This is a genomic window from Amycolatopsis sp. M39 (assembly GCF_001651785.1).
GTDB classification, from domain to species: Bacteria; Actinomycetota; Actinomycetes; order Mycobacteriales; family Pseudonocardiaceae; genus Amycolatopsis; species Amycolatopsis rubida.
Window position 1 is genome coordinate 1 of sequence record NZ_LWSF01000041.1, and the last position, 50,467, is coordinate 50,467.

The window sequence follows — 50,467 nt, forward strand, 5'->3', positions numbered from 1 at the left end:
CGGGCGGCGGGCGGCAGCGGGCGGGGCAGCGGGCAGCGGCGGCAGCGGCAGCGGGCGGCAGCAGCGGCAGCGGGCGGCAGCAACGGCGGCGGGCGGCAGCAACGGCGGCGGGCAGCAGCAGCGGGCGGCAACGGCGGCGGCAGCGGACAGCGGGCAGCAGCAGCGGCGGGCAACGACCGGAGGGGGTCTCGTGAGTGCTGGCGCCGCGAGAACCGGGACCACCACTCACGAGGGCTACTTGCGCTCGCCGAGGTCCGCCCGGAGCCGGGTGAGCAGGTCCGCGGTCGCCTTCGCGCGGTCCGGCTCCCGGCCCGCGATGGTGTGCGCGAGGATGTCGGTGACGATCGAGGCGGTCAGGGTTTCGCCGGTGAACTTCGTCGGGGAATCCGGTGCGGGCAACACGACGCGGACTCGCGATTCGAGGTCCGCGGACAGCTGGCTCGTCACGAGCACCACCGCCGCCCCGACCTCCTCCGCGTAACGCAGGATCAGCTCGACGTCGCGGTTCTGCCGGGCCGGGACGTACACCAGCACCGCGTCCTCGGCACGCAACGGGAGCAACGCGTCCGCGAGCCGGAAGCCGGTGTCGTCGCAGTGCCGCGTGACCAGACCCCGGCGGGCGAGCCGGAACGCGGCGTACTCAGCGCAGACCGACGAGAGCCCGAGCCCCCAGGTGAACACCATCCGGGCGTCGAGCAGCAGTTGCGCCGCCTCCTCGACCGCTTCCGGCGCGAGCTGGCGCTGCATTTCCTGCAGCCGCTCGGCGCTGTCGGCCATCACCCGGTCGATCTGGCGCGAACCGGTCGATCCGAGGTTCTCCATCGCCGCGCTCAGCCGGACGGTCGGCTCGGTGCGTGCGGTGAACGTCTGGCCGAGGTGCCGCTTCAGCTCCGGCAGCCCCGAGTAGCCGAGCGCTTTCGCGGTGCGGACCACGGTCGCGTCGCTGGTCCCGGCCGCCGCGCCGAGATCGCCCGCCGAGGAGAACAGCACCTCGTTCGGATTGGCCAGCATGAACCGGGCGACCTGGCGTTCCGCCGGCTTGAGGTCGTCGAGCCGGGCGCGGACGTGGTCGTCGAACTGGTCGCCGCCGAGATAAGTAGTGGACATGACACCCTTGACTAGACGTAGTGGCTACTACAAACTGCCGGAGGGTTCTCCGTTGTGTAGCGAACCCTACCCCGCCGGCTCGACGAGGAGCGCTCATGAGCACAGATCAGCCCCTGGTACGGCTGCGCGGCGTCGGCAAGTCGTTCGGATCGGCCCGGGTGCTGACCGGGATCGACCTCGACGTCCGGCGCGGCGAAGTCGTCGTGGTCATCGGACCGTCCGGCTCCGGGAAATCGACGCTGTGCCGCTGCGTCAACCGGCTGGAGACCGCGGACGAGGGCTCGATCGAGATCGAGGGCCGCCCGCTGCCCGCCGAGGGCGCGGACCTCGCCCGGCTGCGTGCCGACGTCGGCATGGTGTTCCAGTCCTTCAACCTCTTCGCGCACAAGACCGTGCGGGACAACGTGATGCTCGGCCCGGTCCGGGTGCGCGGGCTCAGCCGCGCCGACGCGCGGAAACGGGCCGAGGAACTGCTGGAGCGCGTCGGCGTCGGCGCGCACGGCGACAAGTACCCGGCGCAGCTGTCCGGCGGCCAGCAGCAGCGGGTCGCGATCGCCCGCGCGCTGGCGATGGAGCCGCGCGTGCTGCTGTTCGACGAACCGACCAGCGCGCTCGACCCCGAGATGATCCACGAGGTGCTCGACGTGATGACCGCGCTCGCCGCCGAAGGCATGACCATGATCGTGGTGACCCACGAGATGGGCTTCGCCCGCAAGGCCGCCGACCGCGTCGTGTTCATGGCTGAGGGCCGGATCGCCGAATCCGCCGCGCCGGAGGACTTCTTCGGCTCGCCGCAGACCGAACGCGCGCGCGATTTCCTCGCCCGCGTGCTCAGCCACTGAGCCTGGAGGCTCTCATGTCCGCTCTCCTCTCCCGCCGGACCGCGCTGCTCGCCGCCGGCACGGTCCCGCTTCTCGCGTCCTGCGGCGGCGGAACCACTCGAACGGCAGGCAATCCCGCGTACGCCACGCTTGACCAGGCCGACGCCGTCGCGCGCGGACCGGTCGGCGCCGACCTGCCGGAAACGCCCACGCTGCGCCGGATCCGCGACCAAGGTGTCCTGCGGCAATCCGGTTCGGTGACCACGCCGGGGTTCGGCATGATGAACCCGGCGACCGGCAAGATCACCGGATTCGACATCGGGATCGCCCAGCTGCTGGCCAAGTACCTGCTCGGCACGCCCGAGGTGGACACCATCACCGGCGGCGCCGACACGCGCGAGGCGATCCTGCAGAACCAATCCGTCGATGTCGCCGTCTGTACCTACACGATCAGCAAAAGCCGGGCGCGGCTCGTCTCCTTCGCCGGGCCGTACTACATCGCGCGCTCCGGCATCGTCACCGCGGCAGACGGTCCGCAGGTCACCGCCGTGCGCGACCTGTCTGGCAAAGACGTCGCGGTACAGCCGGGCGCGGCGCAGGAAGCGCTGCAGAAGGCGTGCCCGCAGGCGCGTGCGGTGGTGTTCGAGGAATCGAGCCAGTGCGCCGCCGCCGTCCGGCAGGGCCGGGTCCAAGCGTGGTCGGCGAACACCGCGATCCTGCTCGGCAAAGCGGCAGTCGACGCGCGACTGCGGATGACGCCCGCGACGTACGGCAGCAGCCCGTTCGGGATCGGCCTGCCGAAGGACGATCCGGCGTTCAAGCAGATCGTCGTCGGTTTCCTGCACCGCATCGCCGCCGACGGAAGCTGGCGGCGGCTGTGGGAGCAGACCGTCGGCCCGCTCGTGTCCGGTCCCGCTCCCGAGCCGCCCGAGCCCGGCTCTGTCCCCGGCTCCTGAAGGGAGACCACCCGTGCTTTCCGGTCACGCCGGGGAAATCCTCGGCGGTTTCACCACCACTTTGCTGCTCACCGCGTGCGCCTTCCCGCTCGCGCTCGTTCTCGGCTGCGTCGTCGCGATCTGCCGGATCAGCCCGGTCCGGCCGCTGCGGGTCGCCGGCCGGTTGTATGTCGATCTCGTCCGCAACTCGCCGTTGCTGCTGATCGCCGTGCTGATCATCTTCGGGCTGCCCGACGCAGGCGTGTTGATTCCGTTGTTCTGGTGTCTGGTGCTCGCGCTGGGCGTCTACTTCGCCGCGTATGTCTGCGAAACCATCCGCTCGGGCGTCCGTGCGGTGGATCGCGGCCAGGTCGAGGCGGCCAGGGCGATCGGGCTGCCGTTCCGCCGGGTCGTGCTGGATGTCCTGCTGCCGCAGGCATTCCGCGCGATGGTACAGCCGCTGGGCACGATCCTGATCAACGTCGCACTCGGGTCGGCGCTCGGCGCGGCGGTCGGAGTGGACGAACTGACCCTGGAAACCCGCTCGTTCAACCTCGAGACCGCCGAGCCGATCCTGGCCTTCGCCGTCGCGGCCTGCGGCTATCTCGTGATCAACCTGGCGGTCAGCGGGGTCGTGCGGCTCATCGAGCGAAAGGTCCGGGTGCTCCGGTGAACGACGACATCCTCTTCGACGCGCTCGGCCCGAAAGCCAAGGCCCGGCTGCGCACGGTTTCGATCCTCTGCGGCATCGTGCTGCTCGGGCTGCTGGCCCTCGTGCTGGTCAAGCTCGGCGCCTCCGGCCAGCTCGACCCGGCCCGCTGGGCGATCCTCGCCGACGGCGCGATGCTCCGATTCCTCTTGCAGGGCCTGGCGATGACGCTGCTGGTCGGCGTCGTGTCCACGGTGCTGTCGGTCGCGATCGGGGTGCTGCTCGCGCTGGGCCGGTTGAGCCGGAAGCGGTGGCTGAGCTGGCCGTCGGCCGCGGTGATCGAGTTCTTCCGCGCGATGCCGCTGCTGCTGATCCTGTTCTTCTTCATGTTCGGGCTGCCGCTCCTCGGCGTCCGGGTGCCGATCTTCTGGCAGCTGGTGCTGGCGATCGTCGCGCACGCCGGGGCGATCTTCGCCGAGATCGTGCGGGCCGGGATCCTCGCGGTGGGCCGGGGGCAGAGCGAAGCCGGGCATGCGATCGGCCTGCGGCACTGGGAGGTCATGACGTTCGTCGTGCTCCCGCAGGCGGCCCGCGCGCTCGCGCCCGCCCTGATCAGCCAGACCGTGCGGGTCATCAAGGAATCCAGCCTCGGCTACGTCGTCGGCATCGCCGAACTGCTGAACAACGGCAAGGTGCTCGGCGAGTTCAGCGGCGATTTCATCCAGGCCTACGTCGGGGCCGGGCTGCTCTACATCGTCGTCAACATCACCCTCTCGCGGGTCGCCGAACGACTCGCCAACCGCAAGAAAACACTCGTCCGGGAGCCTTCGTGACCTCTGCTTTCCCCTCCGCCGCCCCGTCCGACGCGGGCCTCGACGCCCACCGCGTGCGCGGCTTCCTGCAGCGGCTGACCGCCGACGGCATCTCGCTCGACAGCCTGCTCGTCTACCGGTCGGGCAAGCTGGCGTTCGAGCACTACTGGTGGCCCTACCGCGCGGACCGTCCGCATACGACACATTCGGCGACGAAGTCCTTTGTCGGCACGGCGATCGGCTTCGCGCTCGACGAAGGCTTGGTGCGACTGGACGATCGCCTGGTTTCGTTCTTCCCGGAACTCGTGCCGCCCGACGCGTCGGAGCACCTGCGCGCGATCACCGTCGAAGACCTGCTGACCATGCGGACCGGCCACCGCGTGGGCCTGTCCGGCAAAACCTGGCGGCTGCTGAAGACCAGCTGGGTGCGGGAATACCTGCGCACTCCCGTGGATCTGCCGCCGGGCAAGGCGTTCACCTACTCCAGCGCGACGTCGCACCTGCTGTCCGCCATCGTGCAACGGACGTCCGGCCAGTCTGTTTACGACTACTTGCGGCCACGGTTGTTCGAGCCGCTCGGTTTCGCCGGGCACACCTGGGACACCGACCCGGAAGGCATCTGCTCCGGCGGGAACGGCCTGAGCCTGCGCAGCATCGACTTCTTGAAGTGGGGCGTGCTGCACCTGCACGACGGAATCTGGCAGGGCGATCGAATCCTGCCCGAGGGGTGGGTGCGCGAAGCCACTGCCTGGCACGTCCAGAACGCCGACGCCGGAAGCTGGAACGGCACCGAGTTCGTCCCGTCCTCCGCCGACTCCGGCGAGCGGCCGGAAGGCTACGGCTACCAGTTGTGGCTCGACGCCGACGGCGGCTATCGGGCGTCCGGGATGTTCGGCCAGGACGTCTTCGTACTCCCCCGGCACGACGCGGTGGTCGTCACCACCGGCAGCATCACGCACGGCAAGCACCGGCTGCTGTCCGGGCTGGTGCACGACTTGCTGGTGCCCGCGTTCGACGGCGCACCGTCCACTGTGGCCGATGCCGCACTGGCCGCCGACCTGACTTACACCGCTCCGGAGCTTTCGCCGACCTCCGTTGCGCTGGACGGCCAGCGATACGAATGCGAGTCCAATGAGGACGGGCTCTCGGCGATCTCGTTCACTGTGGACGACGAGGCGTTAGTCGTGACCCTGGACGACGCTCGCGGCCGCCACTCGGTCCGTTGTGGACTGTCCACTTGGGTCGAGTCGGACACTGGGGTCACCACCTGGCAGCTGCACCACTCGTACCAGGCCGAATCGACGCGGGTCCTCGCCGCCGCGCAGTGGCGTTCTCCCGGTGAACTGGTGCTGGAGTGGTACTTCGTGGAATCGCCGTTCCACGACACGGTCACCATCGAGTTCGGCGACGACCGCTTGCGGTGGCATCGCCGGACGAATGTGAACAGCGGACCGACCGAGCGTCCGGCGATCACGGCCCGGCTCGGGTAAGCCGCGCCAGAGCGTCACCCGCACCGGCGGCTACTCCGGCGGTGCGGAAGGCGCGGCGGCGAGACGCCAGCGCGTGCGGTCGAGCTGCTGCTGCCAGAACTGGGCGAACCGGCCCTGCCTGGCGAGAAGTTCGTCCACCGAGCCGTCTTCCACGATACGTCCGTCCTCAAGGAACACGACCCGGTCGGCGTAGCGCATCGCCGCGACCCGGTGCGTCACGATGACTCGCGTCCGCGGAACCGGATCGGCGCTGAGCGCGCGGACGACCGCGGCCTCGTTCTCGGTGTCGAGCGCGCTGGTCGCTTCGTCCACCAGCAGCAGCGGCGCCGGTTTGAGCAGGGCGCGGGCGATGGAGACCCGTTGCCGTTCGCCCCCGGAAAGCGCGGTGCCCGCTTCGCCGACCGGAGTGCGGTCGCGCTCGGGCAGCCGGGCCAGCAGTTCGTCCACTCGGGACAGTCCGATGGCCTCGGCGAGCCGCTCTTCGTCCGCGTCCGGGTCGCCTGCCAGGATGTTCTCCCGCACTGTGCCGTCGAACAGATACGGCTGCTGGAACACGAAACTGACCAGCGCGCGGCGGTCCTCCGCGGACAGTTCGGCGAGGTCGGCGCCGTCGGCCAGCACCTGCCCGGCGGTCGGCTCCCGCAGCCCGGCGAGCAGGGCGAGCACGGTGCTCTTGCCCGAACCGGACGGGCCGACGATCGCGGTCGTCGTGCCCGGTTCGAGGACCAGGTCGAACCCGTCGAGCACAGGTTCGGCCTCCGGCGAATAGCGGAAGCCCGCCGACGCCAGCCGCACCCGGGCCCCGCCGCTCGATTCCGGTTTCGCCGCCGCTCCGGACCGGGCGAGCGGCGCGGTGAGCACGGTCCTGATCCGACCCAGAGTCAGCGCAGCGTTCTCCAGCCCCGGAGCGAGGTCGGCGAGCGCGGCGAACGGTTCGAGGTAGCGCGCGACGACGACGATCAGCGCGATCGTCTCGGGCGCGCTCAGGTCTCCGCGCGCGGCGAGCAGGACAGTCACCCCGGCGAGCAGGATCAGCGCGCATTGCGTGGCCACGCTGAACAAGATCTGCCCGGGGACCTGCATCCGCAGCACCCGCAGCGTCGCGCTGTGCTGCGCGGCGAGCGCCGCGCCCGCGTGACTGCGGGCTGGTTCCGCCCGGCGGGCCGCGCGCAACGCCTGCTGGGTGCGCGCGAACTCGACGATCCGCTCCCCGAAGGCGGTATTGGCTTCCTCGGCGGCGCGGTCGGCCCGGCGCGCGATGCGGCCGCTCGCCCACCAGGCCCCGAGCAGCACCGGAACGCCCGCCAGCGCGGCCGCGCCGAGCGGCCAGGCGATCGGCAGCAGCGCCAGCCCGAGCGCGATCGGCAGCAGGACCGCGCCGGCCAGCGGCGTCACCAGGTAACCGATCAGCCCGACCAGATCCGGGCCGGTGGCGGCGATCGCCTGCCGCGCGGTCGCGGTGGTGTCCGGGCCGAACCAGGCCAGCCGGACCCGGGCGAGCCGGTCGGCGACCTGGTGCTGGGCGTCGTCCAGGACGGCGAACCCGAGGTCGAACCCGAGCCGGTGGACCGCCGCGTCGACCGCCCACCCCGCCGCGGTGGCGACGGCGAGCGCCGCCAGCCACGGCACCGAGTCCGCCGGATCGGAGCCGAACAGGGCGGCGACGAACGGGACGAGCAACACCGAACCCGCGGCGCGCAGCAGAACCGAGACGACGGTCAGGACGGCGTACCGGCGCAGGACGGGGCGGGAGCCGGCGGGGATCAGGCGGAGCAGGGTGCGGATCATCGAGCGGCCTCCGGTGCGAGTCCTGCGTGCGGCGGGCGAGTCATCGAGCTGCCTCGGCCACGACCGCGGCGCCGCCCGCGCGCCACAGCCGCGCGTAACGACCATCGGCGGCCAGAAGCTCCTCGTGCGTCCCGGATTCCGCGATCCGGCCGTGGTCGAGCACCACGATGCGGTCGGCGCCCGAAACGGTGTACAGCCGGTGCGCGATGACCAGCACGGTCCGCCCGGCGGTGAGCCGATCGAGCGCCCGCTGGACGAGATACTCCGACTCCGGGTCGGCGAACGCGGTCGCTTCGTCCAGCACCAGGACCGGCGGATCGGCCAGCAGCGCGCGGGCGATCGCGAGCCGCTGGCTTTCGCCGCCGGACAACGGGGCGCCGGGGCCGAGCACGGTGCGGTATCCCTCCGGCAACCGGGTGATCCGGTCGTGGATCTGCGCGGCCCGGGCCGCCGCCTCGATCTGTTCGCCGGTCGCGTCCGGTACCGCGAGCGCGATGTTGTCGCGGACCGAAGCGTGCACGAGCTGGGTTTCTTGCAGTACGAAGCCGATCCGCCGGTACAGCTCGTCCGAGGGGAGGCTGCGCAGGTCCCGGCCGTCGACCCGGATCGCGCCCGCGGTCACGTCGTGGAAGCGCGCGACGAGCGCGGCGAACGTCGACTTGCCCGAACCGGACGGGCCGACCAGCGCGGTCACCGTGCCGGGCGTCAGCCGCAGGGACACGTCCCGCAGCACCGGAACCCCTGCGCGGTAAGCGAAATCCACGTGGTCCAGCTCTACCGTACCCGGTGCGGTAGCGGCGGCCGCGGGCAGCTCGCGCACGTCCAGCTCCGGTTCGTCGAGCACGACCTGGATCCGGCGCGCGGCGAGCACCCCGTCGCGGACGCCGGAGAGTCCGTAGCCGATGCCCAGCAGCCGCGCGCCGAACGTGGTGCCCAGCACCAGGAACGGCACGAGCGCCGAGGGATCGGTCCCGCCCAGCACCAGCGCGGTGCCGACCGCCGCGATCAGCAGCAGGAAGGTGGCCGGCCGGGTGGCGAAGTCCAGCAGTGTCTTCTTGCCGACGAACGGCCGCTGCCAGGCGCCGAGGAAGGAAACGTACTCGTCCAGCCTGCGGCGGAACGCCGAGGCCGCCGCCCCGCCGAACACCCGGACCACCGGCTGGCCCTCCAGATAGCCCGCCGCTTCCCCGGCCATCCGTTCGGCCCATCGCTGGGCCTGCCCGGTCTTGCTGCCCGACTGCACCAGCATCACCGCGGTCGTCACGACGTAGACGAGGATCGGGCCGAGCAGCACCAGCGCGAGCCGCCAGTCCACCGAGAACAGGTAGCCGAGCACAGCCAGCGGTGCCACGGCCGCGGCCACCGCGTCCGGGACCGCGTGCGTCACCAGTTGGTGCAGCGCCAGGGTGTCGCCCTGTACCAGTTTGCCGACCGCCCCGGAGCCGCGCGCGGAGAACCAGCCGAGCGGCAGCCGCGCGAGCTTGCCGAGCAGCCGCTGCCGCAGTTCCCGCGCGAACCGGGCGTCGACCGCGTGCAGCCAGCCCATCACCGCCGATTCCAGCAGCGCGCCGGCTGCCAGCAAGACGACCGCCAGGATTCCGACCGTCCACAGCCGTTCCGGCGCGGCGTGCGCGAGCACCAGCCGCGCCAGCTCCGCCAGCAGCACAAACGGCGCGAGCCGCAGCAGCGTGACCACGGCCTGCACGATCCCGGCGAAGATCAGGGTGCGGCGCAGCGGGGCCAGCAACCGCCCGGCCGCCTGCGCCTGCCATCGTCCGCGCATCGGAGTCCGTTGCGGACTTTCCGTCGGCTGGTCTTCCCCGGAGGCCGGTTCTGCTTGCGGCACCGCGGTTTCCGGCTGGTCTCCGTCCTTTCCGGACCGGAAGGTGCCCATCGCGCGGCCGTAGTACCAGTACGCCCGGCCGTGCACCTCCGCCTTCGGGAACCCGAACGCCTCCCGCAACCTGGTGCGCGCGTGCTTCAGCGTGCCCGATTCGGTGGCGAGCCAGGCGTGCCAGTCCGACCAGTCGCGTGCTTCGATCGCGTCCGCGAGCGTCGTGGCGTCCCGGCGCGGCACCCAGTGCACGCGCAGCATCGGGTGCTCGCCCAGCGGGATCAGCAGGTCGTCGCCGGTGTGCTGTTCGAGGTACAGCTCCACCGGCAGATCGGCCGGGAGCACCGCGAGAATGCTGTTGACCGCGGGGATCGACGCGGCGTCGCCGAGCAGCAGGTATCCGGCGGGCCGGTCCGCGGGCACCTCGAACCGCGTCGAACCGAGCGACACCACCGGGACCGTCGTGCCCGGACGGGCCCGGCGCGCCCACTGCGACGCCGGTCCGGCCGGTTCGTGCAGCACCACGTCGACCGCGAAGGTCCCGGCCGCCGGATCCGCCTCGGACAGCGTGTAGGCGCGCTGGTGCTCGGCCGGTCCGCCGCCGGGGTCCGGGAACCAGAACCGCAGCCACGCGGTCGGCTCGGCGGTCACGTCCTCGAACAACGTCGGCGAGGAGAACCGGATCCGCACGAAATGCGGCGCGAGTTCCTCGGTGCCGAGCACGGTCGCCTCGTGGTCGCGCGCGCCGAACCCGCGCAGCACCGCGCCTTGGAAACCTCTGGCCATCAGTTCTCCCCGATCCCGGCCAGTTCGGCCACCATCTCCGCCACCGGACGGCCCGGCGGGCACGCCGCCACCAGACCGCGGATCGACGCGGTGAGCAGCAGCCGCACGTACTCCGGCCGCGACGGCCGGGGCAGCATCGCGTGCGCGGGCCCCAGCCGGTCGTCCCGCGACAGCCGCTGCCACACCGCAGCGCGTTCCCGCTCCAGTCCGTCGCCGTCCGCGGTCTCGGCCGCGATGCTGTTTTCCTCCGAGGCCGCCATCGCGATCGTCAGCGAAGCGACCGCGCTGCTGAGCACGATCGCCGCGTCCGCCGCGTAACCGCGCCGCCCCAGCGCCTCGACCTCCGCGGCGAGCAGGCGCTGCCCGCCGTCCCCTCGCGGGAACAGCACCTGGAGGTAGCCGGCGAGGCCCGGATGGTCGAGCACGAACTCGCGCAGCCGCATCGCGAACGACACCAGGTGCGCCTCCGTGCCGTGCGCCGGATCGTCGGGCAGCCGCAGCTGCGCCAGGATGTCCTCGCCGACCAGCCGCTCCAGCCCCCACCGGCCGTCGACGTGCCGGTACAGCGCGGTCGCGGTGACCCCCAGCCGCACCGCGACCGCCTTCACGCTCAGCCGGCGCATCCCGAGTTCGCGGCCCGCCGCCAGGATGTCCGGCACCGCGATCCGGGCGGGCCGTCCGCCTGCCGATGCCGCCATTCGCTCTCCTTGGCCCCGGGTTAGTTACCGGGTAAAACTAAGGGTTGGCTAACCTTGCGTCAAGACCGTTGACGCGGCCGTGCCGCAGAAGTTAGGTTGCCCTAACTATCGGAACGAGGGGGCGGCGATGGGAAAACCGGTGGAACTGGGCGCGGTGCAGGAGACTCTCCTGATTCCGTTGTACGGACGTGCTTTGGACGCGAAAAAGCGTCATCCGGTGCTGGGCGACGCGAAGGCGGCCGAACTGGTCGAGCGCATCGACTACGACTTCGCGAAGTTCCGGGGCCCCGCGCTGTCCGGATCGGTGCTGCGGAGCGCGATCTTCGACGGCTGGGTGCGGCGGTTCCTGTCCGCGCATCCGGCCGGGACGGTCGTCGAACTGGGCACCGGGCTCAACACCCGCGCGCAGCGGCTCGGCACCGACCGGATGCACTGGTTCGACCTGGACCTGCCGGACACCGTCGCGTTGCGCCGGGAGTTCTTCGCCGACTCCGGCCGGGTCACGACGATCTCCGCTTCGGTGCTCGACCCGGAGTGGCTCGACCAGGTCGCCGGGACAGCGGGCCCGTACTTCTTCGTGAGCGAGGCGGTGCTGCTGTACCTCGCCGAAGACCAGGTGCGCGAGGTGGTCCGCCGGCTCGCCGACCGGTTCCCCGGCAGCGGATTCGCCTTCGACACCGGCGGCCGCGCGATGATGCGCAACCAGGACCGCAACCCCGTTTTCAAGACGCTCACCGCCCGGATGCAGTGGGAATGCGACGATCCGCGCCGGCTGGAGGAATGGGGCCTCCGGCTGGAGGAGAGCCGCACTTTCGCGACGCCGCAACCGGAACTGGCGCGCACCTGGCCCGCGCGCTACCGGTACGGCCTGCCGCTGCTCGCGCGGCTCCTGCCGCCGCTGATCAACACCTACAAGATCAATCTTTTCACCCTGGGCTGAATTCCCGCCCCCGAAACGGAAGAAGGCCGCGATGGCATCCCTTCGTCCCCGGAAACGGGCGCCCCGGCACACCCGGCTCGTCCGCTGGGCCGGACTGGCCGGCGTCGCCGGATCCGCGCTGTACGCACTCGGCGACGTGCTCCTGCTCGGCTCGAAAGTCGAACCCGACCGGCATCCGATCCTCGCCGAACCGGAGGTGGACACCAAGGTCGGCGCGATGCTGCCGGCTTCCACGACCCGGCTCACCGCCGGCGCGCTCAGCGGTGTGTTCGGCTCGCCGCTGTACCTCGCCGCCGCGTGGCATCTCTACCAGGGTCTCGCACCGGCCGGCCGCGCCCGGGCGTTCGCACCGGCGGCGGTGCTGGCCGCGGCCTGGACGACCCCGGCGTTCATCCACGGCACCTTCTTTCATTGGGCCGAGGCGTACAAGGCGGCCGAGGACCTGGCCCCGGTGAGCGAACCGGCCAAGCGGCGGATGCTGGATCAGGCCGCCGCGTTCGGCCGCGCCATCGGGATCGTCTACTGGCCCTTCGGAATCGCGACCGTGGCCGCGTCCGCCCTCGCCACCGCCGCGGTGGCCACCGGCCGCACTGCCTATCCGCGCTGGTCCGCGCCGTTCATCGCACCGGCCCTGCCGATCGCGGTCGCGAGCGCGGTCACCGGCACGCATGTGCCGCCGGGGCGAGCGAAACACCTGCTGCAGGGGGCCGGGATCAGCCTCGGGCACCTGGCCAGCTACGGGCTGAGCACCGTGCTGCTGTGGTCCGGGAAACGACTGGTCGCTCCCCGCGACTAACCCACCTCCGTCCCAAGGTCCGTGAGGGCCGCCCTGAGGGAATCTGATTCCCTCAGGGCGGCCCTCACGCGCTTTCCCCGCGGGGCTGGCCGCTTAGCTCTTCGCCTTGCGCCGGATCTGCGCGACGAACACCAGCGCGGCGCCGCCGAGCAGCAGCGACAAGCCCAGATACAGCGGCGGCCAGGCGTCCGCGCCGGTGGAAGCCAGCGCTCCCGTGTCGCTTTCGGGGCGGAATTTCAGCGGCGGCACCAAGTCCTGGCCGGAACCGCCGCCGGTGCCGCCCGTGCCGGAAGCGTCGCCGCCGAGAGGGGGCGGAGCGGCGCACGAAGCCGCGATGCCGACCGTCGCCGGGTCCAGTTCGGCACCGGTCTGGTAGAACCCGGCGAACGCGTCCGAACTGGCCAGTTTCGCGCCGATTCCGCTGACGAGCAGGGTTCCCTCCCCCGGCTGCCGCTGCGCGCCCGACAGGGTCAGCTTCGCCAGCGTCGCCTGCGGCAGGTCCACCGACGAGGCGGGCGCGCCGGGCTGCGCGACGAGCCGGACGTCCGCCTTGAGCACGCCGGTCTCCCCGGACACGGTGACCGCCGGGTTGGCGAGGATCATCGTGAAGAAGTGCGCCGGGTAGGCGAAAGTGACTTTGCCTTGGTACTGCACGGAAAAGTCGGACGGTGACGCGTAGCGGCCGGTCTTCGCCGGGAACCGGTAGGCGCCGGTGGGGATTCCGTCCGGGTCCGGCACGCCGTCGGCGACCGCCCGGTCGGTGCCGGTGATCTCCGCGCCGTCTCCGGCGGTGATGCTGTTGCCCTTCGCCGGGCCACCGGTGAGACTGGTGCCGACGTATTCCCGGAAGCTCTTTTTGAAGCCCCACAGCAGATCGCCCTTGGTCGCGTTCTGCGGGGTCAGCGTGCAGCCCTCGGCGGGCGGCGGAACGTTCCGCGCGGTCACCGTGATCTTCGCGGCCGCCGAGGCTTTCGACACCGATCCGGCCGCGGCGACCGAGTACTCGCCGGGCGCCAGTTCCGCGGGCACCGCCACGGCGGCGGTGAAGCCGCCGGAGGCATCGGCCTTCGCGCTGCCGGCCGGTTGCCCGCGCAGGCTGAGGGCCACGTCTTCGCCCGCGGTGAAACCGGTGCCGGTCACCTGCACGGACCCGCCCTGCGCGACCGACGCCGGAGCGACCGTGATGGCCGGGACCGCCGGACCGGCTTTTCCGGGGAAGACGATGTCGCCGGTGTCCAGTTCAGCGCCTGCGTTGTAGAAACCGTTGAACGAAGCGGCTCCCGCGTCGGTGAGCGTGGCTTTGGCGATTTTCGCGACCGCCGCGTCCGCAGTCTGCGCGGCGGGCCCGCTGACGTCGAGGTTCGCGATGACCGCCTTCGTCGGCGACTGCACCTTCTCCGGTTTGTCCTGGGTGCCGTAGAACTTGTAGTTCACCGTCATGCCGAGGGTCGCCTTGCCCGGTCCGGTGAAGGTGACCACCGGATCGGCGAGCCCGATGTCCCAGATGAAATGCGCGGGCATCGCGAAGTGCACCGCGCCGCGGTAACGAACCGTTCCGGTGCTCGTCGACGCGTCGTAGTCGGCGCTTTCGAGCGGCCACACGTACGGCTTCGGATCGGAGAACTTGTCACTCGGGTCGAGGATCGCGCCGCCTTGCGGCGTCGTGGTCCCGGCGAAGTTCTTGAGGTAGTTGCGCCAGGAAAGCTTGAAGCCCCAATAGAGACCTGGTTTTCCGTCTCCGGTGGGCGGCGGCGGGTCGACGGTGCCGCGGAACCGGATCGGCGTCGCGGTGTCGAAGGAGCTGTCGTCGCCGCGCCAAGCGAAGGTGTAGACCGAGAACGGCTCCGCGGCCGCGTCGTGGTTGCGGCCGTCGCTGCCGTCGTAGACAGCTTTCACTTTGGCTTTGTACGAAAAGGACCCGTCGTCGCCGAGCGGGACCTGGTTGCCGACGGCGCCCTTCTTGACCAGCCGGGCGAGCTGGTAACCGTTCGCCGTGCCCGGGTCCTTCAACGTGGACAGTGCCGGGCCGATGCGCAGGCCGTAACCGTTGCCGCCGTTGCCGTCCGGGCGGAAACCGGTGCCCTTGATGGTGATTTCCGTGCTCCCGTCGGGAGCCAGATCGGTCGACGGCGTGACGGTCACCGAAGGCCCGGCGTCGGCACCGGCGATTCCGGCACTGCCGGTCGCCAGGACCAGAGCCGCGCTCGCGGCGACGGTCAGGGTCCGCCGAAGCCACCGTCTCGCACCGGGTCTGTTCTTCTTCATCAACTGATTGCCTTTCCTGGGGAGAGAATGCGGTCAGCTGTTCGCGGCGGCACGGGAACGCGCCCGCCGCCACAGCAGGAATCCGGCCACGGCCAGCACCAGGACCGCGGCGACGGCGAACACGACAGTCGCCCAGACCGGCCAGCCGCTCGGCTCCGCCGCCGGTACGGCCTTCTGCGCCACCGCCGCGACCGGAGGCGCGGCGACGGAAAGCGGTGCCGACACTTCCGTCGCCGAAGTCGCTCCGGTGAACGCGATCCGGTGCTCGCCTGGCGGAAGCCCGTCCGGAAGCGAAGCGACATAAGCGAATACGCCGTTCGCGTCGGCTTTCGCGTCCGGCAGCGAGACGGGATCGGAGTGCAGGACCACGGAGATCCGCTCGTTCGGCGCGAACCCGCGACCGGTGACCGGCACCTTGTCGCCAGCGCGGGCCTCGTGCATCGCCGCGGTGACTGCCGGTGCGGGTTTGGCTGCGGAGGACGACGGCGGCGGCGGCGAAGAAGCAGGAGGCGGCGCGGCGGTTTTCGGCACCGCCGGTTTGCGCGCGCCCGGCACGGCGAACGTGACCGGGGTGAACGTCTCGTTCTCCGGATTGACCACGCCGTGCGCACCGACGGTGATCACCCCGCATTGCACCGTCGAACAGTCCACTGTGGTCGCTTTGCCGGTGCGGTCGGCGGCCGGGAACCGCGCGCCCGGCACGACCAGTTTGGCCGACCAGGTCCCGTCCGGCGCGATGGTGCCGCCGTTGGCCGCGTAGGCGGTGTCGCCGCCGGGGAAGGCCACGAACCGCTGATAGCCGTTGTTGTCCTTGGTTTCGCTGTCCTGGACGTACCGGTAGGTCGTCCCGGTGGCCCCGCCCTGGCTCGGCCGCCACCGGTCGCCGGACACGGTGCCGAACAGGACGTAAATCCCGCCGTGGCCCTTGGGAATCGACTGGAAACCGGTGCCGCGCAGGGTGAGCACGGTCGCGTAGTCGGGATCGGCGGCGGCGGGCGACAGCCGGACGCTCGCGCCCGCCGCCGAGGCCGGGACCGGAACCAGGCCGGCCGCCGCGCCGGCGGCGAGCACGGCGACGGCCGCGCGGAAACGGATGCTCATCGGGTTTTCCTTCAGTCGCGTCGGGGCAGGACGATCGGTTTGCCGCTGCCGGGATGGGGGACGATCTCGACCGCGCAGCGGTACACCTCGCTCAGCAGTCCGGCCGTGCACACCTGCTCGGGCGGCCCGACCGCGGCGAGCTTGCCCTCGTCGAGCACCGCGATCCGGTCGGCGTAGGCCGCCGCGAGAGTCAGGTCGTGCAGCACCAGCACCACTCCGGCTCCCCCGGCGGCCTTCGCGCCGACGAGCCGGAGCACGTCCTCCTGATGGCGCAGGTCCAGCGAAGCGGTCGGCTCGTCCAGCAGCACCAGTTCGGTGTCCTGCGCGAGGACCCTGGCGAGCGCCACCCGGGCCTGCTCGCCGCCGGACAGCGTGGGGTACCGGCGTCCGGCGAGATCGGCCACGTCGGTTTCGGCGAGCACCGTCGCGACGATCTCCTCGTCCCGGTCCTGCGACTCGGTCCCCCGCCAGGGCGCCCGGCCCATCGCGACCACTTCCCCGACGGTGAACGGGAAAGACAGCGGATTCTGCTGCGGCAGCACGGCCCGGCGCCGGGCCAGCTCCACCGTCCGCCACTGGCCCGCCGGACGCCCGGCAACCGTCGCGGTGCCCGCGTCCGGGGCGAGATCGCCTGCCAGCACGGACAGCAGCGTGGTCTTGCCCGCGCCGTTCGGCCCGACGACCGCGAGCACCTCCCCGGCGCGCGCTTCCAGGTCCACCGCGTCGAGCAGCGCGCGACCGCCCGCCCGGACAGTGGCCTGCCGCACCGCGGCCAGCGGTTCGATGCCCGGGCCGCGCCGGTCGAGCGGAAGGCGCACGACTGTGCTCATGCCCATCCTCCGGAGCTTTTCCTGGTGCGCAACAGCAGAACGAAGAAGAACGGCCCGCCGACCAGCGCGGTGAGGATGCCGATCGGGAGATCGGCGAACGGGAACAGCGTGCGGGCGAGCAGATCGGCCAGCGACAGGAGCACCGCGCCGCCGAGCGCGCTCGCCGGCAGCAGCACCCGGTGGCCCGGACCGGCGATCATCCGGATCAGGTGCGGCACGACCAGCCCCACGAACCCGATGATCCCCGAGTACGACACCGCCGCGGACACCGCGACCGCGACCACCAGGACCGCGGTCAGCCGCAGCGATTCGACGTTGACGCCGACGTGCCGGGCCTGCCGGTCCCCCAGCGAAAGCAGGTCGAGCTTGCGCGCCAGCACCAGCGCGACGAGTACGCTCGCCACCGCCAGCGGCGCGACGGTGTACACGTACGGCCAGCGGCTCGACGCCATCGAACCCAGCTGCCAGAACACGATCTGCTCGCGCGCGCTCTGGTCGCCGAGGAAGACGAGGAACGCGATCGCCGCCCCGGCCACGGCGTTCACCGCCACTCCGGTCAGGATCAGCGTGACGACCTCGGTCCGGCCCTTCGACCGGGCGAGCAGATACACCGTCAGCACCGTGGCCAGTCCGGTGGCGAAGGCGAGCGCGGGCGTGGTGAACGTGCCGAGGAAAGTCCAACCGCCCACAATGGACAGACAGGCGCCGACCGCGGCCCCGGACGACACTCCCACGACCCCGGGTTCGGCCAGCGGATTGCCGAAAACGCCCTGCATCAGCGCGCCGCACACGCCCAGCACGCCGCCGACGATCAGCGACAGCACCACCCGAGGGAACCGGACCTGCCACAGCGTGCCCTCGGCGTAGCTGTCCATGCCCGCCGGAGCGGAGCCGATCCCGATCCGGTGCAGGATCGAGCCGAGCACGTCCGGAACCGGGATCCCGTACTGCCCGGCCGCCGCCGAAACCAGCGCCACCGCGAGCAGTCCGGCGACGAGCACGGCGAACAGCACCGTGACGCGCAGCGGACGTCTCCGGAGGCCGGGCTCCGGCAGCACCGCGACGGGTTTCTCCTGGACCGCGCTCATTTCGCCGCCTTGACCGAATCCGGCGCGTAGACCGCACGGGCCAGCGCGTCGAGCACGGACGCGGTCAACGGGCCGAAACTGAGGATCTGGTAGTCGCTCAGGTCGACGAACCGGCGCTTCTTCGCGGCCGGGGTCTGCGCGAGGCCGGGAATCGCCAGCGCGCCGTCGACGCCGCCGACCGACTCCAGGCCCTTCGTCATCATCAGCACGAGATCCGGCCGCGCCCGGCTCAGCGCCTCCGGGTTGATCGGCCGCATGCCGTCGATGCCCGCCTCGGCCGCCACGTCCACGACGCCGAGCGCGGAAAGGATCGACTCGACGCCGCTGCCCTTGCCGAACATGTAGTAGACGCCCGCCTGCCCGCGGACGTAGAGGAACGCCACGCGCGGCCGCTTCGCCGGATCCGCGGGAACCAGGTGCGCGATTTCGGCTTTCTTCCGCGCGATCTGGCCGTCGATGCGGTCGGCCAGCTGTTTCCCCGCCGCAGGGACGCCGAGCGCGGCGGCGACGCTGCCGACCAGCTCGCGGGTGTTGTCCATCGAGCGCTTCGAGTCCACCACGACGACCGGCACGTGCGCGTCGCGCAGTTGCAGCACCACGTTCCACGGGCCGATCGACGTGTCGGTGAGCACCACGGTCGGTTTCAGCGCCATGATCGCTTCGCCGTTGAGCTGGTGGCCGTTCGCGGTGATCACCGGGAGCTTTTCCGAACCGGGGAAGCCGGTGGACACGTCCCGGCCGATCACCCGGTCGCCGAGCCCGAGGCCGAACACCGTCGCGGCGAGCGTGCCGGACATGTCGAACGCCAGGATCCGGCTCGCGTCGGAGACCGTCACCTTCGTTCCCTGGAAATCCGTGACTGTCACCGGAAGCGCGGGCTTCGGTTCCGGCGCCACCGGCTGGATGTCCGGCTGTGCCACGACGGCGGTGGTCGGGCCGGTGTAGCCGCGGGGGTCGGCAAGCGGTTTCACCTGTGCCAACGGCGTTTGGCCCGGCACCGCCGCGGGGACTTGCGGCGGTGCCGCCCCCTGCCCGCCGCAAGCGGTCACGACGAGTGCCGCGCACACCCCCGCGGCCCATCTCCCGGACCGGACGACTCGACTCCAGCGCACCGCGCCCCTCCCCTTCGGCAAGCCGGCCGCGCGACTGAGGCGACCCTCACTTCAAGTTGTTAGGTTAGGCTTACCATATCGAGTGAGTTTTGGGTAAGCTGCCGGTGTTCCTCATTTCGGAGCGTGTTCCTCGGCGCTTCTCGTGTCCCCCGAACGGATTTCTCCCCACCCGACAGCGGTCTCGGTATTCCACGGAACTAAGGAGCGCTTCCCCGATGTCTCAGCACATCTCCCCCGCAGACCGCTCAGCCGCCGCCCAGATCCGCCGCAAGCGGCAGAGACGCGCCGTGCTCGGCCTGGTGCCGGCCGCGGTCGTCGGCCTGCTGCTCGGCGCCGCGGGAGCCGCGTCGGCCGCTTCCGGCACCGCGACCCACAACGGGCACACGCTCACCGCGTCCAACGCCACCGGCCTCGCTGCGGCCGGGGAAACGATCACCGTCACCGGTTCCGGCTACGACCCGGCGAAGGGCTACTACCTCGCGCTGTGCCAGGTCCCCGACGACTACAGCTACGGCCAGGTCCCGAGCCCGTGCGCCGGCGGCGACGGCCAGGGCAGCACCGGGGTCGGCCCCTCGGCCTGGGTGACGAACAGCCCGGTCGGCGGCAGCGCCTCGACCCCGATCGACTCCAGCGGCGGCTTCAGCGCGCGGATCCGGGTCAAGCAGGCCAGCACCAATCTCGACTGCGCGACCGTGACCTGCGCCGTCGTCAGCCGGCGCGACCACCTCGGGTCCGCCGACCGGTCCTTCGACGTGTTCATCCCCGTCTCGTTCAGCTGACCCCTCGGTCCGTGCGGGGGACTCTGATTCCCTCCGGGTTCCCCGCACGGACCTTCAGCGAGTGCCGATCCGGGTTCCGATCCAGCGGCCGATCTCGATCAGCACCACTCCCGCCGCCGCGCAGATCACCGCGATCAGCGTGTACCCCGTGTTGCTCGGGTCCAGCTGGAAGATCTCCCGCGTCCACGGCAGCAGGAACATCAGCGCCGACACCACCGCCATCGTCGCGACCAGCGCCGCCTTCCACCACGTATACGGCCGCGCGACCACTGCCAGCACCCACAACGCCAGCGCCATCAACGTCATCAACGCCGTAGTACTCGCCTGCACCTGCGCGGTGCCGGTGGTCGCGTGGCCCGGGTGGACCAGGATGTACGACACGAACGACGCGGCCCCGATCACCACCCCGGCCGGAACCGCCATCCGCAGCACCCGGCCGACGAATCCGGGGCGCGCGCGGTCGTTGTTAGGGGCCAGCGACAACACGAACGCGGGCAGGCCGATGGTGAACCAGCCGACGATCGTGACATGCCGGGGCAGGAACGGATACGGCATCGCGTCCAGGCCGATCAGCCCGGGCACGCCGACGATCAGCGCCAGCAGCACCGAGTACACGGTCTTGGTGAGGAACAGGTTCGCGACGCGTTCGATGTTGCCGATCACCCGGCGGCCCTCGCCGACGACCTGCGGCAGGGTCGCGAAAGCGTTGTCCAGCAACACGATCTGCGCGACCGAACGAGTCGCCGGGCTGCCCGCGCCCATCGCGACGCCGACGTCGGCGTCCTTCAGCGCGAGCACGTCGTTGACCCCGTCGCCGGTCATCGCGACGGTATGCCCACGAGCCTGCAACGCGGCGACCATCGCCCGCTTCTGCGCCGGAGTCGCCCGGCCGAACACCGCGGTCCCGTCAAGCTGCGAAGCCAACTCCCCGGGATCTTCGGACAGGGTCCGCGCGTCGACCGGGGCCTCGCCGCCGGGCAGGTCCAGCGCGCGGGCCACGCCGCCGACCGACACCGCGTTGTCGCCCGAAATCAGTTTCACCGCGACGCCTTGGGCGGCGAAGTAGTCCAGCGTTTCGCGCGCGTCGCCGCGGATCTTCTGCTCCAGCACGGCCAGCGCCACCGGCGTGACCCTGCCCGGCCCTTCCGGCGCGTCGACCGCGTTCGCGGCCCGGCCGAGCAGCAGCACCCGCAGGCCCTGCGCGCCGATCCGTTCCGCTTCCGCGCGTTCCTCCGATTCGGCGGGCAGCAACACGTCCGGCGCGCCGAGCACCCAGTCGCCGTGCTCGCCGAACGCCGCGCCGCTCCACTTCCGGGCCGAGGAGAACGGCACCACAGCGGTCGGCCTCCAGTCCGGCGCGGCCGGGCAGCCCTCGGCGATCGCGACCAGGCTGGCGTTCGGCCGCGGGTCGGCGGCGGCGAGCGCGGCCAGCACCGTCTCCGGCACCTCGCCCGCTTCGTGCAGCCGCCGCAGCTCGGACAGCCGCATCGTGTTCTCGGTGAGCGTGCCGGTCTTGTCCGCGCAGACGACGTCCACCCGGGCCAGGCCCTCGATCGCGGGCAGCTCGTTGACCAGGCACTGCCGCCGCCCCAGCCGGATCACGCCGACCGCGAACGCGACCGACGTCAGCAGGATCAGGCCCTCCGGGACCATCGGGACGAGCGCCGCGACCATCCCGCGCAGCGCGTCGGGCAGCCGCTGCGAACCGGAAAGCTGGTTGTAGATCGACAGCCCGCCCGCCGGGACCAGCAGATAGGTGATGACCTTCAGGATCTTGTTGATCCCGTTCCGCAGCTCCGAATCGACCAGCGTGAACCGGCCCGCCTCCTCGGCCAGCTTCGCCGCGTACGCCTCCGAGCCCACCTTCGTCGCCCGGTACGCGCCGTTCCCGGCCACCACGAAACTGCCGGACATGATCGGGTCGCCCGCGCGCTTCACCACCGGATCCGACTCGCCGGTGAGCAGCGATTCGTCGACCTCGAGCGCGTCCGCCGCCAGCACCTCGCCGTCGACCACCACCTGATCGCCCGCGCCGACCTCGATCACGTCGTCGGCCACGACCTCCTCCGGGGCCAGCTCGCTGCTGACCCCGTCGCGGCGGACGCGCGGACGCACCTGGCCGACGATCGCGAGCCGGTCCAGCGTCCGCTTGGCGCGCAGCTCCTGCACGATGCCGACGACGCTGTTCGCCACGATCACCCCGGCGAACAGCCCGTCCAGCAGGTAGCCGGTGGAGAAGATGATGACCGCGAGCACCGCGAAGATCGCGTTGATCCGGGTGAAGACATTCGACCGGACGATCTCCCACGCGCTGCGGCTCGTGCGCGAGGGCACGTCGTTGGTCCGTCCCGCGGCGACCCGCTCGGCCACCTCGGCCGCGGTGAGCCCGCGCGTGCTGTCCTGCGTGAGCAGGCCGTCGTCCCCTGACATGGCTTCGACCTTACGCAGTTTCCGGGCAAACCCGTCACGCCGCCGCCCCCGGCGGGTCCGCCCGTTCGGGTGACTCGGCGCAGGTCACCGGCCGAGGCGGGTCGCGCGGACCTCCCGGGTGTCGAGCAGATCGAGGTGCGCCTCGCGGCGCGCGAACCGCCATCCGCCGCCGGTCTTCGCGTAGCGGTCGAGGTAGTGCCGGTGCCACACCGCGTCGGCGAATCGGCCGTCGCGCGGGCCGACGTGGTGGGCGACGCAGGTGATCCGTCCTCGCGCGGCGGGATTGCCGCCGGGGTCGAAGACAACGCCGGTGATGCCGTGTGCGGTCAGCGGCACGTCATCCAGCACCGATAACGCGGCCGCTACGCCTTCGGGACTGGGATGTTCCCGGACCGGGCCGAAGTCGTGCGGCGGATCCGGCAGCACGAGCACCCCGTCGCCGCCGAACAACTGGGCGACACCCGCGAAATCCCGCTCGTCGACGCGGGCTGCGTAACGGTGCACGAGATCGTGCAGCGCGGCCCATTCCGCCACCGGGATCACCAGTCCCGCCACGGGACGATCGACGGCAAGACCCGCTCGGCGATTACGCGGCTCACCTCGACCGGGTCCTCGTCGAGGTACAGCAGCGAACCCGGCGTGCGGTCCGCTCCGGAGCCGATGTCCAACGTCGGGTCCAGGCACCGGCGACGCCCGGGCAGGTCGGCAGTTCGGGAATCCGGGCCCGGTCCTGCCACGCGAACTGCGCGTGCGCCTCGCCGCTGTGCGGTTCGGCCAGCTCGGTGACCGTGACGTGCAGTCCGCGATTCGGCCGGGACAGCCGGATCCGCGGCGCGACATACCCGAGGACCGGCGTGAAGAACGCCAATAGCGGCCGCCGCACGCCCGGGGTTAACAGTCCGCGCTTGCGCCATCCGGCCACGCTTGCTCGTACGGCGGGGCGCCGTCGCCGGTCCACGCCCAGCGGTCGTCGTGCGCGACACCGGGGAGGCGCAGGTTCTCCGGCAGGTGATCGAGCTGGTGCCCCTCGTTGAACACCGGGCCGAGCCTATGGACCACGACGGCCTGGCGGCGGCAACCGTCCCGGCGACTGGGACGCGGTTCAGCTCAGCCACTTCTTCGGCGGCGGGTACACGTACCGCGCGATCGTCGTGCTCGCCCAGCCGATGCAGGAGCCGACGAACACCGGCAGCACGACCCACCTCGTGTCCGCCGCGGAGCACTCCGGCGAGCAGGAAGACGAGCCCCCACGCGACGAGCAGCCCGGCGCTGTAGGTCCAGCGGGTGCGATACCTGCGCATGGCGGCCTCCCGATGTTCTCCCTGTCCAGTTGTTCCTCGCGCAGATCTCGATCGCAGGTTCACTGGGGAGATTTTCGGCATTCGGGCACAGTTCAGGCGAGCACGCAATCCCCGCATTTCGGGCCGTCGCGATCCGGTGCCGCCCGATAGAAAAGACAGCAGCTGCGACGACGGAACCGCCCGTTCTCCCGAGTCGCGGTTCCGGAAAGCTCCGGCAGTTCCTCCAGCGCGGCGACAATCCCCGAGACCCGGTCAGTCCACTCTGGACGCTCGGACCGCAACACTGTCACCGCCCCGTTCAGCGCCGACGCCACGTTCCCCCGCCGAACGTTCCGCGCCAGCGAGAACTGCGCCATCGCCTTGTCCAACCGCGCCACCGGACCGCGCAGAACCCGTTCCGCGAACGCACTGACCACATCGGACTCGACCGGCGATTTTTCCGCCAGAGACAACGGAAACGCGCCACCCAGCTTCGGCTGCCACCACGCCGTCGAATAGTCCGGCACCGCTCGCGCACCGACCGCGAGACCGAGCGCGGGCGAGATGATCCGAGCCGCCAGCCCGAGATGCGCGATCGACGCCGCGACCCGCAGTTCCACGAAATCGCCGCCGAGCACCGACCGGTTCCGCGCGATGCGTTCGCGCAGCACCGGGCCGTCGTCGAGGACCTCGGACAACGGACGCCACGGCCCGGCCGGTTCCCCGGCCGGATGCGTGTCGACAGCGAAGAACGGGCCCAGTCCGGTCAGCGGGTTCACGCCTCGACGGTAACCGCGCGCCCGCGGTCGAGCACGCGTTCGGCGAGCGGGCCGAACACGAGCGCGATGGTCCCCCACAGGATGACCTGCGCCAGCACCGAGCAGAGCCGGAACCCGGCGAGCGTGTCGGCAGGGAACCCCGGGTACACGATCTGGCCGTCGGGACCCTTGAGCGGCAACGGGGTTTCGCTGGCCTGCGGGCCGTACTCGGCGACGTTGGAGGCCAGCGACCCGAGCGACGGCAGCAGCGCCATCAGCAGCGCGCACAGCACCACGAACCCGGCGCCCGCCACGAGTGTCGCGTTCCAGTTGCCCAGTCTCGGCGCGAGCCGCTTGCCCGCGACGACGGCCGCGACCAGGAAAACCACCGACGCGACGACCATCGTCAGGTACAGCCCGGTGCGCGCGCCGATGGTCGCCTCGTGCCCGATCGCCGGCGGGTTGGCCGGGTACTTCAGGAACGGCACGAGGTACAGCGACAGGAATCCGGCCCCGGCCACGAGCACCGCCAGCACCCGCGCGCGGATCCGGCCGACGCGGCCCAGCAGCACGGTGTACACGACGGCGAACAGCAGGCCCATGGCCACGCCGAAGAGCACCATCCCGAGCCCGATGCCGAGGTTGCCCTGCACCGCGCGGCTGAAGACCTCGTGCCCCTCGGGCTCGACCGGCAGCCCGGCGGCCTTGTCGAGCGCCGTCTGCGCCTCGTCGCGGCCGGATTCGTAGTCGATGGCGGCCTGGATCGCCGGCTCGGCGAAGATCCGCGCGAAGACGAACGCCAGCACTCCGCCCAGCGCTCCGGCGAGGAGGCCGCGCAGAATCAGCTTGTTCTGCATTGTTCGGTTGTCCGTTCCGCGCGCGTCAGTGGCAGGGGAAGCCGAGGAAGTGCCGCGCGTCGTGGACGAACTCGTGCACGTGCGTGTCGCTGCCGAAGATCGAGACCGCGCCCTGGTCGACGCCGATGAAGTAGTACAGCAAGAGCGCGCCGACGACGGTCGCGCCGAGCAGCAGCACGGCTTTCGACACGGGCAAGACGACCGGGGTGGACCGATCGGCCGGAATGGTGGCCATGGCTCTCCTTCGGGATGACGCGTCCCTTGCGGGTGGACCTCGACGACGGCTCCTCGACCTGACTCGCCCGGGATGGGCACACAGTGGCGCGACCGTGCCGGAATCCCACCGGCTTCGGGAAGCCGTCGCGCGAGCAGCACGGTACGGCGGCGCTGGTCCGCAGTCAATCGAACCGGAGCCCGATGTGTCCGCTATCGCCTGGTTTGCACAGCCGGTGTGCGCGGGGTCGCACCGAACGGAGCAAGACCGCTCACGCGGGGCCGCGGGAGAAGGCCAGGTGCTCCGGGCACAGGCAGAGCGTGCGCCCCCCTCCGGAGGCTCGCCGTCTCCCCCAGCCGCTCCAGCCACCGGACGAGGCGGGCCTGGCGGACGTTCAGCGCCCGCAGGACGTCGCCCTTCAAGACCAGCTTCCCGAGACCGCCGATCCCCGGCTCTCCCCTGACGGGACCTCGGTCAGGTGCGGGCCCCGCAGATCCAACGTCGCCTCCCCGGCGGTTGGCTTCCTCGGTCCCATGGAGGGTTTCTCAGTAGCTGCGGTGCGCAGTCTCGCTACGCCCGGGCCGCGTGACTCCCTGCTCCCGCACGCGCACACCGACCAGACCGCGCCCATCGGCCAGGGACAACTTCAGGCGCTCCTGTCACCGCGCCTGCGGGGTTCTGCCTCCTGCCGAGACACGCGACGCCCGCGAAGGCGCGACACCCGCGAAGGCGCGACACCCGCGAAGGCGCGACACCCGCGAAGGNCGACACCCGCGAAGGCGCGACACCCGCGAAGGCGCGACACCCGCGAAGGCGCGACACCCGCGAAGGGCTCCTTGAGGGAATCTGATTCCCTCAAGGAGCCCTTCGCGGACCTCAGCGGGAGAAAGCCACGCAGCCGGTCTCGCCAGCCAATGCTCCGCAGCGCTGAGAAAACCTCACGAGGGCGAGTCCATCAGGTTCGCGCGCGAGGCGTTGCGCGTCCGACGGGAAAGCTATACCGTGCCTTAACTAGAACAGGTTACAGTTTCGGCGGGGCGCGGGACGAGGAGCGGACATGGCAGCCAGGGTGGCCCGAGGCAACGAAGCCGACTACGTGGTCGTCGGGTCGGGCAGCTCGGGAGCTGCCGTCGCCGGGCGGCTCGCGGAGTCTGGGGCCAGCGTGATCGTGCTCGAAGCGGGCAAGAGCGACGAGCAGCTGCTGTTGCGCAAGCCGGGGTTGGTGGCCCCGTTGCACGCGGTGCCCCAGCTGAAGAAAATGAGTGACTGGGGGTTCTCCTCGGTCCCGCAGAAACATGTTCTCGATCGGCGCCTGCCGGTGCCGCGCGGGAAGGTGCTCGGCGGCTCCAGTTCGGTCAACGGGATGGTCTACGTCCGCGGCAACCGGGCGAATTTCGACTCCTGGGCGGCCGAGGGCAACACCGGCTGGGACGCCGACAGCGTCAACGCCGCGTACAAGCGCATGGAGGACTTCGAGGACGGCGAGAACGCCTTCCGCGGCGCGGGCGGGCCGATCAAGATCACCCGCAACAAGATCCCGCAGGAAGGCACGCTGCAGTTCCTCGACGCGACGGCCGACGCCATCGGCTGCGAGATCATCGACGACTACAACGGGCCGTCGCAGGAGGGCGTCAGCCGGATGCAGCAGAACGCTGCCGACGGCCTGCGCTACAGCGCCTCCCGCGGCTACCTGCATCACCTCGCGCCTCGGACGCTTGAGATCCAGTCCCGCGTGTTCGTGCGGAAAGTGGTGATCGAGAACGGCCGCGCGACCGGTGTCGAGGTGACCGACGCCAACGGCGGGCACCGCACGGTCCGGGCGGGCAAGGAGGTCATCCTCGCCGCCGGGTTCGTCGGGTCGCCGCAGCTGCTGATGCTGTCCGGGATCGGGCACGCCGAGCACCTCAAGGAGCACGGCATCGACGTGCTCGCCGATCTGCCGGTCGGCGACAACCTGCACGACCACATGTTCCACGCGCTGACGTTCCAGGTGTCGTCGTGCAAGAACAAGGGCACCGCACCGTATTTCGCCCGCGGGATGGCCCGCGAGCTGCTCAAGCCGGGCTCGACGTTCCTCGCGAACTCGGTGTTCGAGGCGCTCGCGTTCCTCAAGACGTCGCAGGCCACGACGGTGCCGGACCTGCAGCTGCACCTGCTGCCGTGGGCGTACGTGTCGCCGAACCAGGACGCGCCGGTCCGGCATCCGGTCGACAAGCGGCCGGCGCTGACCGTGCTCGCCACGCTGATCTACCCGAAGAGCCGCGGCACGATCCGGCTCTCCTCGGCCGATCCGGCCGCCGCGCCGCTCATCGACCCGCAGTACCTTTCCGACCCGGCCGACCTCGAAGTGCTCGGCGAGGGATCCGAGACGGTGCGGGAGATCTTCGCCTCGAAGGCGTTCAAGGGCTCGGTCAACGAGGAAATCCACCCGGGCAAGCAGCTGCGCGGGCAGGAACTGCGCGACGCGATCCTCAACCGCGCGACGTCGGTCTACCACGGCGTCGGCACCTGCCGGATGGGCGTGGACGACCTCGCCGTCGTCGGGCCCGACCTCAAGGTGCGCGGGGTCGACGGGCTGCGGGTCTGCGACGCCTCGATCATGCCCTCGATCACCGGCGGCAACACCAACGCGCCCTGCATCATGATCGGCGAAATGGGCGCGCAGCTGGTCCTTTCCGGCAACTGACGGGAGCGCGAGACCCATGACCCTCACCCCGGCCCGGCCCACCCGCCCGGCTTCGGCGACCGACGAACTCCTCCGCGGGCTCGTCGCGCGCGTCCCCGGCTCGGGCGGCGCGGTGTGGCCGCTCACCGAGGTCTACACCGGCGACGTCCTGGTGGAGCTGCCGCAGTCGACGCCCTCGGACATCGAGCAGGCGTTCGCCGCCGCGCGGACGGCACAGGCGAAATGGGCCGCGACGCCGCTCAAACAGCGGCTCGCGGTGTTCCGGCGGGCGCATTCGCTGTTCATCGACCGCGCACGGACGATCGCCGACCTGATCCAGATCGAAAGCGGCAAGAACCGGCGGATGGCGATCGAGGAAACGTGCGATCCGCCGATGATCATGAGCCACTATCTGCGGCGCGCGCCCAAACTGCTGGCCCCGACGCGGCGCGGCGGACCGGTGCCTCTCGTGTCTTCCTCGACCGAGATCCGGGTGCCCAAGGGCGTGGCCGGGATCATCGCGCCGTGGAATTTCCCGTTCGCCACCGGCATTTCCGACGCTATTCCGGCCTTGCTGGCAGGTAACGCGGTGGTGTTGAAGCCGGACAACAAGACCGCGCTTTCGCCGCTGTACGGGGTGCACTTGCTCGAAGAAGCCGGGTTGCCGCAGGGCCTGTTCCAGGTCGTGTGCGGCGAGGGCCCGGACGTCGGTCCGACGCTCATCGGCCAGGCGAACTACGTCATGTTCACCGGCTCCACCGCCACCGGGAAGGTGATCGGCGAGCAAGCGGGCCGGAACCTGATCGGCTGCTGTCTCGAACTCGGCGGCAAGAATCCGATGATCGTGCTGCCGGACGCCGATTTCGCCGACGCGGTTCCGGGCGCGGTGTTCGGCGCGTTCGGGAACACCGGGCAGATCTGCATGCACATCGAGCGGATCTACCTGCCGGAGTCGCGCTACGAGGAATTCAAGGAAGCCTTTGTGGCCAAGGCTTCTTCGCTGGATGTGCGGGCGGCGTACGATTTCGGCCCGGAAATGGGCTCGCTGGTCTCGGTGGACCACCTGAACCGGGTCAAGTCCCATGTGGACGATGCGGTCGCGAAGGGAGCCACCGTCTTGTGCGGCGGGCGTCCCCGGCCGGATCTGGGCCCGGCGTTCTTCGAGCCGACCATTCTGGAAGGCGTCACGAAGGACATGCTGTGCGGGGTCACCGAAACGTTCGGCCCCGTAGTCGCCTTGCATCGCTATCGGACAGTGGACGAGGCCGTCGAACTGGCCAACGACACCGATTACGGGCTGAACGCTTCGGTGTGGGGCAAGGACATTCGCGCGGCTTCCGCGGTGGCGGCCCGGTTGGAGACGGGCAACGTCAACGTGAACGACAGCCTGGCGACCGCGTACGCCGCCAAGGGAACACCTTCCGGCGGCGTGAAGACGTCCGGAGTAGGTGCCCGGCATGGCGACCAGGGGCTGTTGAAGTACACCGACGTGCAGAACCTGGCGGTGCTGAAGAAGCCGGTGATGAGTCCGCGACCGGGGCAGAAGTACGAGAAGTACGTGGAAGGAATGCTGTCCGGGCTGAAGATGATGCGGCGGCTCAGGATCCGGTAGTGTCCGCAATGGACTGACGCACGACCTGGACCACCTTGCCCTCCGCTCCGGTCAATCCGTTGAGCCGGGCGCGGCGCGTCAACAGGCCGCCCAGGACCAGCTCGACCAGTTGCGCGCCCACCTGCTCCGCCGACACCGGACCGGCCGGGTCGAACCACGTCCACGCCCAGTGCGCCGAGCCGAAGATCAGCAGGCTCTGCACCTCGACGTCGCACGGACGGAACTCCCCGGACGCGATCCCTTCGGCCAACGTCGCGCGCACCAGGTCGAGGTATTCCGCGCGCATCCGGCGGCCCTCGGCCATCGCCTCGTGGTCGGCGAGCCGGACGACCTCGCGCTGGAACGCGACGGTCGCCTCCCGGTCGACCACTTGGTACAGCACGAACGCGTACAGCAGCCCGGCCAGTTGCCGGGTTGGCGTCGCGAGGCGGTCGCGGATCAGCGCGGCCTCGGCGAGCCTGCGGCGCATGTACGACTCGTGCAGCGCGGCGAGCAGCCGGTCCTTCGTGCCGAAGTGGTGCACGATGGTGCCCTTCGACAGCCCCAGCTCGCCGGCGATGTCGGAGAAGTTCGTGGCGTCGTACCCGCGCTCGGCGACATACCGGGTGAACGTCGCGAGGATGTCCCCGGCGCGGCCTTTGGATGGCATCGGCCCACTGTAACCGAAGGTTTGACCACTGACCGTCCGTACGGTTACCTTCGTCGTGGTCCCCGGCGACGAAGGAGTCTCGGCATGGCATCGAGCTTGGCGCAGTGGATTGCCCGGCGCGGCACCATCACCCCCGGGTCGGTCGCGCTCGTCGCCGCCGAGACCGGCGAACGGATCACGTATGCCGACCTCGAACGCCGGGTCGCGGGGCGAGCGGCGGCGCTGCGCGCACTGGGCGTGCGCAAGGGCGACCGGGTGGCCTTGCTGGGCTTGAATTCCACCGGCTACCTCGAAACGCTCTTCGCGGTCGCGTGGCTCGGCGCGATCACGCTGCCGATCAATTTCCGGCTCGCGGCGGCCGAAATCGAGTACCTCCTCGACGACGCCCGGCCCGTGGTCGTGGTGCACGACGACACCTTCGCCGCACTCGCGAAGGAGGCTTCGGGCGCGCGGACGCTGGTCAGCGACAGCGAACTCGTCCAGGAAGGCCGCGTCGAACCCGAACCGGCCGGGCCGGACGACGTCGCGGTGCTGATGTACACCTCCGGCACCACCGGCCGTCCCAAAGGCGCCATGCTCACGCACGGCAACCTGGAGGCGAACGCGATCAACGTGCTCACCTCCGGGGAAGGCATCCTCCCCTCGGACATCACGTTGACGGTGGCCCCGCTCTTCCACATCGGCGGGCTGNNCGCGGGCGGCACCGTGGTGGTCGCGGGCAAGTTCGATCCACAAGAGACACTCGCGCTGATCCAGCGGGAAAAGGTCACCGTCCACTTCATGGTGCCCGCGATGTGGGCGGCGATGACGCAGGTCCCGGATTTCGATTCCTACGACCTGTCGCGGCTGCGGTACCTGCTGTGCGGCGGCGCGCCGTGCCCGCTGCCGGTGATCGAGTTCTACGAGGACAAGGGTCTGACCTTTGCGGAGGGTTTCGGGATGACCGAACTCTCCCCCGCCGCGCTGGTGCTGGAATCGGCGTTCGTGCGCTCGCACGCCGGGTCCGTCGGACGGCCCTTCCTGCACGTCGAGGCGCGGATCGTGGACGAACGCGACGACGACGTGCCCACCGGAACGGTCGGCGAACTGGTGCTGCGCGGCCCGAACGTCTTCGCCGGCTACTGGGGCCTGCCCGAAGCCAGCGCCGAGACCCTGCGCGGCGGCTGGTTCCACTCCGGCGACCTGGCCCGCTGCGACGCCGACGGTTTCGTGACCTTGGTGGACCGCAAGAAAGACATGATCATTTCCGGCGGCGAGAACGTCTATCCGATCGAGGTCGAGCAGGTGCTGCACCGGCATCCGGACATCGCCGACGTCGCGGTGATCGGCGCGCCGGATCCGCAATGGGGCGAAACCGTGGTCGCGGTGGTGGTGCCCGCCGGAGACTCGCTCGACGGGGACGCGGTGATCGCTTATTGCCGGGAGAGGATCGCCGCTTTCAAGTGTCCGCGCCGGGTCGAGGTGGTGGACGAGCTTCCGCGCAATGCCACGGGGAAGCTGCTCAAGCGCGAACTCCGGTCTCGCTACACCGACTCCGCCGCTTCGGTCTCCCGGTAATGCCGTCAGCGGGTTAGCTGAACCGCAGTTTCCCGGACCGCCGGTTCTGGATTCGCCGCCACGAAGTCGTCGAAGCGGCCGGGCGCGGCAGCAAAACCAGGCACCCAGCGGCGACCGGGCGTGCTTGGAAGCCCGATTTCCGGGCGTCGGCGACGAAATACCAGCCGGAGAACGGGACCCGGGAGCCAGTCGTATCGGCGAAGCTGTAGACGCCTTCGACGAGCGTCGTGCGGATGTCGGTGTGGCCGGTCAGCCAGGCGGCCGTCCACAACTCCCAGTCGGCCTTCGTGTCATCGTGGCGGAGGTCCAGCGGGACGGCGTGTGCGCCTCGTTTCGACTGATACCAGGCGGCTTCCCGCGCGGCGGCGCCGAGCGGAACCAGGTCGAGGCCCACCATCCGCAGGTGCGAGCGGTCGTCGGCCAACGTCGTCCACTGGCTGATGTACGCAGGGCATCGGCGGAATTTCCGGTGACATCGGCGAGAACCGCCATCGCGCCTACGCCGATGACGCCCTTCAACGCGAGGTTGGCGCTGTGCGCGATCCAGCCGGTGAAGTCGCCGGCCTGGTTTTGGTTGCCCGGGTCGAGAGTGTCGCCGACCAGGTATTCGGCCCAGGCGCTGCACGACTGCGGCCGACATGATGAGCATATTGGCCGATTCCTCGACCGGCATGCTTTCCTCGTTGCCGTCGTTGTGGATAAGAGGGTGCCGGTGTCGTGCTCCGAAAACGTCATCGGCCAGCCGCCGTGCTCCGCGTGGTCCAGCACCGGTAGACCACGTCCACTGTGGACACATTGCCGCTGGACGAGATCTCCGTCAGTAACGCCCACGGCGAGCCGTTCCGGTCGACCAGTTCGGTGCCGCCGAAGGCTTGGCGCAGGGCGAGCGCACAGATCGCCGCGTAATGATCGTCGGCCGCGGCAGATGCTTCGCTGTCGATCCGCTGGTCCACCACGGTGCCAGCTGCGCACCGAGGTAGCTGACCGCGGGCGTGCGCACGTGCCCGATCGCGACCACCAGCGGGTCGGCGTCCGCGCCCGGCTGGACGGCGCCCAGGTCTTTGGCGAACGCGAGCACGGGCCGGCGGTCGTTGATCGCCCGCGGCTGGTCCGGGTCGCTCGTCCCGGACAGCGCGGGTCACCGCCCAGCGGCATACCCTTGCGCGCCACGCGAATTCGCCGCCGCCGAAAGCACACCGGTCTCCGGATCCTTAGCCACCGCGCACAACCGCCCCTCCGACCACGGCCCGCCGACCGTCACGTCGTGCCCCCGGCTTTCCAGCGCGGCGATCACGTCCGCGCCGATCCGCGACTCCACCGTCACGCTGCCCGCCGCCATGCCGCGCGGGTAGAACGAACTCGGGAAGCTGTCGGTGTGCCAGTTCGGCGCGTCGATCGCGCCTTGCAGGTCGAGTCCGCCGCGGACCTTTTCGCGCAGCGCCGCGGCAAGGAAGAAGTGGAAGTTCCACTGGTCCTGCTGGTCGCCGCCGGGGGTGCCGAACGCCATCACCGGGACGCCGTCGCGCAGTGCGAGCGACGGCGAGAGCGTGGTGCGCGGCCGTTTCCCCGGGACGAGCGAGTTCGGCAGGCCCGGGTCGAGCCACGCCATCTGCAACCGGGTGCCCAGCGGGAAGCCCAGCTCCGGCACCACCGGGTTGGACTGCAGCCAGCCGCCGCTCGGGGTCGCGGCGATCATGGTGCCCCAGCGGTCGACCACGTCGAGATGGCAGGTGTCGCCGCGGGTCAGGCCATCCTTCGCGACCGTCGGCTCCCCCGCCCCGATCGCCGGCGCGGTGACCCCGCCGCCCGCGACGTAATGCACGTGCCGGCTCAGTTTCGGCTCGCGGCTTTCGGGGCTGCCCGGCCGCAGGTCGAAGGACGCGCGCTGGCCGATCAGCTCGCGCCGGGCCGCGGTGTACTCCGGGGAAAGCAGCGCCTCGATGGGCACCTCCGTGCTGTCGCCGTACCAGGCTTCCCGGTCGGCCATCGCGAGCTTCGTGCCCTCGATGAGCCGGTGGTAGTACTCCGGCGTCGCGTACTCCAGCTCGTCCGGCAGGAGGGCGAGCTGCTGCAGAAAGACGGGACCCTGGCTCCACAGCCCGGCTTTCGCGACCGTCCAGCCGTTCCAGGTGGAGGTGACCGGGTCCTCGTAGGCCGGGCGGAACGCGGCGATGTCGTCAGCGGTGAGGGTCCCCGCGTGCCGTTCGCCGGAAGAGTCCATCGCCGGTTTCGCGGCGAAGGCGGCGAGTGCTTCGGCGACAAACCCCTCGCGCCACGCCTTCCGCGCCGCCTCGATCTGCGCTTCCCGGTCGCTCCCGGCCGCCTCCGCTTCCGCGATCAGGCGGCGCCAGGTCTCCGCGAGGGCGGGATTCTTCAGCAGCCCGCCGGGTTTCGGCGCGACCCCGCCGGGCAAGTACAGCTCGGCCGACGTCGTCCATTCGTTCTCGAACAGCTCCCGGACGGTCTCCACCGTCGCGCCGACGCGCTCGACCGCCGGATGGCCGTCCGCCGCGTAGTGAATCGCATACTTGAGCACCTCGCGCAGCGGCTTCGTGCCGTGGTCGTGCAGCAGGAGCAGCCACGCCTCGACCGCGCCGGGCACGGCGGCGGCGAGCGGGCCGGTGCCGGGGACGAGGTCCAGGCCGAGCGAGGTGTAGTGCTCGATCGTCGCTCCGGCCGGCGCGGGGCCCTGCCCGCACAGCACCTGGGGCGTGCCACCCGCCGGGGCGAGGATCATCGGCACCTCGCCGCCGGGCCCGTTGAGGTGCGGCTCGACGACGTGCAGCACGAACGCGCCCGCGACTGCCGCGTCGTAGGCGTTGCCGCCGTCCTCGAGCACCGCCATCGCGGCCGCCGAGGCGAGCCAGTGAGTGGACGACACCATGCCGAAGGTGCCCTGCAACGTCGGGCGCGTCTGGACCATGGGCCCTATCGTCGCGCGCGGGCTGGCGGTACGTCAAAGACATCTGAGACACCAGTCCGATAGCGTATCGCTATGGAACGCCGCCAGCTGGAGTACTTCGTCGCGATCGCCGAGCACGGCGGGTTCACGCACGCGGCGCGGGCGCTGCGGGTGGCGCAGCCGTCGTTGTCGCGGGCGATCGCGAAGCTCGAACAGGACCTGGGCGTCGAGCTGTTCCATCGGGTCGGGCGCAACGCGGTGCTGTCGAACGCCGGCGAACTGCTGGCCGAGCGCGCCCGGCTGGTGCTGCGCGACCTCGACGCCCTGCGCGCCGCCGCGCGGATGGCGGGTGAAGGACCAGCCGGGCGGATCGACGTCGCGGCCACGTCGTCGTCCGCGCTGGAGCCGGTGATCAGCATCGTCGCCGAAATGCGCACGCGGTATCCGGGCGTGCTGGTGAGCACGTCGGCGGCGTTGTCGGCGGCCGAGGTGGTCGCGATGGTGGTGCAGGGCCGGTGCGAGGCCGGGGTGTGCGGGAGCGCGGAACGCCCGGCCGGGCCGGGTCTGGTCGCACATCATCTGCGGGACGAGGAACTGCTGCTGGTCGCCCCGCCGGGCACGGAGATCGGGGCGGACGGGGCCGTGGAGCGGGCCGAACTCAGCGGCATGCAGTTCGTGGTCACCACGTCGCCTACCGCAGTGCGCGGCTTCTTCGACCGGCTCGCGGCGAGCGTGCCGGACCTGTCGATCGCGGCCGAGGTGGGCGACCGGAGCGTGGTGCTGCCGATGGTGCTGCGCGGGATCGGCGCGAGCCTGATGCCGGACGGCTGGGCGGAGCTGGCCCGCCGGGCCGGTGCCCAGGTGCTCCGGTTCGCGCCGCCGGAGACACTCCCGCAGTGGCTGATCTACCGGTCCGGGCCGATGACCGCGGCGACTCAGGCGTTTCTGGACATCACCACTGGCGGGACCGACAGCATCGGCGCGTGGTGACCGTCCGGGTACGGCTCCCCCACCGCGTGCGCGGCGAACGGGCTCGTCCGGACGCCGGTGCACCAGGTCGGCCGGGAATCGAGCACATCGCCGAACCCGCGAACGGCGGCGTCCTCCCGGCTCTGGTGGCGGTGTCCGGCCCGGAACTCGTGGTGGGGCGCGACGAGGCCGTGCGCGCCCTGCGGAGCGCCGTTTCGACGGTCAGCCTTCGATGGTCTTCTTGATCCACTCCAGCTGGCCGAAGACGTCGCCGTCGGCCGCGAGACTGCTGCGGTCGGATTTGCTGGTAACCCCCACCAGCGTGTCGCGATCGACGGTGGACATGACCGGTCCGCCGGAGTCGCCGCCCGCCGTGACGCCCGCCGTGGTCAGCGCGCAGAAATCGGTGCCGCCGGAGACGGTCATGCCGTCGCAGCGCGGGTCGTCGGGGTCGATGACCTCGGCGTCCACCTGCTTGAGCACGTCGGACTGGCAGCTGTTCTCATCGCCGGGACAAGTCGCGCCCCAGCCGAGCTGACGAACCGTCTCGCCCGGCCGCACCGGTCCGCCGGTCGGCAGCTTCGCCGGGGTGATGTCCATCGGGGTGACTTTGATCAGCATGATGTCGGCCAGCGTGTGGTTGTCGCGGCTTCCCGGGACCGGCTTGACCACGGTGCCGAGCCGCTGGTCGAGATTGCCGACGCGGAACTCGATCCGGGAGTCCGCGATGGGCTCCGCGGCTTCGGCGAAGCAGTGGTCGGCGCTGATGATCCACTCCCGGCTGATCGCGGTGCCGGTGCATTCGGGTTTGCCGTCGACCAGCATCCGCACCGCCCACGGTCCGTAACCGCTGACCGAACCGCCGATCACCGCCGGCGCCGGGGCCGCTCCCGCCACGGCGACCAGGGCAGCGGCGGAGGCCAGGAAGGCGAACCGGCGCAGTTGCATGGCGAGGGCATCCTTCCGGCAGCGGACGGCGACACCATCAGGACGCGTCGGCTGGCGCGGGGTTGCGCCTCGGGAGCGGCAATCCCGGCGAGAACCGGGATTGCCGCTCACGAGGCCTGGGCGCCGGGAGCGGCCCCGGTCCAGATCTCCCGGACCAGCGGCCCCTCATCGAGATACCTGGCGTAGCTGGGCCTCGGCTGAACTGCTCAGGCCGGACGGCGAGCGTAGACAACCGCTTGCGGCACCTCGCTGTCCAGCTGTTCCACCCACTCCGCCTCGACGCTGAACCCGGCCTCGCGCAACCACTCCGACACCTGCGCGGGACGCCGGCGATGGACGCGCACCCGCATTCGGATGCCCGCCGTACCCTCGCGTCTTCACCCTCGCCACGTCACCGACGTGAAAGCCGATCGCGACCGGCGCTCCGGGCCGCAGCACGCGGTGGAACTGCGCGAGCGCGGCGGGCGCTTCGTCGTCCGGGACGTGGATCAGCGACCACCACGACAGCAGCCCGGCCACCGAAGCGTCGGGCAGCGGGAGCGCGGTCATCGAGCCGACCGCGAACCGCGATCCCGGGTGGTCTCGCCGGGCCACCTCGATCATGCCGGGCGAGAGGTCGAGGCCGAACGCGTCCAGGCCGAGGCCGTTCAGGTGCGCGGTGACGTGCCCGGTGCCGCAGCCGACGTCGGCCACCGGGCCGGTTTCGCGCACCAGCGAAGCGAACAATCCCAACGTCATGCGCAGCGAAGGGCTTCGGGCGATCGAGTCGCGCAACCGGTCGGCGTAGCTGACGGCGACGGTGTCGTACGAGGTCCGGGTGTCGGTCAGCCAGGTCCGCACGACGGCCACGCTAGCTCACCGGCGCGCCGAACCACTGGCGGATCGCGGGCTCCAGAGCGTCCGGATCACCAGTCCACGCCACATATCCGTCCGGACGGACCAGCATCGCTTCGGCACCCGTCTCCACGCGGTCGACCCGGTCCGCCCACCGCGCCGCCACCTCGCCGAACCGCTGTTCGGGGTCCACGAGAACACCGCGTGCGGCGCGCAGTTCCGGGCCGAGGCCGGGCGCGGGAAGCCCCACCAGCGGGTGGTCCGCGCTGCCCGGGACGGCATAGCGGAATCCCATGCCGGACAGCATGTCGTCCAGCAGGTACTGAACTCCGGGCAGCTGCACCAGGTCCGCGAACAACGACCGGGCCGCGGCCGAATCGGGGCCGTCGTCCAGGAGCAGCGACTGCGCTTGGACGTTGCGCAGCACCGCCGCGCCGACCGGATGCCGTTCCGCGTGGTAGCTGTCGAGCAACCCCTCGGGCGCGGTGCCGCGGACCGCCGCGGCGAGCTTCCAGCCGAGATTCATCGCGTCCTGGATTCCGGTGTTCATCCCTTGCGCGCCAAGCGGAAGATGCACATGCGCGGCGTCGCCGGCGAGGAAGACGCGGCCGTGCCGGTACTGCGCGGCTTGCAGCGCGGCGTTGGTGATCCGGCGCGCGTAACGGAGTTCGACCAGCTCCACCCGATCGCCGAAGACCGTCTTCAGCCCGGCGCGGAGTTCGTCCTCGGTGACCGGGACGTCCCGTTCCAGCGACCAGCCGGGTCCGCCGAGCGTCAGACGGCGCAACGGCCGCCCTTCGGCGTCGGTGCCGAGCGGGAACACCTGCGCGCGGTAGCCCTCCGGGGTGATCGTGTGCATCGGGACCTCGGCGCTCAGCCGCACGTCGGCGGCCACCATGGTCGCCGTCCCGGCACGGCCGGAGAACTCCGCGCCGAGCAGCTTGCGGACCGTGCTCCGCCCGCCGTCGGCCGCGACCAGGTACCGGGCCCGGATCACCGCACCGTCCGCGAAGGTCGCGGTGACGCCGTCCGCATCCTGCTCCAGCGCGGCCAGCTCGTGGTTTCGCCGAATGGGAATTCCCCGCGCGGCAAGGTGTTTCTCCAGGAATCCTTCGATCACTACCTGCGGGAGCGACCGCCACGGGAACCGGTGCCGCCCGCGGACCAGCGGCAGCAGATTGCCCGCGAAATGCGCGGTGGTGACCGGGTAGTCGCCGGTGGCCAGCAACGGTTCGAGCAGGCCGCGCTGGTCGAGCGCCTCCTGCGTGCGGGACTGCAGCCCGCCGGCCTTGGACAGGTCGCTCGCCCGCGGCAGCCGGTCCGCCAGCACACAGGACACTCCGGCAAGCTGGAGTTCGTTCGCCGTCGTCATCCCGGTCGGACCGGCGCCGACGACGAGCACCTCGGCAGTCATGATCTCTCCCCTCGTGGGTCGGTGTTCGGAACCGACTCTCGGCTCGGCACCAGGTCGCGGGCCAGAAAACGACCCGGATGCGGCGGATTCCGACACCGGTACCTTCAAGAGGGTGGATTCTGACTACGACGATCTCGACCGGCAGCTCGTGCACGCGCTGCAGATCGACCCCAGGGCACCGTTCAGCGCGATCGCCGAGGCGCTCGGTGTGTCGGATCGCACCGTCGCCCGCCGCTACACCCGGCTTCGGTCGACCGGGGCGGTCCGGGTCATCGGCGGCGTCAACGAGGCGGCTTTCGGTGCCGTGCAATGGTTCCTGCGCATCCGGTGCGCACCCGCAGCGGCGGGCGTGGTCGCCGAGGCACTCGCGCGGCGGCCGGACACCGCGTGGGTGAGCCTGACCTCCGGCGGCACCGAAATCACCTGCGCGGTCCGGCTCGAAAACGCAGCCGACAGCGAAGCGTTGCTGCTGGCCAAACTCCCCCGCACGCCACGGGTCGAAGGTGTCACCGCGCATTCGGTGCTGCACGCGTTCTACGGCGGCTCCGACAGCGTGGTCGCCAAAATCGGCACGCTGGACGACGCCGCCGTCGCCCGGCTGCGCCCACCGCCGATCCCCCTCCGGCCAGGCCCGGCGACGCTCGACGACGGCGACCGCAAGCTCCTCGCCGCCCTCGCCGACGACGGCCGCGCCGGATTCGAACCCCTCGCCGCCGCGACCGGCTGGTCCCCGACCACCGTCCGCCGACGCATGGCGGAACTGCGCGAACGGGACGTGCTGTACCTCGACCTCGACCTCGACTGGCGGTTGTACGGCAAGGGGATCCGGACCCTGCTGTGGCTGTCGGTCGCCCCGGCGGCACTGGCGGAAACGGGCACCGCGCTCGCCGCGCACCCGGAAGTCGCCTACGCCGCCGCGACCACCGGCCCGACCAACCTGTACGCGACAGTGGTCTGCGCCAGCCATCAAGAGCTGTACCGCTACCTCACCACCAGCGTCGCCGCGCTCCCCGCGGTCACCCACGTGGAAACAGCACCGGTGATCAAGACGGTGAAACAGGCAGCGAACCGGCTGTGACGCAGTACGAACGGGCGCCATCCCGGCCGGCGGTTGACAGCGCGCGGATCATCCATCGATGATGCGTTCGGCCTTTCCCGGTGGGAAATTCCCGAACGCGTCCGCGAACTGTCCCCGACTTTTCGAGGAGACATCGATGTCATCGGTCAGCCGTCGCAGATTCATGCACCTCGCCGCGGCCACCGCCGCCGGCACGGCTCTGCCCGCGAGCATCGCGCGGGCGGCTTCGGTGCCGGCCGCCGTGCGCACCGGCACCCTCGCGGACGTCGAACACGTTGTCGTGCTGATGCAGGAAAACCGGTCTTTCGACCACTATTTCGGCACCCTCAACGGCGTCCGCGGCTTCGGCGACCCGCGCCCGGTTTCGCTGCCGAGCGGGAAACCGGTGTGGAACCAGGCGGACTCCTCCGGTGCCGAGACCCTGCCGTTCCGGCCCGCCGAGGACAACCTGGGCCTCACCTTCATCGAGGACCTCAACCACGACTGGAACGGCACGCACACGGCGTGGAGCACCGGCCGGTGGGACCAGTGGATCCCGGCGAAAACCAGCACCACGATGGCGTACCTGACACGCAAGGACATCCCGTTCCACTACGCGCTCGCCGACGCGTTCACCGTCTGCGACGGCTACCACTGCTCGATGCTGTCCTCGACCGACCCGAACCAGTACTACATGTACACCGGCTGGACCGGAAACGACGGTTCCGGCAACGGACCGGTGCTGGGCAATGAAGAATCCGGCTACGGCTGGACCAGTTTCCCGGAAATCCTGGAAAAGGCCGGAGTTTCGTGGAAGATCTACCAGGACGTCGGCAACGGTCTCGACAAAGAGCACAAGTGGGGCTGGACCGATGACGCCTACATCGGCAATTACGGCGACAACTCACTGCTTTATCTGACCCAGTACCAGAAATCCACGCAAGGCACACCGCTCTACGACAAGGCGCGCACCGGCACGCACGCCGCCGCGGGCGACGGTTTCTTCGACCACCTCACCGCGGACGTCAAGGCGAACCGCCTGCCGCAGGTTTCCTGGGTGGTGGCCCCGGAAGCGTACTGCGAACATCCGGCGTGGCCCGCCAACTACGGCGCCTGGTATGTCTCCGGCGTGCTCGACGCGCTCACGTCGAATCCGGACGTGTGGAGCAAAACCGTCCTGCTCATCACCTACGACGAGAACGACGGTTTCTTCGACCACGTCGTCCCGCCGTACCCGCCGCGCGACGCGAACTGGGGCAAATCGACGGCGAGCGTCGCCGGAGAATGGTACGAAAGCGGCGCGGCCGCGTCCTACACCAAAGCAATGCCTTACGGACTCGGCCCGCGCGTGCCGCTGCTGGCCGTTTCGCCGTGGAGCACCGGCGGCTGGGTCTGCTCGCAGACTTTCGACCACACCTCGCTCATCCAGTTCGTGGAAAAGCGATTCGGCGTGCACAACCCGAACATTTCGCCGTGGCGCCGCGCGGTGTGCGGGGACCTCACGTCGGCGTTCGACTTCACCGGAGCCAACAGCGGCGTCCCGGCCCTGCCCGGCACCGGCGACTACCAACCGCCCGCCGACCACCGTACCCCGCCGACCTACCACCCGGTTCCGCCGTCGAACGGCTCGCTCCCGAAGCAGGAACCCGGCACTCGCAAGGCCCGCGCGCTGCCGTACGACCTGGCCGCGGACACCGAGGCCCGCGACGGCCGGATGTACTTCACCTTCGCCAACCTCGGCGACGCCGGAGCCGGATTCCACGTGACGTCCCGGATGCGCTCGGACGGGCCGTGGCCCTACACCGTGGAAGGCCACAAGTCGGTCGCCGACAGCTGGCAGCTGCCCGGCGGCGCGGGAGATTGGTACCAGTACTCGGTTTTCGGCCCGAACGGCTGGCTCCGCGAACAGGCCGGGACGATCGGCGGCTTGGGCCCGGAAGTCACCGCGCGGCACGACGCGGGCTATGTGACGGTGACGTTCGCGAACCCGACCAGCCAGACGGTCACCTTCACCGGCGTCGACGCTTACGCGCCGGCCGAGGCTTACCAGTACACGCTCGCCCCGGGCACGTCGCGCACGGTGCCGAAGTGGGGCGTGGCCAACGGCTGGTACGACATCACGGTCAAGGCGGATCACGACGGGCAGTACGTCCGGCGTTTCGCTGGCCACGCCGAGACCGGCCGACCTTCCACCAGCGACCCGGCCATCGCGACGAGCTGATCGCCGGTGCGGGGAACCCTGAGAGGGTGTTTCGAAAGCCGCGTGGTCAGTCGCTGAATCCGTGTGTTACTCGGAAGCTTGCACACAACCGCCCAGCGAACGGCGCGCCACGCCGAAATCACAGTCAACGCCCGACCACACCACCGGGTTTCGAAACACCCGCTGAGGGAATCAGATTCCCTCAGGGTTCCCCGCACGGCTTTCGGAAGCCAGCCACCAGCAAGCCGGCCGCAGCGAGCACCACAGCCAGCCCGCCGAACCCCGCCCCCAGCGTCGCCGCCGACGCGAGCGCGCCGACCAGCAGCGGCCCGCCCGCGTCGCCCAGTTCACGGCCGACCTCAGCCGCCCCCATCGTCTGCCCGAGCCGTTCCTTCGGCGCGGAGCCGGCCAGATGCGCGAACCCGATCGGCGTGGCCACCCCGACCCCGGCGCCGATCGCCACGGCCGCGACCGCCACTCCCCCGACACCCGGCACGAACGCGCCCAACGCCAGACCGGCGGCAGCCAGCAGCAACCCGCCGGCCATCCCCCGCCCGTCGGGGATCCGCCCGGCGTCCCGGAGCCGGCCGGCCCACGGCTGCACCAGCGCGGAACACAACGCCAGCACCGACACGACCGCGCCGGTCGCCAGCGTGCCGAGACCGCTCGCCGCCCCGGCCACCGGCAGGAATCCGATCCCGGCCGCGAGCGCCCCGGTCGTTCCGGCCAGCACCGCGGCCGGCCGGAGGAACCCAGGCTCAGCGAGCCGGCGGGCAAGGTCGAGAACGGTCTGTCGCCGCCGCGGCAACGGTTCCGGCGCGGGCACCACCAGCGCGGCCCATCCGGCGACAACGCAGGCCAGCACCGCCAGGGTGCCGAACAGCAAGGAAAACCCGCCCAGCGTGATCAGGACACCGCCGAGCAACGGGCCCAGCGTGTACCCGACGCTCTTCCACGCGCCGTAACCGCCGAACGCGCGCCCCTGCCGTTTCGCCGGCGACAACCGCGCGACGAGTGCCCCGGCCGCAGGCGAGAAGGCCGCCGCAGCCGCGCCCTGACCGAACCGCGCCAGCCCGACCGCAGCCGGGTTTCCCGCGACGACGAAGGCCGCCGACGCGAGCGCGAACGCGAGCAACCCGCCGAGCAGGACCGGCCGCGGCCCGATCCGGTCGGCCAGCGAGCCGAACACCGGCTTCAGGACGACCTCGGCCCCGTCGTAGACCGCGAGCAGCAAGCCCAGGGTCAGCAAGGAATCGCCGTGCGTGTACGTGCCGAGGCTGGCGGCGACGCTGTGCGCCCCGAACGCGGTGACGAACCCGGCGGCGTACAGCGGACGCAGCTCAGCGGAACGCATCGGAACTTTCACATCTGGTGCAGGGCTTGGAAAACCTGCTCGGTGTAGTCCGCGAGCCGCTCGGCGCACCGCTTCAGCCGCTGTTCGGCCTCCCCCGCCGAAGGCGCGCCGAACACGTCCCGCGCCTTCAGGTCCCGATGCCAGCGCCGCAACCGCTCCAGGCTCTGCTCTTCCTCCTCCAGCTCGGCCATCGTGAACTTGCCGATCCGGATTTCCTTGTCGATCTCGGCGTCGAACTTCCCGCAGTCGGCCAGGAACTCCGCCCACTCCTCTTCCCGCTCGGCGGTGAACATCTCCACCAGGCGAGAACCGTCCCGTTCCGCGGCGTCGAGCGTGATCACCTCGCCCTCGCCGCGTGCGGCCAGCTCACCGACCCGCGCGACGCCACCGGCGAACCCGGGCACATCCGGCACCGCCCAGGCGCCCTGCCCGAGCGACAACGCCCCTGTCCGCCGCAGCTCACGCCACACGGCGACGCGATGCCGCGACGGCCCGGACGGCACCCGCACCACCAGCACCAGCCACTTGTCGTCCGCCACAGCACTGAATGTATCACGTGTTACATTTACTCAGGTAGCGCTGCCAGGAACGTGCCGACCGTCCGGTCCGCCAACGCCCGACGCTCCGCCATCGGCAGCGAGAGACACTGCAGCGTCACGCCGTCGATCATCGCGAGCACCTGCGCCGCCACGTCCTCGGACAACCCGGCGCCGACGCACCACTGCCGCAGCTCGCGATCGAGGTTCGCGTTTTCCTTCCGCAGCACCGGATCCACGACGGCCGCCGCGGCGTACGCGAGCCATACCCGGGCACGCCGGGCACGCGGTTCGTCCAGCGGCAGCCACAGCTCGACGAAACCGGCGATCGATTTCGGTCGCGCCGCCTCGATTTCGGCCAGGAACTGCTCGCCCGCGTACTCGAAACCGGCGCGCACGAGGTCGTTTTTCGTCCGGTAGTAGTACTGCACCTGAGCCGGGGAAACGCCCGCCGCCGCGGCGACTGTCCGCACGCTGAGCGAGCCGATTCCCTGCTCGGCCAACACAGTAAGCACGGCATCGAGCACATGGGCGCCGCGTTTCACCGCCGGGACGCCCCCGTGCGCGCCCGCCACGCGACCGCGACCAGCTCAAGCACCCCGAGCACTCCCACGACCACGCCGACCTGCCGCAACCCGATCACCGGCGTCTCGACGTCGTGGAACACGAAGTACAGCACCGCGCCGACGACCACCATCAGCACGCCGACCAGGACCCGCGCCCATGCGCCGCTCATCGCACCCCTCCTATACGAACGTACAGGATCAGCCGGCCTTCCGCGCGGCCAACCGCTCGACGATCCCGGCCTTGCTCCGCTCCGCCCGTTCCACCTCGAACCCGGCCGCGGCGAGCAAGGGCAGCGGCCGGCGCGTCAGGTAGTCCCCCAGCCGCGCCACGGTCAGCTTCTCCAGCAGCCGCTGAGCAGCGAGAACGAACCGGCGATGGCTGCCGACGTGGTCCAGCAGCAACAACCGCCCGCCCGGCCGCAGCACCCGGTGCATTTCCGCGATCGCGCCGCCTTCGTCCGGGACGCCGCACAGGCCCAGCGTGCAGACGACCGTGTCGAACGTGCTGTCCGGGAACGGAAGGGACTGCGCGTCGGCCTCGGTCAGCGTCGCCGCGCGGCCGGTCTCGGCGGCCCGGCGCCGGGCGAGGTCCAGCATCGACGGGCTGAGGTCGACCCCGGTCAACCGCACCTCCGGCGGGTACAACGGCAGATTCCGGCCGGTCCCGACGGCAACCTCCAGCACCTCCCCCGCGGCCTGCCCGCACACCCATTCGCGGCCGTCGGCGAGCAGCGCCCGCTCGAACCAGGCGATGTCGCGGTCGTACCGCGGCGCGGCCTCGTCCCACGTCCGCCGCAGCCAGTCCGGTCCCCGTTCCGCCATCGTCGCGAACTCCTCTCCGCCGAGGTCTCCTCCGGCTACCCTCGCATCCCATGGGGGCCTTCGACCACGACGCCGAGCTCCGCCGCTACCACCGGCGCCTGCACGAGGCCGCCGACGTCCAGCCGGACGACCATGTCCTCGACATCGGCTGCGGCGCCGGGGAGCCCACCCGCGCCGCCGCTCAGCGCGCGACGCGCGGCAGCGCGCTGGGAGCCGACCTGTCCGCCTCGACGATCGCCCGCGCCGAGCGAGCGGCCGCGGACGTGCCCAACGTCCGGTTCGCCCAGGTCCATCCGTTCCCGCCGGCCGCGTTCACGCTCGGGCTGAGCCGGTTCGGCACGATGTTCTTCGAGGATCCGCCCGCCGCGTTCGCCAACGTCGCCCGCGCGCTGCGGCTCGGGCAACTCGTCTGGCAGGAGCGGCGCGGCAGGAATGGGTCACCGCGATCCACCGCGCGCTCGCCGAGGCCGATCCGCCGTCCGGCACCGCGCGCGGCGACGCCTTCTCCCCCGCCGATCCCGCGACTGTCCGAAGTGTCCTCACCGCGAACGGCTTCGCCGACGTCGAACTGGCTGGCGTGCGCGAACCAGTCTGGTACGGCCCCGATCCCGCCGCGGCATTCGACGCGGTGCTCAAGCTCCGCGAAGCGAGCGACCTGCTCGCCGCCCGCGACGCCGGTGAGCAAAACCGAGCCCGCGCCCGGCTGCCCGCCGAAATGACGGAGCACCACGGCCACGACGGCGTCTGGTTCGGCGCACGGGCGTGGCTCGGCACCGAGCGCCGGACCTGATGTCACAAACTCCCGGCGGCCGGCGTCCTATGGGCGATCGACCCCAGAACGCGAAGGAGCCACCCATGACAGCGCCCGGCGAAGCGAGCGCGGACCTCGCCACCGAGACCTTCCTCGCCCACCGGAACCTGCTGTTCACCGTGGCCTACGAGATGCTCGGCTCGGCCGCCGACGCCGAAGACGTGCTGCAGGAGACCTGGCTGAAGTGGGCGGGCGTCGACCTCAATGAGATCCGCGAGCACCGCGCCTACCTGGTCCGGATCACCACCCGCCAGGCGCTGACCCGGCTGCGCACGCTCGGCAGGCGCAAGGAGTCCTACGTCGGCACCTGGCTGCCCGAGCCGCTGCTCACCGCGCCGGACGTCGCCGAGGACGTCGAACTGGCCGACAGCGTCTCGACGGCGATGCTGCTGGTGCTCGAAACGCTGCGGCCGACCGAGCGCGCGGTGTTCGTGCTGCGCGAGGTCTTCGACGTGCCGTACGACGAAATCGCCGAAGCTGTCGGCAAAACCCCGGCGGCGGTGCGGCAGATCGGGCACCGGGCGCGGTCGCACGTCTCCGCCCGCCGTCCGCGCGGCGACGTCACACCCGCCGAAACCCGCGGCGCGCTCGACGCGTTCCAGAAGGCCGTCGAGACCGGCGACCTGCAAGGGCTGCTCGACCTGCTCGCCCCGGACGTCGTCTTCCTCGGCGACGGCGGCGGCGTCAAACAGGCGGTGCCGCGGCCGATCGTCGGCGCGGGCAGGGTCGCGCGGCTGCTGGCCGCCGGGAGCGCCCAGATCCCCGCGCCGCTGCGCCCGACGCAGGTCAACGGGCACCCGGCGCTGGTGCTGAAGCTCGACGGCGAGGTCGACACGGTGCTCACGCTGCGCATCGACGAGGGCAAGATCACCGGCCTGTACGCGGTGCGGAATCCGGCGAAGCTGTCGCACATGGACACCGAAACCGCTCTCCGCCGCTGACTCCCGCCGGTGCTACGGACAGTAGCCCCGATGCTGGCGGGCGCCACCCGGTCGGACCATGCCATCCTGATCCGGTCAGGGGCGGCCCGACGGGCCGCCGCCGTACCGAGGAGAGGACCGACGTGGGCGTTGTCAGCTGGATCGTGCTGGGCCTGATCGCCGGATTGATCGCGAAGGCCCTCATGCCGGGCAAGGACCCGGGCGGCTGCATCATCACCATCCTGCTCGGGGTCGGAGGCGCGTTCGTGGGCGGCTGGATCGGCAAAACGCTGTTCCACACCCAGCTCGGGACGTTCTTCGACCTGCGCACCTGGGGTCTGGCGGTGCTCGGCGCGCTGGTCATCCTGACCGGCTACCGGCTCATCGCGGGCGGCCGCCGCCGCGACTGAGCCGCGAGGGCGGCCCGCCGCGTCCGCCACGCGCTGGGCCGCCCTCGCCGCGCGGTCCGGAAGCGCTTTCGCGCCGCTCGCCGGACTCGCCCGCACAGGGCGTCGAAACGAACTCGGACCCGGATTCCGGCCGCTTTTCGTGGCAGAATCAGCGGAGAAAATCCCGGCCAGGTCGACGGGCGGAGCGGACGATGGCGCTGCGCGACCACGAACAACACCAGCTGGACGAGATCGAGCGGTGCCTCGCCCAGGAAAATCCGCGCCTTGCCCGCCGGTTCGAGAAGTTCCGCCCGATGCCCGCGGTCACCTTCGCCGCGGCCGCGCTCGGCGTCCTCAGCGTGTTCCTGACCGGGCTGGTCGTCCTGGTGGTCGGGTTCGGGATGGGCTCCGCCGCGCCGATCGCGGTCGGCGCGGTGCTCACGACGGCGATCCCGCTCACGATCGTCTGGTTCTACCGCTGCCACTGGCGCTGACCCCGCGCGCCGTCCCCGGGCAAGACCCCCGCCCAGGAAACCCGTGCCTGCGCGCGGCCGAGCCCGGCGCAAGTTCTCGCCACTGCCGACGGACCCGGCAGGCGATCGCGAGGAGATCAGTGAAGGACTCCTTGAGGAACTCTGTTTCTCTCAAGGAGCCCTTCACCGAACTCCCTCGCCATGCGCTCCGCCCCGCCGCTGGCGGCTGAGACTTCAGGCGGCGCGCCCTCGCGCGAACCGGCGGTACAGCGCGAATCCCGCGATCACGGTGACCAGTTCCCAGGCGATCGTCGTGATCACTGACACCGACAGCACGTCGATCCGGTCCGGCGACGAGGCCCGGAGCTGGCCCCGTGCGTCAACGCGGACGCGGGTCAAGCCGCGCGCCGCCGGGTCGGAGCGCAGCGGGATGTTCGCTTCTTCTCTGCCGCCGTCCGGGGCGGTCCACGTGACGCGCCGGGTGTCGGGTGTCGCGGCGCCCTCGCTCCCGCGCAGCGCGCCGGAGCCGGGCTGGACAGCGGCGACGACGGACCGGCCGGGCGCGCGGCCGATCGCCGCCGAGCCCTGCCGGTGGATCCACAGCCCCAGGCAGATCCCGGCCAGCGCCGAGACCGCGACGGCCGCGGCCAGGACCGGAAGGAGGAACGTGCGCCCGCGCTGCGCGGACGCGCGCAAACCACCAGAAGCCATGTCTCGAGAATGCCGCGAAAACCGGGACCGTGACAGGGTTTGCGGACAAATGTGCCCAAGTCGCAGGAAAAAGCGCCCACCGCGGGCAGTCGGCACCGAGCCGATGTCCGATTTCACCCGTTCTTTTCACTCATTCGTGGGTAACGCCACACCGAGGCAACCCAGACGCCGCAGCAGGATCGGCAATCCGCGTTCCATTCCGCGCCGGTGGAGGCACCCTCGGTACCGCGTCGCCTGCCAGTCGTGCGGTCACGTCGTTTATTGCCGCGGTCTTCCGTTAGTACGTGGAATTCTTCCCGCGCGCACAATCATTCCCCGTCACCCGCCGGACGCGCTCAGCAACGCCTGACCGGTGGCCGTCACCGCGTGCCGGACGGTCTTCCCGTCCTGCTGGCTCTCCACCAATCCCGCGCGGCGCAGGACACCCGCGTGCCGGCTCGCCGCGACCGGGGTCACGCCGATTTCCCCGGCCAGTTCGGCAGTGGAGAGCGGGACCGCCAGCGCGTGCAGCGCGCGGGCGCGGGTCGCGCCGAGCAGGTCCGGCAGCGGGTCCTGGGCGCTCTCGCCCGCGGTGATCGCGCGCCCCGCGGGCCGGACCAGTACCGCCGACGGCTCCGGTCCGGTCGCCGGATCCGTTTCCACGAAACGGAAATAGCCGGGGATCACGAGCAATCCTCCGAAGTAGACACTGCGGTCCGCGGGAGGATCGCCGGAGAATTCCGGGCCCTCCCAGGAGATCGCGGCGCCGGCCCGGTCGATGCGGGCGGCCGGGGTCTGCCGTGCGAGGCCGTACGACGTGAGCGCCGACCCGAGCAGCGCACGGGCCCCGTCGGCCAGTTCCCCGGCCCACGACGGCGCGACCCCGTGCACGAAGAACGTCTGAAGGTCGGCGCGCAGCCTCGTTTTCTCCACGCGCACGACGCCGTCCCCCGCGACCGGGCCGATCTCCCGCCGCCGCTCCGCCGGTCTCAGCACCCCCGTGCGGCGGGCCGTCGCTTCGCCGCCGCCGGACTGCCCGCCGGGCGGCAGCGCCTTCACGGCCCGGTTGCGAAACTCCAGCGCGGGCACCGGACGGGGGTGCGGAAGCAGCCCCTCCCGGCGAAGCTGCTTGCGGGCACGCGCGGACCAGACCCGCGGCCCGCCCGCCGGACGGCGGCTCTGCAGCGCGGTGAGGCTCAGCACCAGTTCCCACAGCGGATCGGGGCCGGCGGGCCGCCTCGCCCGGCCGAAATCGTCGTCGGTGAAATGAATGCGCAACGCCATGTGCTCCCCCTGCCCCCCGACATGGTTGCACTTCCAGGGTGCCGCGCGAGTCCGCCGCTGTCCAGGCGATTGTTCGCTCAGGGGAAAGAACCCACCGAATGCCAGCGAATCTCGCTGAATCAGGTGGTCCTTCCGCGGACGGCCGGTCGCGCGAATCGGCGGCCGTATTCGGCGGGCGTGCGGCGTGCACGCCCGGATGCACCCGGATCCAGGCTGTGCGGGCAACTTCCGGGGTGAGCGGACGGTGCGGCGGAGCGCCGACGGACCAGCGGTTCCCGACAGGTGCCGCGGCGATTTCCCCCAGCCGGGCGACTATTGCGCCGAAACCGGCGAAACGGGGCCCGGCCGCGTGGGCCGGACCCCGTTTCCGGTGCCTTCAGTGCGTCGGGTTCAGCTGAGCAGGAGGCCGTTGCCGCCGGCGACGGCGTTGTCGAAGCGCTTGCTG

49 protein-coding genes, 3 pseudogenes and 1 riboswitch are annotated in these 50,467 nt (G+C 71.0%); of the genes and pseudogenes, 20 read left to right on the top strand and 32 right to left on the bottom strand.

Annotated features, from left to right (window positions below):
• The coding region (locus A4R44_RS51595; protein WP_232792053.1) for a hypothetical protein at positions 1 to 194 on the top strand (194 nt) is incomplete at its 5' end.
• Between the two features lie 40 nt (positions 195 to 234).
• Here A4R44_RS51595 and A4R44_RS43210 read toward each other — a convergent pair.
• A complete protein-coding gene (locus A4R44_RS43210) occupies positions 235 to 1,107 on the bottom strand; it encodes a MurR/RpiR family transcriptional regulator (protein ID WP_093576861.1) in 873 nt (290 codons plus the stop codon).
• A 95-nt stretch (positions 1,108 to 1,202) separates the two neighbouring features.
• Here A4R44_RS43210 and A4R44_RS43215 point away from each other — a divergent pair, with 95 nt between their 5' ends.
• From A4R44_RS43215 to A4R44_RS43235, 5 genes are read left to right on the top strand one after another with little or no spacing between them, the layout of a single operon-like run.
• Positions 1,203 to 1,949: an amino acid ABC transporter ATP-binding protein gene (locus A4R44_RS43215; RefSeq protein ID WP_067594967.1), complete on the top strand. Its 747-nt coding sequence runs from the start codon at positions 1,203 to 1,205 to the stop codon at positions 1,947 to 1,949.
• A 14-nt stretch (positions 1,950 to 1,963) separates the two neighbouring features.
• Positions 1,964 to 2,884, top strand: a complete 921-nt coding sequence (locus A4R44_RS43220) for a transporter substrate-binding domain-containing protein (protein WP_067594970.1) — start codon at positions 1,964 to 1,966, stop codon at positions 2,882 to 2,884.
• A gap of 13 nt (positions 2,885 to 2,897) precedes the next feature.
• Positions 2,898 to 3,536, top strand: a complete 639-nt coding sequence (locus A4R44_RS43225) for an amino acid ABC transporter permease (protein ID WP_157905158.1) — start codon at positions 2,898 to 2,900, stop codon at positions 3,534 to 3,536.
• Positions 3,533 to 4,345 (top strand): amino acid ABC transporter permease, encoded by an 813-nt coding sequence (locus A4R44_RS43230; protein WP_067594976.1) that lies wholly within the window; start codon positions 3,533 to 3,535, stop codon positions 4,343 to 4,345. Before A4R44_RS43225 ends, A4R44_RS43230 begins: the two co-directional genes overlap by 4 nt.
• Positions 4,342 to 5,814 (top strand): serine hydrolase, encoded by a 1,473-nt coding sequence (locus A4R44_RS43235; protein WP_095213989.1) that lies wholly within the window; start codon positions 4,342 to 4,344, stop codon positions 5,812 to 5,814. The genes A4R44_RS43230 and A4R44_RS43235 overlap by 4 nt, the downstream gene beginning before the upstream one ends.
• 30 nt (positions 5,815 to 5,844) lie before the next feature.
• Here A4R44_RS43235 and A4R44_RS43240 read toward each other — a convergent pair whose 3' ends face one another.
• The 3 genes from A4R44_RS43240 to A4R44_RS43250 are packed head-to-tail and all read right to left on the bottom strand — an operon-like array spanning position 5,845 to position 10,920.
• Entirely contained in the window at positions 5,845 to 7,602 is a 1,758-nt protein-coding gene (locus A4R44_RS43240; RefSeq protein ID WP_067594978.1) for an ABC transporter ATP-binding protein, read from the bottom strand.
• Positions 7,603 to 7,642: 40 nt separating this feature from the next.
• Positions 7,643 to 10,222: an ABC transporter ATP-binding protein/permease gene (locus A4R44_RS43245; RefSeq protein ID WP_067594981.1), complete on the bottom strand. Its 2,580-nt coding sequence runs from the start codon at positions 10,220 to 10,222 to the stop codon at positions 7,643 to 7,645.
• Positions 10,222 to 10,920: a TetR family transcriptional regulator gene (locus A4R44_RS43250; RefSeq protein WP_067594984.1), complete on the bottom strand. Its 699-nt coding sequence runs from the start codon at positions 10,918 to 10,920 to the stop codon at positions 10,222 to 10,224. The genes A4R44_RS43245 and A4R44_RS43250 overlap by 1 nt, the downstream gene beginning before the upstream one ends.
• Before the next feature lie 127 nt (positions 10,921 to 11,047).
• Here A4R44_RS43250 and A4R44_RS43255 point away from each other — a divergent pair, with 127 nt between their 5' ends.
• On the top strand, positions 11,048 to 11,860 hold the full coding sequence (locus tag A4R44_RS43255; RefSeq protein ID WP_067594987.1) for a class I SAM-dependent methyltransferase: 813 nt from the start codon (positions 11,048 to 11,050) through the stop codon (positions 11,858 to 11,860).
• A gap of 31 nt (positions 11,861 to 11,891) precedes the next feature.
• Positions 11,892 to 12,656 carry a DUF6796 family protein gene (locus tag A4R44_RS43260; protein ID WP_067594990.1) on the top strand — a complete coding sequence of 255 codons (765 nt, stop codon included), beginning with the start codon at positions 11,892 to 11,894 and terminating at the stop codon, positions 12,654 to 12,656.
• 93 nt (positions 12,657 to 12,749) lie between these two features.
• Here the strand turns inward: A4R44_RS43260 and A4R44_RS43265 are convergent, their stop codons facing one another.
• From A4R44_RS43265 to A4R44_RS43285, 5 genes are read right to left on the bottom strand one after another with little or no spacing between them, the layout of a single operon-like run.
• Positions 12,750 to 14,921: an HtaA domain-containing protein gene (locus A4R44_RS43265; RefSeq protein ID WP_067594993.1), complete on the bottom strand. Its 2,172-nt coding sequence runs from the start codon at positions 14,919 to 14,921 to the stop codon at positions 12,750 to 12,752.
• Positions 14,922 to 14,954: 33 nt separating this feature from the next.
• On the bottom strand, positions 14,955 to 16,022 hold the full coding sequence (locus A4R44_RS43270; protein ID WP_067594996.1) for a hypothetical protein: 1,068 nt from the start codon (positions 16,020 to 16,022) through the stop codon (positions 14,955 to 14,957).
• A gap of 11 nt (positions 16,023 to 16,033) precedes the next feature.
• Positions 16,034 to 16,852 (bottom strand): heme ABC transporter ATP-binding protein, encoded by an 819-nt coding sequence (locus A4R44_RS43275; RefSeq protein WP_067595082.1) that lies wholly within the window; start codon positions 16,850 to 16,852, stop codon positions 16,034 to 16,036.
• Positions 16,849 to 17,940, bottom strand: coding sequence for an iron ABC transporter permease (locus tag A4R44_RS43280; protein WP_067594999.1), 1,092 nt, complete (start codon positions 17,938 to 17,940; stop codon positions 16,849 to 16,851). The genes A4R44_RS43275 and A4R44_RS43280 overlap by 4 nt, the downstream gene beginning before the upstream one ends.
• Entirely contained in the window at positions 17,937 to 18,911 is a 975-nt protein-coding gene (locus A4R44_RS43285) for a hemin ABC transporter substrate-binding protein (RefSeq protein WP_232792054.1), read from the bottom strand. Before A4R44_RS43285 ends, A4R44_RS43280 begins: the two co-directional genes overlap by 4 nt.
• 356 nt (positions 18,912 to 19,267) lie before the next feature.
• Here A4R44_RS43285 and A4R44_RS43290 point away from each other — a divergent pair, with 356 nt between their 5' ends.
• Positions 19,268 to 19,831, top strand: a complete 564-nt coding sequence (locus A4R44_RS43290) for a hypothetical protein (protein WP_232792055.1) — start codon at positions 19,268 to 19,270, stop codon at positions 19,829 to 19,831.
• A gap of 54 nt (positions 19,832 to 19,885) precedes the next feature.
• Here A4R44_RS43290 and A4R44_RS43295 read toward each other — a convergent pair whose 3' ends face one another.
• The 7 genes from A4R44_RS43295 to A4R44_RS43320 form a co-directional block, all read right to left on the bottom strand.
• On the bottom strand, positions 19,886 to 22,261 hold the full coding sequence (locus tag A4R44_RS43295) for an HAD-IC family P-type ATPase (RefSeq protein WP_067595005.1): 2,376 nt from the start codon (positions 22,259 to 22,261) through the stop codon (positions 19,886 to 19,888).
• 84 nt (positions 22,262 to 22,345) lie between these two features.
• Positions 22,346 to 22,816 carry a nuclear transport factor 2 family protein gene (locus A4R44_RS43300; RefSeq protein WP_157905159.1) on the bottom strand — a complete coding sequence of 157 codons (471 nt, stop codon included), beginning with the start codon at positions 22,814 to 22,816 and terminating at the stop codon, positions 22,346 to 22,348.
• Positions 22,801 to 22,998, bottom strand: a complete 198-nt coding sequence (locus A4R44_RS48700; RefSeq protein WP_157905160.1) for a hypothetical protein — start codon at positions 22,996 to 22,998, stop codon at positions 22,801 to 22,803. The genes A4R44_RS43300 and A4R44_RS48700 overlap by 16 nt, the downstream gene beginning before the upstream one ends.
• Before the next feature lie 154 nt (positions 22,999 to 23,152).
• Positions 23,153 to 23,299, bottom strand: coding sequence for a hypothetical protein (locus A4R44_RS48705; protein ID WP_157905161.1), 147 nt, complete (start codon positions 23,297 to 23,299; stop codon positions 23,153 to 23,155).
• A 355-nt stretch (positions 23,300 to 23,654) separates the two neighbouring features.
• Entirely contained in the window at positions 23,655 to 24,320 is a 666-nt protein-coding gene (locus A4R44_RS43310; RefSeq protein ID WP_198545669.1) for a (2Fe-2S)-binding protein, read from the bottom strand.
• Positions 24,317 to 25,156 (bottom strand): CbtA family protein, encoded by an 840-nt coding sequence (locus tag A4R44_RS43315; RefSeq protein ID WP_067595008.1) that lies wholly within the window; start codon positions 25,154 to 25,156, stop codon positions 24,317 to 24,319. The genes A4R44_RS43310 and A4R44_RS43315 overlap by 4 nt, the downstream gene beginning before the upstream one ends.
• A 25-nt stretch (positions 25,157 to 25,181) precedes the next feature.
• A complete protein-coding gene (locus tag A4R44_RS43320) occupies positions 25,182 to 25,391 on the bottom strand; it encodes a CbtB-domain containing protein (protein WP_067595011.1) in 210 nt (69 codons plus the stop codon).
• Between the two features lie 57 nt (positions 25,392 to 25,448).
• Positions 25,449 to 25,504, bottom strand: a riboswitch (cobalamin riboswitch).
• Positions 25,505 to 26,427: 923 nt separating this feature from the next.
• Between A4R44_RS43320 and A4R44_RS43325 the strand changes: the two genes are divergently transcribed.
• Entirely contained in the window at positions 26,428 to 28,056 is a 1,629-nt protein-coding gene (locus A4R44_RS43325) for a GMC family oxidoreductase (protein WP_067595014.1), read from the top strand.
• 16 nt (positions 28,057 to 28,072) lie between these two features.
• Positions 28,073 to 29,647 (top strand): succinic semialdehyde dehydrogenase, encoded by a 1,575-nt coding sequence (locus A4R44_RS43330; RefSeq protein WP_067595017.1) that lies wholly within the window; start codon positions 28,073 to 28,075, stop codon positions 29,645 to 29,647.
• Here the strand turns inward: A4R44_RS43330 and A4R44_RS43335 are convergent.
• A complete protein-coding gene (locus A4R44_RS43335) occupies positions 29,634 to 30,296 on the bottom strand; it encodes a TetR/AcrR family transcriptional regulator (RefSeq protein WP_067595021.1) in 663 nt (220 codons plus the stop codon). The genes A4R44_RS43330 and A4R44_RS43335 overlap by 14 nt on opposite strands.
• An 84-nt stretch (positions 30,297 to 30,380) precedes the next feature.
• Here A4R44_RS43335 and A4R44_RS43340 point away from each other — a divergent pair, with 84 nt between their 5' ends.
• Positions 30,381 to 31,853, top strand: coding sequence for a long-chain fatty acid--CoA ligase (locus A4R44_RS43340; protein WP_067595024.1), 1,473 nt, complete (start codon positions 30,381 to 30,383; stop codon positions 31,851 to 31,853).
• A 13-nt stretch (positions 31,854 to 31,866) separates the two neighbouring features.
• Here the strand turns inward: A4R44_RS43340 and A4R44_RS51600 are convergent, their stop codons facing one another.
• The 5 genes and pseudogenes from A4R44_RS51600 to A4R44_RS43355 form a co-directional block, all read right to left on the bottom strand.
• Positions 31,867 to 32,277: a DUF1793 domain-containing protein gene (locus tag A4R44_RS51600; RefSeq protein ID WP_067595027.1), complete on the bottom strand. Its 411-nt coding sequence runs from the start codon at positions 32,275 to 32,277 to the stop codon at positions 31,867 to 31,869.
• Between the two features lie 201 nt (positions 32,278 to 32,478).
• Positions 32,479 to 32,649, bottom strand: a pseudogene (locus A4R44_RS52015) (glutaminase domain-containing protein); the annotation flags it as partial.
• Positions 32,585 to 32,809 carry a glutaminase domain-containing protein gene (locus A4R44_RS51605; RefSeq protein ID WP_067595030.1) on the bottom strand — a complete coding sequence of 75 codons (225 nt, stop codon included), beginning with the start codon at positions 32,807 to 32,809 and terminating at the stop codon, positions 32,585 to 32,587. The pseudogene A4R44_RS52015 and the gene A4R44_RS51605, both read right to left, overlap by 65 nt.
• A gap of 41 nt (positions 32,810 to 32,850) precedes the next feature.
• A pseudogene (locus A4R44_RS52020) lies at positions 32,851 to 32,931 on the bottom strand (hypothetical protein); the annotation flags it as partial.
• Between the two features lie 60 nt (positions 32,932 to 32,991).
• On the bottom strand, positions 32,992 to 34,776 hold the full coding sequence (locus tag A4R44_RS43355; RefSeq protein WP_067595033.1) for a gamma-glutamyltransferase family protein: 1,785 nt from the start codon (positions 34,774 to 34,776) through the stop codon (positions 32,992 to 32,994).
• Between the two features lie 72 nt (positions 34,777 to 34,848).
• Here A4R44_RS43355 and A4R44_RS43360 point away from each other — a divergent pair, with 72 nt between their 5' ends.
• Together A4R44_RS43360 and A4R44_RS48710 are read left to right on the top strand one after the other, a co-directional pair.
• Complete coding sequence (locus A4R44_RS43360) at positions 34,849 to 35,745, top strand: LysR family transcriptional regulator (protein ID WP_067595035.1); 897 nt, start codon at positions 34,849 to 34,851, stop codon at positions 35,743 to 35,745.
• Positions 35,739 to 35,969: a hypothetical protein gene (locus A4R44_RS48710; protein WP_157905162.1), complete on the top strand. Its 231-nt coding sequence runs from the start codon at positions 35,739 to 35,741 to the stop codon at positions 35,967 to 35,969. The genes A4R44_RS43360 and A4R44_RS48710 overlap by 7 nt, the downstream gene beginning before the upstream one ends.
• On the opposite strand, the gene A4R44_RS43365 is transcribed toward A4R44_RS48710, so the two are convergent.
• The 3 genes and pseudogenes from A4R44_RS43365 to A4R44_RS43375 all read right to left on the bottom strand — a co-directional run bounded on the left by A4R44_RS43365 (position 35,947) and on the right by A4R44_RS43375 (position 38,920).
• Positions 35,947 to 36,672: a trypsin-like serine protease gene (locus A4R44_RS43365; protein ID WP_067595038.1), complete on the bottom strand. Its 726-nt coding sequence runs from the start codon at positions 36,670 to 36,672 to the stop codon at positions 35,947 to 35,949. The two genes, A4R44_RS48710 and A4R44_RS43365, sit on opposite strands and share 23 nt — an antisense overlap.
• Positions 36,673 to 36,878: 206 nt before the next feature.
• Positions 36,879 to 37,521, bottom strand: a pseudogene (locus A4R44_RS43370) (class I SAM-dependent methyltransferase).
• Between the two features lies 1 nt (position 37,522).
• Positions 37,523 to 38,920 (bottom strand): FAD-dependent monooxygenase, encoded by a 1,398-nt coding sequence (locus tag A4R44_RS43375; protein ID WP_067595041.1) that lies wholly within the window; start codon positions 38,918 to 38,920, stop codon positions 37,523 to 37,525.
• Between the two features lie 112 nt (positions 38,921 to 39,032).
• Here A4R44_RS43375 and A4R44_RS43380 point away from each other — a divergent pair, with 112 nt between their 5' ends.
• Together A4R44_RS43380 and A4R44_RS43385 are read left to right on the top strand one after the other, a co-directional pair.
• Positions 39,033 to 39,998 (top strand): Lrp/AsnC family transcriptional regulator, encoded by a 966-nt coding sequence (locus A4R44_RS43380; protein ID WP_067595044.1) that lies wholly within the window; start codon positions 39,033 to 39,035, stop codon positions 39,996 to 39,998.
• A gap of 136 nt (positions 39,999 to 40,134) precedes the next feature.
• Positions 40,135 to 42,198 (top strand): phosphocholine-specific phospholipase C, encoded by a 2,064-nt coding sequence (locus A4R44_RS43385; protein ID WP_067595047.1) that lies wholly within the window; start codon positions 40,135 to 40,137, stop codon positions 42,196 to 42,198.
• A 181-nt stretch (positions 42,199 to 42,379) separates the two neighbouring features.
• Here the strand turns inward: A4R44_RS43385 and A4R44_RS43390 are convergent, their stop codons facing one another.
• From A4R44_RS43390 to A4R44_RS43410, 5 genes are read right to left on the bottom strand one after another with little or no spacing between them, the layout of a single operon-like run.
• Positions 42,380 to 43,531, bottom strand: coding sequence for an MFS transporter (locus A4R44_RS43390; protein ID WP_067595094.1), 1,152 nt, complete (start codon positions 43,529 to 43,531; stop codon positions 42,380 to 42,382).
• A gap of 8 nt (positions 43,532 to 43,539) precedes the next feature.
• Positions 43,540 to 44,070: a Chromate resistance protein ChrB gene (locus A4R44_RS43395; protein ID WP_067595050.1), complete on the bottom strand. Its 531-nt coding sequence runs from the start codon at positions 44,068 to 44,070 to the stop codon at positions 43,540 to 43,542.
• A 26-nt stretch (positions 44,071 to 44,096) separates the two neighbouring features.
• Positions 44,097 to 44,582 carry a TetR/AcrR family transcriptional regulator gene (locus A4R44_RS43400; protein ID WP_161269319.1) on the bottom strand — a complete coding sequence of 162 codons (486 nt, stop codon included), beginning with the start codon at positions 44,580 to 44,582 and terminating at the stop codon, positions 44,097 to 44,099.
• 26 nt (positions 44,583 to 44,608) lie between these two features.
• Positions 44,609 to 44,803 carry a hypothetical protein gene (locus A4R44_RS43405; RefSeq protein ID WP_067595056.1) on the bottom strand — a complete coding sequence of 65 codons (195 nt, stop codon included), beginning with the start codon at positions 44,801 to 44,803 and terminating at the stop codon, positions 44,609 to 44,611.
• 28 nt (positions 44,804 to 44,831) lie between these two features.
• The gene (locus A4R44_RS43410) at positions 44,832 to 45,455 is read right to left on the bottom strand and encodes a class I SAM-dependent methyltransferase (protein WP_067595060.1); all 624 of its coding nucleotides are present in this window, start codon (positions 45,453 to 45,455) and stop codon (positions 44,832 to 44,834) included.
• A gap of 50 nt (positions 45,456 to 45,505) precedes the next feature.
• On the opposite strand from A4R44_RS43410, the gene A4R44_RS47125 reads away from it, so the two are divergent.
• The 4 genes from A4R44_RS47125 (at position 45,506) to A4R44_RS43430 (ending at position 48,069) form a co-directional block, all read left to right on the top strand.
• Complete coding sequence (locus A4R44_RS47125; protein WP_232792057.1) at positions 45,506 to 46,174, top strand: class I SAM-dependent methyltransferase; 669 nt, start codon at positions 45,506 to 45,508, stop codon at positions 46,172 to 46,174.
• A gap of 136 nt (positions 46,175 to 46,310) precedes the next feature.
• A complete protein-coding gene (locus A4R44_RS43420) occupies positions 46,311 to 47,207 on the top strand; it encodes an RNA polymerase sigma-70 factor (RefSeq protein WP_067595064.1) in 897 nt (298 codons plus the stop codon).
• Between the two features lie 122 nt (positions 47,208 to 47,329).
• Complete coding sequence (locus A4R44_RS43425) at positions 47,330 to 47,596, top strand: GlsB/YeaQ/YmgE family stress response membrane protein (protein ID WP_067595066.1); 267 nt, start codon at positions 47,330 to 47,332, stop codon at positions 47,594 to 47,596.
• A 191-nt stretch (positions 47,597 to 47,787) separates the two neighbouring features.
• A complete protein-coding gene (locus A4R44_RS43430) occupies positions 47,788 to 48,069 on the top strand; it encodes a DUF3040 domain-containing protein (protein WP_067595068.1) in 282 nt (93 codons plus the stop codon).
• 213 nt (positions 48,070 to 48,282) lie between these two features.
• Here the strand turns inward: A4R44_RS43430 and A4R44_RS43435 are convergent, their stop codons facing one another.
• Together A4R44_RS43435 and A4R44_RS43440 are read right to left on the bottom strand one after the other, a co-directional pair.
• Positions 48,283 to 48,759, bottom strand: a complete 477-nt coding sequence (locus tag A4R44_RS43435; RefSeq protein WP_198545671.1) for a hypothetical protein — start codon at positions 48,757 to 48,759, stop codon at positions 48,283 to 48,285.
• Positions 48,760 to 49,077: 318 nt separating this feature from the next.
• On the bottom strand, positions 49,078 to 50,022 hold the full coding sequence (locus A4R44_RS43440) for a winged helix-turn-helix domain-containing protein (RefSeq protein ID WP_067595074.1): 945 nt from the start codon (positions 50,020 to 50,022) through the stop codon (positions 49,078 to 49,080).
• Positions 50,023 to 50,467 lie beyond the last annotated feature (445 nt).

Coding starts and splice junctions, on each gene's coding strand:
- A4R44_RS43210 (WP_093576861.1), bottom strand. CDS start 1,107: ATGTCCACTACTTATCTCGGCGGCGACCAGTTCGACGACCACGTCCGC.
- A4R44_RS43215 (WP_067594967.1), top strand. CDS start 1,203: ATGAGCACAGATCAGCCCCTGGTACGGCTGCGCGGCGTCGGCAAGTCG.
- A4R44_RS43220 (WP_067594970.1), top strand. CDS start 1,964: ATGTCCGCTCTCCTCTCCCGCCGGACCGCGCTGCTCGCCGCCGGCACG.
- A4R44_RS43240 (WP_067594978.1), bottom strand. CDS start 7,602: ATGATCCGCACCCTGCTCCGCCTGATCCCCGCCGGCTCCCGCCCCGTC.
- A4R44_RS43245 (WP_067594981.1), bottom strand. CDS start 10,222: ATGGCCAGAGGTTTCCAAGGCGCGGTGCTGCGCGGGTTCGGCGCGCGC.
- A4R44_RS43250 (WP_067594984.1), bottom strand. CDS start 10,920: ATGGCGGCATCGGCAGGCGGACGGCCCGCCCGGATCGCGGTGCCGGAC.
- A4R44_RS43255 (WP_067594987.1), top strand. CDS start 11,048: ATGGGAAAACCGGTGGAACTGGGCGCGGTGCAGGAGACTCTCCTGATT.
- A4R44_RS43260 (WP_067594990.1), top strand. CDS start 11,892: ATGGCATCCCTTCGTCCCCGGAAACGGGCGCCCCGGCACACCCGGCTC.
- A4R44_RS43265 (WP_067594993.1), bottom strand. CDS start 14,921: ATGAAGAAGAACAGACCCGGTGCGAGACGGTGGCTTCGGCGGACCCTG.
- A4R44_RS43270 (WP_067594996.1), bottom strand. CDS start 16,022: ATGAGCATCCGTTTCCGCGCGGCCGTCGCCGTGCTCGCCGCCGGCGCG.
- A4R44_RS43275 (WP_067595082.1), bottom strand. CDS start 16,852: ATGAGCACAGTCGTGCGCCTTCCGCTCGACCGGCGCGGCCCGGGCATC.
- A4R44_RS43280 (WP_067594999.1), bottom strand. CDS start 17,940: ATGAGCGCGGTCCAGGAGAAACCCGTCGCGGTGCTGCCGGAGCCCGGC.
- A4R44_RS43290 (WP_232792055.1), top strand. CDS start 19,268: ATGTCTCAGCACATCTCCCCCGCAGACCGCTCAGCCGCCGCCCAGATC.
- A4R44_RS43295 (WP_067595005.1), bottom strand. CDS start 22,261: ATGTCAGGGGACGACGGCCTGCTCACGCAGGACAGCACGCGCGGGCTC.
- A4R44_RS43315 (WP_067595008.1), bottom strand. CDS start 25,156: ATGCAGAACAAGCTGATTCTGCGCGGCCTCCTCGCCGGAGCGCTGGGC.
- A4R44_RS43320 (WP_067595011.1), bottom strand. CDS start 25,391: ATGGCCACCATTCCGGCCGATCGGTCCACCCCGGTCGTCTTGCCCGTG.
- A4R44_RS43325 (WP_067595014.1), top strand. CDS start 26,428: ATGGCAGCCAGGGTGGCCCGAGGCAACGAAGCCGACTACGTGGTCGTC.
- A4R44_RS43330 (WP_067595017.1), top strand. CDS start 28,073: ATGACCCTCACCCCGGCCCGGCCCACCCGCCCGGCTTCGGCGACCGAC.
- A4R44_RS43335 (WP_067595021.1), bottom strand. CDS start 30,296: ATGCCATCCAAAGGCCGCGCCGGGGACATCCTCGCGACGTTCACCCGG.
- A4R44_RS43355 (WP_067595033.1), bottom strand. CDS start 34,776: ATGGTCCAGACGCGCCCGACGTTGCAGGGCACCTTCGGCATGGTGTCG.
- A4R44_RS43360 (WP_067595035.1), top strand. CDS start 34,849: ATGGAACGCCGCCAGCTGGAGTACTTCGTCGCGATCGCCGAGCACGGC.
- A4R44_RS43365 (WP_067595038.1), bottom strand. CDS start 36,672: ATGCAACTGCGCCGGTTCGCCTTCCTGGCCTCCGCCGCTGCCCTGGTC.
- A4R44_RS43375 (WP_067595041.1), bottom strand. CDS start 38,920: ATGACTGCCGAGGTGCTCGTCGTCGGCGCCGGTCCGACCGGGATGACG.
- A4R44_RS43385 (WP_067595047.1), top strand. CDS start 40,135: ATGTCATCGGTCAGCCGTCGCAGATTCATGCACCTCGCCGCGGCCACC.
- A4R44_RS43390 (WP_067595094.1), bottom strand. CDS start 43,531: ATGCGTTCCGCTGAGCTGCGTCCGCTGTACGCCGCCGGGTTCGTCACC.
- A4R44_RS43405 (WP_067595056.1), bottom strand. CDS start 44,803: ATGAGCGGCGCATGGGCGCGGGTCCTGGTCGGCGTGCTGATGGTGGTC.
- A4R44_RS43410 (WP_067595060.1), bottom strand. CDS start 45,455: ATGGCGGAACGGGGACCGGACTGGCTGCGGCGGACGTGGGACGAGGCC.
- A4R44_RS47125 (WP_232792057.1), top strand. CDS start 45,506: ATGGGGGCCTTCGACCACGACGCCGAGCTCCGCCGCTACCACCGGCGC.
- A4R44_RS43420 (WP_067595064.1), top strand. CDS start 46,311: ATGACAGCGCCCGGCGAAGCGAGCGCGGACCTCGCCACCGAGACCTTC.
- A4R44_RS43430 (WP_067595068.1), top strand. CDS start 47,788: ATGGCGCTGCGCGACCACGAACAACACCAGCTGGACGAGATCGAGCGG.
- A4R44_RS43435 (WP_198545671.1), bottom strand. CDS start 48,759: ATGGCTTCTGGTGGTTTGCGCGCGTCCGCGCAGCGCGGGCGCACGTTC.
- A4R44_RS43440 (WP_067595074.1), bottom strand. CDS start 50,022: ATGGCGTTGCGCATTCATTTCACCGACGACGATTTCGGCCGGGCGAGG.